The organism is Streptomyces sp. NPDC026394 (assembly GCF_055567735.1).
On sequence record NZ_JBVHPX010000002.1, the window covers coordinates 901,874 to 959,544 of the forward strand.

At 72.9% G+C, this 57,671-nt stretch carries 37 protein-coding genes and 1 pseudogene (2 of these 38 running past the window's edge); 19 read left to right on the forward strand and 19 right to left on the reverse strand.

The window, feature by feature from the left end:
• Positions 1-865, reverse strand: partial view of a serine/threonine-protein kinase gene (locus ACZ4QV_RS08185; RefSeq protein ID WP_361639650.1) — the beginning only. 935 nt of this gene lie to the left of the window's left edge; only the first 865 of its 1,800 coding nucleotides appear in the window; it begins with the start codon at positions 863-865; its stop codon lies off the left edge, out of view.
• Positions 866-1,342: 477 nt separating this feature from the next.
• Between ACZ4QV_RS08185 and ACZ4QV_RS08190 the strand changes: the two genes are divergently transcribed.
• The 5 genes from ACZ4QV_RS08190 to ACZ4QV_RS08210 all read left to right on the forward strand — a co-directional run bounded on the left by ACZ4QV_RS08190 (position 1,343) and on the right by ACZ4QV_RS08210 (position 10,025).
• A complete protein-coding gene (locus tag ACZ4QV_RS08190; RefSeq protein WP_361585627.1) occupies positions 1,343-4,783 on the forward strand; it encodes an FtsK/SpoIIIE domain-containing protein in 3,441 nt (1,146 codons plus the stop codon).
• A gap of 280 nt (positions 4,784-5,063) precedes the next feature.
• Positions 5,064-6,449 (forward strand): ABC transporter substrate-binding protein, encoded by a 1,386-nt coding sequence (locus tag ACZ4QV_RS08195; protein ID WP_361144993.1) that lies wholly within the window; start codon positions 5,064-5,066, stop codon positions 6,447-6,449.
• Positions 6,450-6,549: 100 nt separating this feature from the next.
• Positions 6,550-7,902 carry a carbohydrate ABC transporter permease gene (locus tag ACZ4QV_RS08200; RefSeq protein WP_467762689.1) on the forward strand — a complete coding sequence of 451 codons (1,353 nt, stop codon included), beginning with the start codon at positions 6,550-6,552 and terminating at the stop codon, positions 7,900-7,902.
• Positions 7,899-8,780, forward strand: a complete 882-nt coding sequence (locus ACZ4QV_RS08205) for a carbohydrate ABC transporter permease (protein ID WP_361144999.1) — start codon at positions 7,899-7,901, stop codon at positions 8,778-8,780. Before ACZ4QV_RS08200 ends, ACZ4QV_RS08205 begins: the two co-directional genes overlap by 4 nt.
• Positions 8,781-9,041: 261 nt before the next feature.
• Positions 9,042-10,025 (forward strand): class I SAM-dependent methyltransferase, encoded by a 984-nt coding sequence (locus ACZ4QV_RS08210; RefSeq protein ID WP_361585635.1) that lies wholly within the window; start codon positions 9,042-9,044, stop codon positions 10,023-10,025.
• Positions 10,026-10,043: 18 nt separating this feature from the next.
• On the opposite strand, the gene ACZ4QV_RS08215 is transcribed toward ACZ4QV_RS08210, so the two are convergent.
• Positions 10,044-12,410: a bifunctional glycosyltransferase/CDP-glycerol:glycerophosphate glycerophosphotransferase gene (locus ACZ4QV_RS08215; RefSeq protein WP_361639644.1), complete on the reverse strand. Its 2,367-nt coding sequence runs from the start codon at positions 12,408-12,410 to the stop codon at positions 10,044-10,046.
• A 344-nt stretch (positions 12,411-12,754) separates the two neighbouring features.
• Between ACZ4QV_RS08215 and ACZ4QV_RS08220 the strand changes: the two genes are divergently transcribed.
• Both ACZ4QV_RS08220 and galE read left to right on the forward strand, forming a co-directional pair.
• Positions 12,755-14,404 (forward strand): glycosyltransferase family 2 protein, encoded by a 1,650-nt coding sequence (locus tag ACZ4QV_RS08220; RefSeq protein WP_467762690.1) that lies wholly within the window; start codon positions 12,755-12,757, stop codon positions 14,402-14,404.
• Between the two features lie 165 nt (positions 14,405-14,569).
• Positions 14,570-15,547: a UDP-glucose 4-epimerase GalE gene (galE, locus tag ACZ4QV_RS08225; protein ID WP_361145007.1), complete on the forward strand. Its 978-nt coding sequence runs from the start codon at positions 14,570-14,572 to the stop codon at positions 15,545-15,547.
• 48 nt (positions 15,548-15,595) lie between these two features.
• Here the strand turns inward: galE and ACZ4QV_RS08230 are convergent, their stop codons facing one another.
• From ACZ4QV_RS08230 to ACZ4QV_RS08240, 3 genes are all read right to left on the reverse strand, one after another.
• Positions 15,596-16,741, reverse strand: a complete 1,146-nt coding sequence (locus ACZ4QV_RS08230) for a glycosyltransferase family 2 protein (RefSeq protein ID WP_361145010.1) — start codon at positions 16,739-16,741, stop codon at positions 15,596-15,598.
• A gap of 68 nt (positions 16,742-16,809) precedes the next feature.
• Positions 16,810-17,964 carry a glycosyltransferase gene (locus ACZ4QV_RS08235; RefSeq protein WP_361145012.1) on the reverse strand — a complete coding sequence of 385 codons (1,155 nt, stop codon included), beginning with the start codon at positions 17,962-17,964 and terminating at the stop codon, positions 16,810-16,812.
• On the reverse strand, positions 17,951-20,929 hold the full coding sequence (locus ACZ4QV_RS08240) for a bifunctional glycosyltransferase/CDP-glycerol:glycerophosphate glycerophosphotransferase (protein WP_361145015.1): 2,979 nt from the start codon (positions 20,927-20,929) through the stop codon (positions 17,951-17,953). Before ACZ4QV_RS08240 ends, ACZ4QV_RS08235 begins: the two co-directional genes overlap by 14 nt.
• Positions 20,930-21,297: 368 nt before the next feature.
• Here ACZ4QV_RS08240 and ACZ4QV_RS08245 point away from each other — a divergent pair, with 368 nt between their 5' ends.
• From ACZ4QV_RS08245 to ACZ4QV_RS08255, 3 genes are all read left to right on the forward strand, one after another.
• Positions 21,298-23,889 carry a YfhO family protein gene (locus ACZ4QV_RS08245; protein ID WP_467762691.1) on the forward strand — a complete coding sequence of 864 codons (2,592 nt, stop codon included), beginning with the start codon at positions 21,298-21,300 and terminating at the stop codon, positions 23,887-23,889.
• Positions 23,890-23,967: 78 nt separating this feature from the next.
• Positions 23,968-24,939 (forward strand): glycosyltransferase family 2 protein, encoded by a 972-nt coding sequence (locus ACZ4QV_RS08250; RefSeq protein WP_361145021.1) that lies wholly within the window; start codon positions 23,968-23,970, stop codon positions 24,937-24,939.
• The gene (locus tag ACZ4QV_RS08255) at positions 24,936-25,454 is read left to right on the forward strand and encodes a GtrA family protein (protein WP_361145024.1); all 519 of its coding nucleotides are present in this window, start codon (positions 24,936-24,938) and stop codon (positions 25,452-25,454) included. Before ACZ4QV_RS08250 ends, ACZ4QV_RS08255 begins: the two co-directional genes overlap by 4 nt.
• Here ACZ4QV_RS08255 and ACZ4QV_RS08260 read toward each other — a convergent pair.
• Together ACZ4QV_RS08260 and ACZ4QV_RS08265 are read right to left on the reverse strand one after the other, a co-directional pair.
• On the reverse strand, positions 25,424-27,658 hold the full coding sequence (locus ACZ4QV_RS08260) for a PIG-L family deacetylase (protein WP_361145027.1): 2,235 nt from the start codon (positions 27,656-27,658) through the stop codon (positions 25,424-25,426). The genes ACZ4QV_RS08255 and ACZ4QV_RS08260 overlap by 31 nt on opposite strands.
• Positions 27,659-27,987: 329 nt before the next feature.
• Entirely contained in the window at positions 27,988-28,620 is a 633-nt protein-coding gene (locus ACZ4QV_RS08265) for a TetR/AcrR family transcriptional regulator (RefSeq protein WP_361145030.1), read from the reverse strand.
• A gap of 164 nt (positions 28,621-28,784) precedes the next feature.
• On the opposite strand from ACZ4QV_RS08265, the gene ACZ4QV_RS08270 reads away from it, so the two are divergent.
• Together ACZ4QV_RS08270 and ACZ4QV_RS08275 are read left to right on the forward strand one after the other, a co-directional pair.
• Positions 28,785-29,720, forward strand: a complete 936-nt coding sequence (locus ACZ4QV_RS08270) for an ABC transporter permease (RefSeq protein WP_361585654.1) — start codon at positions 28,785-28,787, stop codon at positions 29,718-29,720.
• A complete protein-coding gene (locus ACZ4QV_RS08275; protein ID WP_361639637.1) occupies positions 29,713-30,531 on the forward strand; it encodes an ABC transporter ATP-binding protein in 819 nt (272 codons plus the stop codon). The genes ACZ4QV_RS08270 and ACZ4QV_RS08275 overlap by 8 nt, the downstream gene beginning before the upstream one ends.
• 92 nt (positions 30,532-30,623) lie before the next feature.
• Here ACZ4QV_RS08275 and ACZ4QV_RS08280 read toward each other — a convergent pair whose 3' ends face one another.
• Positions 30,624-35,600, reverse strand: a complete 4,977-nt coding sequence (locus tag ACZ4QV_RS08280) for an NAD-glutamate dehydrogenase (RefSeq protein ID WP_361145039.1) — start codon at positions 35,598-35,600, stop codon at positions 30,624-30,626.
• Positions 35,601-36,143: 543 nt separating this feature from the next.
• Between ACZ4QV_RS08280 and ACZ4QV_RS08285 the strand changes: the two genes are divergently transcribed.
• The gene (locus tag ACZ4QV_RS08285) at positions 36,144-36,710 is read left to right on the forward strand and encodes a DJ-1/PfpI family protein (protein ID WP_361145041.1); all 567 of its coding nucleotides are present in this window, start codon (positions 36,144-36,146) and stop codon (positions 36,708-36,710) included.
• Between the two features lie 67 nt (positions 36,711-36,777).
• On the opposite strand, the gene ACZ4QV_RS08290 is transcribed toward ACZ4QV_RS08285, so the two are convergent.
• Both ACZ4QV_RS08290 and ACZ4QV_RS08295 read right to left on the reverse strand, forming a co-directional pair.
• On the reverse strand, positions 36,778-37,488 hold the full coding sequence (locus ACZ4QV_RS08290; RefSeq protein WP_361145044.1) for an HAD family hydrolase: 711 nt from the start codon (positions 37,486-37,488) through the stop codon (positions 36,778-36,780).
• A 91-nt stretch (positions 37,489-37,579) separates the two neighbouring features.
• Positions 37,580-38,092 carry a DUF6912 family protein gene (locus ACZ4QV_RS08295; protein ID WP_361639907.1) on the reverse strand — a complete coding sequence of 171 codons (513 nt, stop codon included), beginning with the start codon at positions 38,090-38,092 and terminating at the stop codon, positions 37,580-37,582.
• Positions 38,093-38,401: 309 nt separating this feature from the next.
• Here ACZ4QV_RS08295 and ACZ4QV_RS08300 point away from each other — a divergent pair, with 309 nt between their 5' ends.
• A complete protein-coding gene (locus ACZ4QV_RS08300) occupies positions 38,402-38,923 on the forward strand; it encodes an Rv3235 family protein (RefSeq protein ID WP_361145050.1) in 522 nt (173 codons plus the stop codon).
• Positions 38,924-39,039: 116 nt separating this feature from the next.
• Here the strand turns inward: ACZ4QV_RS08300 and secA are convergent, their stop codons facing one another.
• Positions 39,040-41,874, reverse strand: coding sequence for a preprotein translocase subunit SecA (secA, locus tag ACZ4QV_RS08305; protein ID WP_361145053.1), 2,835 nt, complete (start codon positions 41,872-41,874; stop codon positions 39,040-39,042).
• A 347-nt stretch (positions 41,875-42,221) separates the two neighbouring features.
• On the opposite strand from secA, the gene ACZ4QV_RS08310 reads away from it, so the two are divergent.
• Both ACZ4QV_RS08310 and ACZ4QV_RS08315 read left to right on the forward strand, forming a co-directional pair.
• The gene (locus ACZ4QV_RS08310; RefSeq protein ID WP_361145056.1) at positions 42,222-42,803 is read left to right on the forward strand and encodes a GNAT family N-acetyltransferase; all 582 of its coding nucleotides are present in this window, start codon (positions 42,222-42,224) and stop codon (positions 42,801-42,803) included.
• A 71-nt stretch (positions 42,804-42,874) separates the two neighbouring features.
• The gene (locus ACZ4QV_RS08315; protein ID WP_361145059.1) at positions 42,875-44,071 is read left to right on the forward strand and encodes a winged helix-turn-helix domain-containing protein; all 1,197 of its coding nucleotides are present in this window, start codon (positions 42,875-42,877) and stop codon (positions 44,069-44,071) included.
• An 80-nt stretch (positions 44,072-44,151) separates the two neighbouring features.
• On the opposite strand, the gene ACZ4QV_RS08320 is transcribed toward ACZ4QV_RS08315, so the two are convergent.
• From ACZ4QV_RS08320 to mtnA, 8 genes and pseudogenes are all read right to left on the reverse strand, one after another.
• On the reverse strand, positions 44,152-44,907 hold the full coding sequence (locus ACZ4QV_RS08320; RefSeq protein ID WP_361145062.1) for a response regulator transcription factor: 756 nt from the start codon (positions 44,905-44,907) through the stop codon (positions 44,152-44,154).
• A 236-nt stretch (positions 44,908-45,143) separates the two neighbouring features.
• Entirely contained in the window at positions 45,144-45,836 is a 693-nt protein-coding gene (gene hpf / locus ACZ4QV_RS08325; RefSeq protein ID WP_361145065.1) for a ribosome hibernation-promoting factor, HPF/YfiA family, read from the reverse strand.
• A 320-nt stretch (positions 45,837-46,156) separates the two neighbouring features.
• A complete protein-coding gene (locus ACZ4QV_RS08330) occupies positions 46,157-46,441 on the reverse strand; it encodes a ComF family protein (RefSeq protein ID WP_467762711.1) in 285 nt (94 codons plus the stop codon).
• Positions 46,442-47,218: 777 nt separating this feature from the next.
• A pseudogene (locus ACZ4QV_RS08335) lies at positions 47,219-47,563 on the reverse strand (hypothetical protein); the annotation flags it as partial.
• 320 nt (positions 47,564-47,883) lie between these two features.
• Positions 47,884-49,728 carry an LpqB family beta-propeller domain-containing protein gene (locus tag ACZ4QV_RS08340; RefSeq protein ID WP_361145068.1) on the reverse strand — a complete coding sequence of 615 codons (1,845 nt, stop codon included), beginning with the start codon at positions 49,726-49,728 and terminating at the stop codon, positions 47,884-47,886.
• Between the two features lie 70 nt (positions 49,729-49,798).
• The gene (gene mtrB / locus ACZ4QV_RS08345; protein WP_361145071.1) at positions 49,799-52,039 is read right to left on the reverse strand and encodes an MtrAB system histidine kinase MtrB; all 2,241 of its coding nucleotides are present in this window, start codon (positions 52,037-52,039) and stop codon (positions 49,799-49,801) included.
• Positions 52,040-52,451: 412 nt separating this feature from the next.
• The gene (gene mtrA / locus ACZ4QV_RS08350) at positions 52,452-53,129 is read right to left on the reverse strand and encodes a two-component system response regulator MtrA (protein WP_030017937.1); all 678 of its coding nucleotides are present in this window, start codon (positions 53,127-53,129) and stop codon (positions 52,452-52,454) included.
• Positions 53,126-54,298 carry an S-methyl-5-thioribose-1-phosphate isomerase gene (gene mtnA, locus ACZ4QV_RS08355; protein ID WP_361145076.1) on the reverse strand — a complete coding sequence of 391 codons (1,173 nt, stop codon included), beginning with the start codon at positions 54,296-54,298 and terminating at the stop codon, positions 53,126-53,128. Before mtnA ends, mtrA begins: the two co-directional genes overlap by 4 nt.
• A gap of 170 nt (positions 54,299-54,468) precedes the next feature.
• Between mtnA and ACZ4QV_RS08360 the strand changes: the two genes are divergently transcribed.
• The 3 genes in view from ACZ4QV_RS08360 to ACZ4QV_RS08370 are tightly spaced (at most 43 nt apart) and all read left to right on the forward strand, a layout consistent with a single transcriptional unit that may run on beyond the window.
• A complete protein-coding gene (locus ACZ4QV_RS08360) occupies positions 54,469-55,914 on the forward strand; it encodes a DUF7847 domain-containing protein (protein ID WP_361639905.1) in 1,446 nt (481 codons plus the stop codon).
• A 43-nt stretch (positions 55,915-55,957) separates the two neighbouring features.
• Entirely contained in the window at positions 55,958-56,614 is a 657-nt protein-coding gene (locus ACZ4QV_RS08365) for a DUF4129 domain-containing protein (RefSeq protein WP_361145338.1), read from the forward strand.
• A protein-coding gene (locus ACZ4QV_RS08370; protein ID WP_361585675.1) for a DUF4350 domain-containing protein crosses the window boundary here: on the forward strand, positions 56,611-57,671 show its 5' portion. It continues 166 nt past the right edge of the window; the window shows 1,061 of its 1,227 coding nt (coding positions 1-1,061); its start codon is at positions 56,611-56,613; the stop codon falls past the right edge of the window. The genes ACZ4QV_RS08365 and ACZ4QV_RS08370 overlap by 4 nt, the downstream gene beginning before the upstream one ends.

Genomic DNA, 57,671 nt, shown 5'->3' on the forward strand with positions numbered 1-57,671 from the left:
TCGCGTGCACGCCGATGCCCGCGGCGACCGTGCGCAGCGCGCGGGCCAGGTTCTCGGCGCTGGGCCGCTCGCCCGGCTCCTTGCTCAGGCAGCGCTCGATGACCGTCCACAGCGGCTCGGGGACGGTGGACGGGCGGCGCGGCTCCTCGCTGAGGTGGCGGTGCAGCACTTCGAGGGCGCTGGCGCCGCCGAACGGCGGGCGGCCGGTGACGAGCTCGTACAGCAGGATGCCGGCGCCGTAGATGTCCACGGCGGAGGTCTGCGGGCGGCCCTCGGCGGACTCCGGCGCCACGTAGGCGGGGGTACCGACGAACTCGTGGGTGCGGGTCAGGCCGGGCGAGTCCGCGAGGCGCGCGATGCCGAAGTCGGTGAGCATCGGGTGCAGCTCGGCGGTGTCGCCCTCGCCGGTCCCCTTGAGCAGGACGTTGGCGGGCTTCAGGTCGCGGTGCACCACGCCGTCGGCGTGGCTGGCGGCCAGCGCGTCGGCGATCTGGGCGGTCAGCAGAGCGGCCGCGACGGGGCTGAAGGGGCCGTTGTCGCGGAGGTGGCGGTGCAGGTCGGGGCCGTCGACGAGGTCCATGACCAGGGCCAGCAGATCGCCCTCGACGACCAGGTCGCGGGTGCGGACGATGTTCGGGTGGGTGAGCCGCAGCAACACCGAGCGCTCGCGCAGGAAGCGCATGACGACGTCCGCGTCGTGCGCCAGCTCCTCCTTGAGGACCTTGATCGCGACCGTCTCGCCGGGCTCCCCGGCCACCGCGGCCTCGGCTCCGGCCGTCTCCCTCTGACGGGCACGCCAGACGGTGCCCGTGGCGCCGCGTCCCAGCGGCTCCTCAAGCAGGTACTTGCTGCCTACCGGCCGCACGTGCGCTCCCTGGTCGTGATCGATCCTTGCCGGGCCGGTGGGTCGCAGCGGCCCGTCGCCCCACTGTAGTGCCGCCGTACGGGCCGTACGGCGGGACGATAGGGCGGGGCTCGGGGGAAAGACGCGCATTCAGGACGGATGGTTGCGAGCGCGCCGTACTCGGTGTCCACGTCAGGCCGAACAGCGAACACCGATGATCGAAAACCGGCCGTTCGCGGTGCTCGATCAGGTGCTTTTCCGCCCGGGGACGACCGATCAAGATCACTGAGTGATGGTCGGCGGGCGTGTTGTCAGTGGCAGGTGCGAGGATGCACCCAGCATGGAAGCGGTGGGGGTGCGGGGCCTCCGTCGCGCGCGTGCGGCGCGGGAGCACGATCCCCGCGCCCAGGGACTTGTACGTGCCGAGTGTCCGGGCGCGGCGGGGGAGGTCACCGGGCCCCTGCCGAACGGTCCGGGCGGAAGGGACCGCTGACGGCGATGCAGATCCGGCTGACCGTCCTCGGGCCGCGCAGCGGCCACCCCACGCGGGCCTGCGACGTCCTCGTCACGGCCCCCGCCGGGACGGCGCTCGCCACGGTCGCGGGCGGCCTCGCGGCCGCCGTGGCCGGGTCCGGCGCGGACATCGGCAGCAGCACCAGCGCCGGCAGCGGCAGCGGCAAAGGTGGTGCCGCCGCCGGCGGCTCCGGCGGCCCCGTCGTGCTGTACGCGGGCAGCGAGCGGCTGGACCCGCAGCGCGCGGCCGTCGGCGAACCCCCGCTGATCGACGGCGCGGTGCTCTCCCTCGGCGCCCCCGGCCCGGCCCCGGCGCACGGCCTGCCGCACGGCGCGCCCCGGCTGCGGGTCGTCTCCGGGCCGGACGCCGGCGGCGTCCACCTCCTGCACGGCGGCCAGGGCGGCGCCATCCGCGTCGGCCGCTCCGCCGAGGCGGACGTGCCCCTCGACGACCCGGACGTCTCCCGGCTGCACTGCGCGGTGACGGTCGAACCGGACGGCGCGGTGCTGGTCGCCGACCTCCGCTCGACCAACGGGACGGCCGTCGACGGCGCCGAGGTCGGCGAGCGCCCGGTGCCGCTGCCGCCCGGTGCGCTGCTGCGCATCGGCGAGTCCGCGCTGCGCCTCCAGGCCGCGCCCGCCGAGCCCGACCCCGCCCTGGTGTGCGCGCCCGACGGCGAGGGCCGGCTGCGCGTCTCCCAGCAGGACGCCGCCGCCCCGGGAGGCCGGGGCGCCGGGCATTCCGGCGCGCCCGCCGTCCCCGGCGCGCGGTCCGCCGCGCACGACCAGGACGCCCGGCGGCCCGGAGTGCCGCAGCAGGACTCCCGGCGCCCCGGAGTGCCGCACCAGAGCGTCCCCGCCGCTCCTCTCGCGACGCAGAGCGTCACGGCCCCCGCCCCCGCTCCGCACACTTCCGCGCCGCGCACCCCCGCCGCGTACGGCGACCCGCGGCCGCCCGAGGAGCTGCCCGCCGCGTACGACAGCCCGGCGCGCCGCGGCACCCCGCTGCGCGGCACCCCGTACCCCGGCAGCCCCCAGGAGCACTACGCGCCGTACGGCCCGGACGGCGCCGGTTCGGAGCCGACCCACGGCGGCGGACAGGACGGGCAGGTTCTGGCCCCGGCCGAGGGGCACGATCCGCGCCAGGAGGAGCCGGCCCCCAAGGCCGCGCGCCGGGGCGGCCTGGGGGCCTGGGCCCGCCGGCTGACCGGCGCCCGGCCGGCCGACGGGCGCGCCGGAAGCGGCCCCGCCCCCGCGCCGACCGTGTGGCAGGAGCAGCAGCGGCAGTCGCAGGCAGCGGCGTCCGGCGCGGCGGACCGGGCGGACGGGCCGGCCGGCGGGTGGCTGAGCCCCGAGGCCGCGGACGAGCGGTGGCCGGACCCGGCCACGGTGCTGCTGACCGCGCTCGGCCCCGGGCCCCGGCTCTGGGAGCGCGGCCCCGACCACCCGGACGCGCTCACCGTCCGGCTCGGCACGGCCCCGCAGGACGGCGGCCGGACCGCCGCGCCGGTGACCGTCGAGCTGCGCAAGGCGGGCGCCCTGGGCCTCGCCGGGCCGCGCGCCCGGCTCGGCGGCCTCGCGCGCGCCGCCGTCGCGCAGCTCGCCGCCCTGCACTCCCCCGCCACCCTGGAGATCGTGCTGGTCAGCACGGACCGTGCGCGGTCCCTGGAGGACCGGCTGGCCGACTGGTCCTGGCTCGGCTGGCTCCCCCAGGTGCGCCCGGCCCACGCCCAGGACTGCCGGCTGCTGCTCGCGTACGAGAAGGAGCAGGCGACGGCTCGTACGGCCGAGCTGGCGCGCCGCCTCGACGACGGCCCGCTGGGCCCGCACTGGGCCGGTGCCGACCGCGCCGCCGTCGCCTCCGCCGCCGCGCGCTACAACGGCCCGTACACCCTCCTGATCGTGGACGGCGACCCCGGTTCGCCGGCGCTGCGCGAGACGACGGCCCGGCTCGCGGCGAACGGCCCGGCGGCCGGCATCCACGTGCTGTGCCTGGCCGAGACGCCCGCCGCCACCCCGGCCTTCCCGCTGGCCGCGACGTACGAGGCGGCCCGCGCGGCGTCGCCCGCGTTCGGCGAGTGCGGCGCGGTCGCGGTGCTGAGCGGCGACGTCGCCACCGCGCTGCGCGTCGTCCAGCCCGGCTCCGGCCCGAACGGCACGGTCGCCGCGGTCGACGCGGTCTCCGGCGCCTGGGCCGAGCGGTTCGCGCGCGCCCTCGCGCCGCTGCGCGAGGCGGACACGGGCGACGGCCTCGGCGGGCGCCCGGCGCGCAGCGCCGCCGTACCGCTGCCGGACACCTCCCGGCTGCTGGACGAGCTGGGCCTGGCGCGGGCCACCCCGGCCTCCCTGATGGCCCGTTGGGCCGCCGCCTCGGACCCCGGCCGGGCGGGCGCCGCCGCCGTGCTGGGCGCGGGCCCGCGCGGGCCGCTCTGCGCCGACCCGGCCACCGACGCCTGCCATCTGCTGGTGACCGGCGGCCCGGGCAGCGGCAAGACGGAACTGCTGCGCTCGCTGGCCGCCTCGCTCGCCGCCGCGGACCGCCCGGACCTGCTCTCCCTCGTCCTGGTGGACGGCGCGGGTCCGGAGCGGGGCGAGGGCCTGCTGCTGTGCACGGACCTGCCGCACGTGACCACCCATCTGACGGCCTCCGACCCGGTGCGGATGCGGCAGTTCGCGCAGGCGCTCAGCTCCGAGCTGAAGCGGCGCGCCGAGACCCTGGCCGGCACGGACTTCGCCGACTGGCGGGCCCGGCACCTCCCGGACCCGCGCACCCCGGCGCCCCGCCGCCCCGGCGAGGGCCCGTCCGGCGCCCCGGCCGCCGAGCGGGACACCACCTCGACGGGCACCCTGCGGCTGCGGGCGCGCAGCGCCTCCGGGGGCGGTGGCGAGTCGCCGGCGCCGCAGGCCGCGCCGCTGTCCCGGCTGTTCGTGCTGGTCGACGACTTCGACGCGCTGGTCGCCCCGGCGCTGGGCAGTACGGGCCGCCCGGCGGCCGGTTCGGTGGTGCGGGCGCTGGAGGCGGTGGCCCGGGACGGTGTGGCGCTCGGCGTGCACCTGATAGCGGCCACCGGCCACCCGGACCGTACGGCCGACACGGCCACGGACCGCGCGGCCGGACTGCGCGTGGAGCTGGGCCCGGCGGCGGACGCGGCCGAGCCGGTGCCGCCCGGGCGCGGGCGGCTGCACCGCGCGGCGGACTCCTCCGTCACCCCGTTCCAGGCCGGCCGGGTGACCGGACGGATACCCCGTACGTCCACGCTCCGCCCCACGGTCGTACCGCTGGAGTGGGAGCGGATGGGCGATCCGCCGGCCCGCCGCCCGCTGCGCGAGCTGGGCAACGGGCCGACCGACCTGGCGCTGCTGGCGAGCGCCCTCCAGCGGGCCGCCCAGTCCTCCGGCGCGCCCGCCGCCCCGCCGCTGCTCTGACCCCGTCGCCTGTCCCGCAGCCGGTGTCCCGGCCCGGCACGCCCGGCCCGGCACGCCCGGCCACCGGCGCCCAGGCGTCCGCGCGCGGCTCCGGCTGCCGTGCGCGGCACGATCGTGAGGTGTACGCGAGGGGTAACGGGCCGGTCACGAAAGGCCAGTTGGGGCGGGAGGCGGTATTGCGGGGCCGGTGCTCCGGGCGTAGGACTGTGCCCGGCGGACCGTCGCACGGCGCGGACCGCCACTCGGCGCTCGGTGCACCGCACGGGAGGGGCTTACGGGGATGGGCACTTCACGCACACGGCGCGCCGGCGCGCGCGTCACCGCAACCACTCGCGCCGCCCTGGCACTTGCCGCGGCGGGCGCGCTGACGCTGACCGCCTGTAGTGGCGACGGTGGCGACGGCGGCAAGGACAAGGGCAGCGGCAAGGGCGGCAGCGGCGGCGTCTCCGTCCAGCTCCCCAAGCTGACCGGCCAGAAGCTCCAGGTCGCGGCGGTGTGGACCGGCCCGGAGCGGGCGAGCTTCCTGAAGGTGCTGGAGGAGTTCGAGAAGCGCACCGGCGCGACCGTCGACTACATCCCCAGCGGCGACGACATGGCCGGCTTCATCGGCTCGAAGATCGCCGGCGGCGGGCAGCCGGACGTGGCGTTCCCGCCGCAGGTCGGCGTGTTGCGGGAGTTCGCCCGCAAGGGCTGGCTCAAGCCGCTCGGAGCCGCCGCCAAGGAGCAGCTCGCCAAGAACTTCTCCCCGGGCTGGCGGAAGCTGGGGGCGTACGAGGGCACCGAGTACGGCGTGTACTACAAGGCCAGCAACAAGTCGCTGATCTGGTACAACACCAAGGCGTTCGAGGACGCCGGGGTGAGCGAGCCGAAGGACTGGGCGCAGTTCCTCAAGACGGCGCAGACCATCGCCGACTCCGGGGTGGAGCCGGTCTCGGTGGGCGGCGCGGACGGCTGGACGCTGACCGACTGGTTCGAGAACGTCTACCTCTCCCAGGCCGGTCCGGAGAAGTACGACCAACTGGCCCAGCACAAGATCAAGTGGACCGACCCGTCCGTCACGAAGGCGCTGACCGCGCTGGGCCGCCTCTTCGGCACGCCGGGGCTGCTGGCCGGCGGCAACAGCGGCGCGCTGCAGACCCAGTTCCCCACCTCGGTCACCCAGACCTTCAGCGGCGACCAGCTCAAGGCCGCCATGGTCTCCTCCGCCGACTACGCCGCCACCAACATCGCGCAGACCAAGTCCGTGGTCGGCAAGGACGCCAAGGTCTTCCCGTTCCCCGCGGTGGGCTCCCGGTCGCCGGTGGTCACCGGCGGCGACGCGGCGGTGGCCCTGAAGGACACCAAGGGCGCGCAGGCCCTGCTCACCTTCCTCGCCTCCACGGACGCCGCGAAGATCTGGGCGCAGGCCGGCGGGTTCATCTCCCCCAACAAGGAGCTGGACCGGGCCGCGTACGCCAACGACACGATGCGGGAGATCGCCGCGGCGCTGATCAAGGCGGGCGACGACTTCCGCTTCGACATGTCCGACCAGGCGCCGGCCAGTTTCGGCGGCAAGCCGGGCCAGGGCGAGTGGAAGGACCTCCAGGACTTCCTGAAGAACCCCAAGGACGTCGCGGGCACCCAGAACAAGCTGGAGCGGGACGCCGCCAAGGCGTTCGGCACCTGACCCGGAGCGTCCGTACGGCGGCGGGCCGCGCCGGCCCGCCGCCGCGCAGCGCACCCACGGTGCGCACCGCCGCCGACCGCATCGACCGGGGGACACCACCATGAACGCTGCGACCGCGGGCGGGCCGGCCGGCCCGGTCCGTCCGCGTACCGGCACGCTGAGCCGGGTCAAGAGTGTGGCGGGCACCCGCCCCTGGGTCGCCGCCGTCTTCCTGCTGCCCGCCTTCGTCCTGCTCGGGGCGCTGGTCGTCTATCCCATCGGCTTCTCGGTCTACCGGAGCCTGTTCGACACGTCCGGCGACGGCTTCGTGGGCCTGGGCAACTACGTCGAGCTGTTCTCGGACGAGCGGATCCGTACCGCGCTGAAGAACAACGTCATCTGGGTCGTGGTGGCCCCCACCGTCGCCACCGCGCTCGGTCTGATCTTCGCGGTGCTCACCGAGCGGGTCCGCTGGGGCACCGCCTTCAAGCTGGTCGTCTTCATGCCGATGGCGATCTCGATGCTGGCCGCCGGCATCATCTTCCGGCTGGTGTACGACCAGGACCCGGAGCGCGGCGTCGCCAACGCCGTGTGGGTCGGCGTCCACGACACCTTCGCGGAGCCCGCGCCGTACCCGGGCGCCAAGCCGCGGCCCACCGCCGGGCTGACCGCGTCCGGCGGCACGTACACCACCAAGGAGCCGGTGCGCGCGGGCGACCCGGCGCACCTGCCGCTGGTGGCCGTCCAGCCCGCCGACCTGGGCGACGCCCGTCCGGCGACGGCCGCGCGCCCGGAGCCGGGCAAGGTCACCGGCACCGCCTGGCTGGACTTCACCCGCGGTGGCGGCGGCACCGCGAACATCATCGACCGCTCCGAGAAGGGGCTGCCCGGCCTGACCGTCGAGGCGGTCAAGGACGGCCGGACCGTCGCGAGCACGACCACCGGCCTGGACGGGCGGTTCACCCTGCCCGCCGCCGCGGACGGCGCCCTGCTGCGGCTGCCGGCGGCGAACTTCGCCGAGGCGTACAACGGCGTGAACTGGCTCGGCCCGGCCCTGGTCACCCCGGCCATCATCGGCGCGTACGTGTGGATGTGGGCCGGGTTCGCGATGGTGCTGATCGCGGCGGGCCTGGCCGGAATGCCGCGGGAGCTGCTGGAGGCGGCGCGGGTGGACGGCGCCAACGAGTGGCAGGTCTTCCGCCGGGTGACGGTGCCGCTGCTGGCGCCCGTCCTGATCGTCGTGCTGGTCACGCTCATGATCAACGTGCTGAAGATCTTCGACCTGGTCTACATCATCGCGCCGGGCTCCAGCCTCAAGGACGCCAACGTCCTCGCGCTCCAGCTCTTCCAGTCGTCGTTCGGCACGGATGTGGACCAGGGCATCGGCAGCGCCATCGCGGTGTTCCTGCTGCTGCTCGTCCTGCCGGTGATGTACGTCAATCTCCGGCGCCTACGGAAGGAGCGCGGGCGATGACGACCGCCGACGGTGTCGTACGGGCCAAGCAGTCGCTGCCCGCCCGGATCGCGGCCCGCACGGGCGGCGGCGTCCTGCGGGTCGTGCTGATCCTGACCGGGCTGTTCTGGCTGATGCCGACGGTCGGCCTGCTGGTGTCCTCGCTGCGCTCGCCGCAGGACATCGGCGAGACCGGCTGGTGGAAGGTGTTCGCCGAGCCCGCCCAGCTCACCTGGTCCAGCTACGGCCATCTCCTGGAGAACGCCAAGGTGATGGACTCGCTGCTGACCACCGCACTGATCACGGTCCCGGCGACGGTGCTGGTGGTCGTCATCGGGGCGCTGGCCGGATACGCGTTCGCCTGGATGGACTTCCCCGGCCGCGACGCGTGGTTCATGGTCGTGGTCGGCCTGCTGGTCGTGCCCGTGCAGGTCGCGCTCATCCCCGTCGCCGAGCTGTTCGGCGCGGTCGGGCTGTTCGAGACGACGCCCGGTGTGATCCTGTTCCACACCGCCTTCGGCCTGCCCTTCGCGGTGTTCCTGCTGCGCAACTTCTTCGCCGAGATCCCGCGCGAACTGCTGGAGGCGGCCCGGCTGGACGGCGCGAACGAACTGCGCCTGTTCACCCGGGTGGTGCTGCCGCTGGGCGGGCCCGCCATCGCCTCGCTGGGCATCTTCCAGTTCCTGTGGGTGTGGAACGACCTGCTGGTGGCGCTGATCTTCGCGGACAGCGGCAACCCGCCGATCACGGTCGCGCTCCAGCAGGAGGTACGGCAGTTCGGCAACAACATCGACGTGCTGGCGCCCGGGGCGTTCCTGTCGATGGTGGTCCCGCTGGTCGTCTTCTTCGCCTTCCAGCGGCAGTTCGTCTCCGGGGTGATGGCGGGCGCGGTGAAGTGAGCGCGCCCGGCGGGTGCCGGAGGGTACGGGAACAGGCGCGGGGCGGTACGGGAGAACAGGCGTGGGGCGGTACGGGAACGGGCGGGGCAGTACGGGAACGGGGCGCGGTGGCGTAAGGGAACGCTGTGCCGTGCGCCACTTTCCGTTCACGTTGCTGCCCCACGATGACGGGCACGCCGACGGCGGGTACGGCCGCCGCGGCGCGGGCCGCCGCGCGCCGCACGGGCCCGACCCCCTCGACCGTCTGGAGACGGACCGCACATGACTGCCCGCACCGCAGACCTCAGTGACGGACACCTCCCGCGCCCCGGGCGGCTGGCCGACGTCAAAGGCTGGTTCTTCACCGCCGACCAGTTGCTCTTCGACTGGTTCCTGGCCCGCCAGGAGGACCGGGCCGAGCCGGGCGACCTGCTCGAACTCGGCGTGTACCTGGGCAAGAGCGCCATCTTCCTCGGCGCCCGGCTGCGCCCCGGCGACCGCTTCACGGTCTGCGACCTGTTCGACTCACCCGCCGAGGACGCCTCCAACTCCAAGGAGATGGCGAAGTCCTACGCCACACTGACGCGCCGCGCCTTCGAGGCGAACTACCTGGCCTTCCACGACGAGCTGCCGGAGATCGTGCAGGGGCTCAGCTCCAGCGTGGCGCAGCATGTCGAGCCGGGGAGCTGCCGCTTCGCGCACATCGACGCCTCGCACCTGTACGAGCATGTGCACGGCGACATCGTCACGGTGCGCGACCTGCTCACGCCCCAGGGCGTCGTCGTCCTCGACGACTTCCGCGCCGAGCACTGCCCCGGGGTGGCCGCCGCCACCTGGCAGGCGGTCACCGGCCTGGCGCTGCGTCCGATCTGCATCACGCCGACCAAGTTCTACGGCACCTGGGGCGACCCCGCGCCCGTACAGGCGGCGCTGCTGGCGTGGCTGACCGGCCGCGAGGGGGTGTGGCACGAGGTGCAGGAGGTCAACGGGGCGCCGCTGATCCGGCTGAGCGCCAAGAGCGCCAAGGAGCCCGCGCACCCGGTCTCCCGCCACCGTACGGAAGCCTCGCGCGACGCCGCCCCGGCTGCCGCGGCCCCCTCCGCCTCTCCCGCCTCCGGCGCGCGGACGCCCGTCCGCGTCGCCGCGTCCCGTCCGGCCGCCGCCGGGGCCCGCCGGAGTCCGGCCCGCCGTCTCGCGGTGAACGTCCTGCCGCCGTTCATCACCAAGGCCGTCGTCGCCGCCCGCCGCCGCTCGGCGGCCCGCTGAGCGCACGCTGCCCCGCCGTCACCCGACGACCGCGCCGGGCCCCGTGAGGGTGCACCTGGCGCCGTCCTGCCGGGCCGCGGCCCGTTCGGCGGCCCGGGGCGACGGGGCGGTACGGCGTTCGCCGGGCGGCAGCAGGGGCAGCAGGTCGTCCTCGCCGAGGAGCACCCGGCGCACCACGCGCTCCGCGGCCAGCCCGTCGTCGTACTGGCAGAAGCGCTCGCGGAAGGCGGCCCGCAGCGACGCCGCCGCCGGGCCGTCCCAGCGCCCCGAGTGGAAGGCTCCGGCGATGTCCGCCTCGTCCGCCGCGAGGACGCCGGGGGTGTCGCCGGGCCGCCCGGACAGCAGGTCGACGTAGACGCCGCGGGTGAGCCGGAAGGCGTCCCAGTCGGCGGTGTGCACGACGATCGGCCGGTCGAGGTTGGCGTAGTCGAACAGGACCGAGGAGAAGTCGCACAGCAGCGCGTCGGCGGCCAGGCACAGGTCCTCGATGTGCGGGTGGCCGGAGACGTCCAGGACCGCGCCCGCCTCCTGGAGGGCGGCCGTGCCGGGGTCCGCGCCCTGGTGCGGGCCGCTGTACGGGTGCGCGCGGACCAGGAGCTGGAAGCGCGGGCCGAGCGCCGCGGCGAGACGGGCCACGTCCAGCGGCGGGACGGCGCCGTCCCGCCGGTCGCGGTGGGTGGGCGCGTACAGGACGGCGGTCGCGCCGGGCCGGACACCGAGCGCGGCGCGCACGGCGCGGACGTCGGCCGCGGTGGCGGTGGCGTACCGGTCGTTGCGGGGGAAGCCGGTGGCCAGCGTCTCGTACGAGCTGGGGTAGGCGCGTTCCCAGATCTCGCTGGAGTGCTGGTTGGCGGAGAGGCAGTAGTCCCACTGGTCGGCGTGTTCCAGGGCCCGGCCGGGGCCCGGCCCCGCCGTGGTGCCCAGGTAGCGGTGCGAGTCCAGGCCGGTGGCCTTCAGCGGGGTGCCCTGGTGGGTCTGGAGGCAGATCTGTCCCGGCCGCCCGGCCGCGCCGGGAAAGTCGCCGTCGGTGACCAGGTAGGCGGCGCGGGCCAGCAGTTCCCAGTAGCGGCGGGAGCCGACGGTGACGTGGTCCGTGCCCGCCGGGACGGCGTCCACCGCGTCCTGGTGGACGGCCCAGACGCCGTGCAACTGGGGCGCGATCTCGCGGGCCTTGCGGTCGACGGCGTACGGGTTGCCGGTCACCGCACGGTTGCCGCGGGCGCCGTAGAGCACCAGGTCGGCGTCGAGCGGGGTGTGCAGCCGCAGGCCGTAGTAGCGCCGGAAGGCCGAGCGGGCGGCGGCCTCGCCGCGGTCCCGCAGCTCCTTGGCCACCTCGCGCCGCAGCACCTGCGCGCCGTGCAGCGACCGGTAGGCGCGGTACGAGCGCAGCGCGGCCGGCAGCGGCGCGCCGTCCGGCCGGTGCGCGCGGATGCAGCGGCTCGCGGCGCGGAAGAAGGCGGCGCGGTCGGCGGGCACGACGCGGTCGGGGTCGTCGAGGATCGCCAGCAGCCGGTCGGTCATCCGGGCGTGCAGGACGCTCCGCGGCGGCAGCCGGCCGTCTCCCGCCGCGGCCTGCGCACCGGCCCCGCCCTCGGCACCGCCGCCGTCTCCGGCCCGATCTCCGTCTCCGGCCCGGCCCTCGTCCCGCTCCCCCGGCAGCAGGCCGTCGAGCCGGGCGAACAGTTCCTCGTAGCGTTCGACGGCGACGAAGTGGTGGCGCCCGGGTGTGGTGACGGCGCTGCCCCGCCGCCGCTCGCGCCAGGTGACGCACACCCGGTCCAGCGCCGCGACGCGCCCGGCGGTCAGCAGGCTCTCGTACGCGTACGGGACGTCCTCGTACGGGCCGTCGGCGAAGGCCAGGCCCCGGCCGGTCCAGTGCTCGCGGCGCACCGCCCGGTTCCACGCGGCGGGCTCCACGCCGAGCACGCCGGGGCACTGCACGGCGTCGAACACCGTGTCCCCCACCGCCTCCAGGAAGGCGCCGTCGCCGCTGGGCCGCCGCCGCTCCCAGACGTCCATCCGTTCGTGGTCCCACAGCAGGACGTCCGGCTCGCCGCACGCCCGCAGCCGTGCGTCGACGGCGGCCAGCGCGCCGGGGGCCAGCGTGTCGTCGCCGTCGAGGAAGAGCAGGTAGTCGCCGCGGGCGAGCGCGGCACCGGCGTTGCGGGACGGGCCCGCGCCGCTCGGTCGGCGCTGGTGCAGGGCGGTCAGGCGCGGGTCGCGGTGCGCGTACTCGTCGATGATCGCGCCGGTGGCGTCCGCCGAGCAGTCGTCGACGGCGATCACCTCCACGTCCCGGTGGGACTGCTCCAGTACGGAGTCCAGGCAGGCGCGCAGGAAGCCCTGGACGCCGCGGGCGGGGACGATGACGCTGAACCGGGGCATGGCCATCCCAAGGTCGGGGCTCGCGGGACCGAGAGCACGAAGGAACGGACACAGAGCGTAATCGCGGCGCTACGCAGTGTCGATCGCGCCTGTCACCCGTTCGGCCCAGGGCCGGTGACCCGCCGCCGCGGGGCGAGTTGAGCGGTAGCCACGGACCGCCGGCGGCGGGGTCGCGCACGGCGGACGGCGGGGGCCCGCGCCCGGCCGCGGGGCGCGGGACGGCAAGATGGCCCGGAGCAGGGGCGCGCACGCAACCGCGGGCCGGCTTGCGGCCTCGGTGCAGAGGAGCAGGCCACGGCCCTCCGGCGCCGACCACACCGACACGAAATGTAGATGTAGTGACTGTGAATGAAGCCCCAGAGCCGCGGCCGGGGCCTGCCCTCACGCCGTCCGCGCAGGTCAGCATCGTCGTCATCGCCTACAACGACGCCACGCTGGTCGGCGAGGCGGTGCGCTCCGCGCTGGCGCAGGGGGACGCGATCGCCGAGGTGATCGCGGTCGACGACGCCTCCACCGACCGCACCGGCCGGGTCCTGGACGACCTCGCGCGCGAGCACCCACGGCTGCGGGTGATCCACCGGGAGGACAACAGCGGCGGCTGCGGTACGCCCCGCAACGACGGGCTGCGGGCCGCCACCGGCCGCTTCGTGATGTTCCTGGACAGCGACGACGTGCTGCCCGCGGGCGCCGTCGACGCCCTCCTGGGGGCCGCGCTGCGCCACGACACCCCGGTGACGGCGGGCCTGTGCGTACGCCGCGAGCTGCCGGGGCCGCGCGAGGTGCCCTGGCAGCCGGACCTCTACCGCGCGCCCGCGCTGCTCGCTCCCGTCACCGCCCACCCCGAGCTGGTCGGCGACACCCTGTGCGTCAACAAGCTCTACGACCGGGCCTTCCTCCTCGACCACGGCATCCTCTTCCCCGACGGCCGCTTCACCTACGAGGACTTCGTCTTCACCTCCCGGGTGCTGACCGCCGCCCCGCGCCTCGCGGTGGTCCCCGACGAGGTGTACGTCTGGCACGTCCGGCGCAGCGCCAAGAAGCAGTCGATCTCGCTGGACCGCAAGGACGTCGCCAACTGGGAGTCCCGCATCGAGGCGCACCGCACCAGCGTGCGGATCTTCGCCGACGCCGGGCACAAGGGCCTCGCGCACGCGGCGCGCACCAAGTTCCTCGACCACGACCTGCGGATGTACGTACGGGAGCTGCACACCCGCGGCGCGGACTACCGGCAGGAGTGGTGGCGGCTGACCCGCGCGTACCTGGCCGGGTTCGAGGAGAGCGAACTGCTCGCCGCCACCGCCCCGGCCCGCTGGCTCGCCCGGGTCCTGCTCGCCTCCGAGGCGCCGGTGGACTCCGCCCGGCTCACCCAGCTCGCGGCCCGCCCCGGACGGCTGCTGCCGCCGTACGCGCGGGACGGCGGGCGTCCCGTGTGGTCGTCCGGCCTTCCCGGGGCCGAACTGGACGGCCTGGACGCGCTGCCCGCCGACCGGCTGCCGGTGACCGTCGACGCCGAGCCCGTCCTCGGCACCCGCTCCCTGCTGCGGCTGCGCGTGCACGAGCTGTACGGGCGGGTGGCCGCCGCCGGGCCGGTCGGCATCGACGTGGAGCTGCGCCGCCGGGCGGACGGCCGCCGCGGGCCCGTGCACACCGCCGCCCTCACCCCGGATCCGTCCGGACAGGCGTGGACGGCCGAGACGGCGCTCGACCTCGGCGCCCTGGTCGTCCGCGGCGACAGCGGCTCCGGCACCCCCGTGCCGTGGGACCTGACCGCCCGGGTGCGCTGCGCGGACGGCTCCGTCCTGCACGCCGCGCTGCGGGCCACCGGCCCCGGGCTGCGGCGGCACGCGCTGCCCAGCGCCCGGCACGGCCTGCTGCTGGCGCAGCCGTACGCGACCACCGGCGGCGCGCTGGCGCTGCGGATGGCGTCCGGTATGCGTACCGCGTGGCAGATCGCGGCCCGCAAGCTGCGTCGCGGCGGCGGGCGCGCTCGTTAGTCATGTCACAGCGGCCCGGCCGGCGACGGCCGGGCCCGGCTCGGCGGAGGCCGTGCGACGGCCCCGGTCAGCGCGCCGGATCCGGCCGGCGCGACCCCCGGGACGCCGCCCGCCGGCGTCCGCACCGCACCACCCGACGAGCAACGACCCCCTTAGGATGGCGAGATGTCTTACTTGATCACGGGCGGCGCCGGCTACATCGGCGCCCACGTCGTACGGGCCATGACGCAGGCGGGCGAGCGGGTCGTGGTGCTCGACGACCTCTCCACGGGCGTGGCCGCCCGGGTCCCCGAGGGCGTGCCGATGGTGGTGGGCTCCACCCTGGACCGCGAGCTGCTGGACCGGACCATCGCCGAGCACGGCATCACCGGTGTCGTGCACCTCGCCGCGAAGAAGCAGGTCGGCGAGTCCGTCGAGCTGCCGCTGCACTACTACCGCGAGAACGTGCACGGTCTGCAGACGCTGCTGGAGGCCATGGCGGCGGGCGGCGTCGGCCAGTTCGTCTTCTCGTCCTCCGCGGCCGTCTACGGCATGCCGGACGTGGACCTGGTCACCGAGGACACCCCCTGCGCGCCGATCAACCCGTACGGCGAGACCAAGCTCGTCGGCGAGTGGATGGCGCGCGCGGCGGGCAAGGCGCACGGCATCAACACCGCGTGCCTGCGCTACTTCAACGTGGCCGGTACCGCCACCCCCGAGCTGGCCGACATGGGCGTCTTCAACATCGTCCCGATGGTCTTCGAGAAGCTCACCGAGGGCGCGTCCCCGCGGATCTTCGGCGACGACTACCCGACGCCGGACGGCACCTGCATCCGCGACTACATCCATGTCGCGGACCTCGCCGACGCCCACCTGGCCGCCGCGCGCAAGCTCGCCGAGCCCGGCCCGGTGCGCGACCTGACCCTGAACATCGGCCGTGGCGAAGGCGTCTCCGTCAAGGAGATGGTCGACCTGATCACCGAGATCACCGGTCACACCGACGCCGTCGCCGAGGTCACCCCGCGCCGTCCCGGCGACCCGGCCCGGGTCGTCGCCGCCGCCGACCGGATCGCCGATGAGCTGGGCTGGAAGGCCCGCCACGACGTGCGCGACATGATCACCTCGGCCTGGCAGGGCTGGCAGCACCACCGCGCCGGCGCCTGACCCGGGCACCTTCGTACGCCCCCGGTGCCGCCGGGGGCGTACGCCTTTTCAGGCCGTTTCCGCGGGGCCCGCCGGCCGCAGTGCGTAGCAGTCGTCCGGAATGCCGCGCTCCGGGTCGCGGAAGTACGGGTACGCGGCGTACTCCCGGCCGTCCGCACCGGCCACCGGCGGCCCCGACTCCCGCCCGGTGTCCGCGTGGACGATCGCGGTCAGCTCGTCCACCAGCCCTTCGCGCAGACAGTGCGCGCGCAGCCGCAGCCGGGGCGGGAGGGCGGCCAGCACCCGGTCGGTGAGGTAGGACTCGACCAGCGGGCGGGCGGCCTTCGCCATGGCGCGGCGCCCCTCGTCGTCCCGGGCGAGGTACGGCGCGGCGAACTGGGCGAGGATCTCGCCGTGGAAGTGGCGGACCATGAGCGTGTCCCGCTCGGGGCCCGGCGGCACCAGCTCCGCGACCTGCGCGAGCACGGTGGCGATGTAGCCGAGATGCTCGGGCCAGTCGAGGTCCTGGCGGGTGGCGTTGGAGTCGTCGTCGCGGCCCTGGAGGTAGTAGCAGTCGTAGTCGCCGAGGACGGAGACGGTGTCGGCGCCGAGCAGGGCGCGGATGCCGAAGGGCAGGTCCTCGGCGAGCAGCCGGCCTTCGACGAAGCGCAGTCCGCGCTCCTGGACGTAGGAGCGGCGGAAGAGTTTGTAGGCGGCCAGCGTCCAGTAGACGGGCGAGTCCCAGGGCGTGACGCGGGGGCTGGTGGTGCGCAGGTCGACGGGGGCCGGGCGCCCGCCGGTGCCGACTATGCGCCCGTAGACGAGGTCCGAACCGTGGGTGTCGGCCAGGGCGGTGAGCCGTTCCAGGGCTTCGGTGCCGAGGTGGTCGTCGGAGTCGAGGAAGAAGAGGTACCGGCCGCGGGCGCGGTCCATGCCGACGTTGCGCGGCCGGCCGGCGCCGCCCGACGGCGGCTGGTGGATCACGGTCAGGTTCGGGTGCGTACGGGCCTGTTCGTCCAGCCAGGCGCCGCTGCCGTCGTCGGACCCGTCGTCCACGGCGATCACCTCGACGGCGTCCGGTCCGAGGCTCTGGGCGAAGACGGAGCCCAGGCACTGTGCGAGGTAGCGCCGGGTGTTGTGCACCGGTACGACGACGGAGACGGCCGGGTCGCGCGGGCCCCGGCCGTCGGGGGCGGGCGGACGGTCTGCTGCCACGGTGTGCCTCTTCCGTCATCCGGTACGGGCCGGCCCGCGGGGTGCGGGGCCGGCCCGTCCAGGGTGCCTCAGCGCTCCAGCAGGGCGAAGAGATCCTCCCAGCGCTTCAGGATGCGGTCGGTCGAGTAGCGCTGGACGTTCTCCCGCGCCGCCGTGCCGAGCCGGTCGCGCAGTTCCTTGTCGGAGATCAGCGCGTCGATGTGGCGGGCCAGTTCGGTGGTGTTGCCGACCACGGCCAGCAGGCCGTCCTCGCCGTCCCGCACGATCTCGTGGACGCCGGGCGCGCAGTCGAAGGCCGCGCACGGCACGCCGCTGGCCATCGCCTCCATGAGGGAGAGCGGGAAGCCCTCCGCCCGGGAGGACTGGGCGAAGACGGACGCGCCGCGCAGCGCACCGGCCACGTCGTCGGTACGGCCCATGAACGCGACCGAGCCGTTCAGCCCGAGCGTGGCGGCCTGCTTCTTGAGGATGTCCTCGTCGTCGCCGGAACCGTAGATGCGCAGGGTCCAGTCCGGGTGATCGGGCGCGACCAGGGCCCAGGTGTCCAGGAGCAGGTCGACGCCCTTCTCGTCGGAGAGCCGGCCGATGCTGGCGACGACCTTCGCGGTGCGGTCGGAGGGCACCTCGGGCGTCACCGGCAGCGGGTTGGGCAGGAAGTCCGCGTTGTCCATGCCCTGGCGGATCCACCGGTCGGCGTCCTCGCGGGTGAGCGCGAGCAGCCGGTCCACGTCCTTGTAGTACTTCTTGACCCGCCCGAAGCGTGAGGAGTTGCGGCAGGCGTCGTAGGACTCGTGGGTCATGCCGACGACCGGCAGGCCCGCGGTGTCGGCGAGCGCCACCCACTCCATGGCCCACACCTGCGTCACGATGACCACGCCGCCCGGCCGGGCGCCGCGGAACAGCGCGCTGAGCTTGTCCGCCTGCTCCCGCATACCGGCCTGGCGGGCGGCGCGGCGCCGCTGCTCGGCGATGTTCAGGCGCCCCTTGATGCCGCGGGCGGCCGGCACGGCTTTGGGCGGGTGCGCGTCGTACAGGGTCGTGGTGGCGTACGGCAGGTCGTCGCCGAGGTCGGCGCGCAGCTCCTCGGGGGCCGGTACGACGCCGATGACGTGCACCCGGTGGCCGCTCCCGGTGAAGAGCCGGGCCATCTGGTGGGACCAGGTGGTCACACCGCCCATCTCGTCGACGTTGTTGTTGACGATGAAGATGTCACGCCCGGTCATGGGCTTCCCCCTTCACGGAAGAACCGCTGTGCGCGGAGCCGGTGATGACGGTGGGGCCGGGCAGCGCGTCGCCGAGCGCCGGGCCGCTGTCCGCGGCGCGTCCCGTGTCGCCGCCGAAGAACCGGCCGACGATCTGGCGGGCCGCGTCGCCCTGGTCGTACTCGCCGAACTCGGCGGTGAAGCGGCGCCGCGCCTCCCGGTGCCCGTCGTCCGCCGCCTTGAGGCCCTCGATCGCCGCGAACAGCTCCTCGGCCGTGCCCAGCACCGGGCCCGGTGCCTTCTCCTTGAGGTCGAAGTAGGTGCCGCGCGCCTCGTTGGCGTACTCCTCGTAGTCGTACGCGAAGAACAGCATCGGCCGGTCGAGCAGGGCGTAGTCGAACATCACGGAGGAGTAGTCCGTGATCATGCCGTCGGCCAGCTGGAGCAGCGGGGTGATGTCGTGGTGCCCGGTGACGTCGATGACCTTGCCGCGTACGGAGGGCGGCAGCACCACGTTGTTCAGGTAGTGCGAACGCATCAGCAGCACGAAGCGGTCACCGAAGCGCTCGGCGAACTCGTCCACGTCAAAGGGGAGTTCGAAGCCGCGGACCGAGCCGTTGGGGTTGGCGCGGAAGGTCGGCGCGTACAGCAGCACCGTCTTGTCCGCGCCGATGCCCAGCTCCTCGGCGAGCGGGCCGCGTTCGCGCACGCCGCCCGCCTCCTCGGCGCGGCGCGTCGCGACCAGCGCGTCGTTGCGCGGGTAGCCGCTGCGCAGCAGCACCTCGTCGCGCAGCCGGAAGGCGCCGGCCAGGGTCCGTACGTCGTGCTCGGAACGGACCAGGAAGTGGTCGAAGCGGTCCAGGACCTTCTGGAAGTCCGCCTTGGCGGCCCGCGTCTTGAGCTTCATGCGCGGCTCGTCGAAGCCCATGCGCTTGAGGGCGGAGCCGTGCCAGGTCTGGATGTAGGTGGTCTCCGGGCGCTTGACCAGGCGCAGCGGGAAGCCCTGGTTGTCGATCCAGAACTCGGCCTGGGCGAGGGCGCGCAGGTACTGCCAGCTCCAGCGCTTGACGAGGGTGGCGTCCTGGGGGAAGCCCTCCGGTTTCCTGCCGTCGTAGGACCACACGGCCTCGAAGTCGACGCCCTGGCGGCGCATCTCCTCGTAGATGGCGCGGGGGCTGTCGCTGTACTGCTTGCCGAGGTGGCTCTCGAAGACGACCAGGCCCTTGCGGACGGGCAGCTTGCTGAACACCTCGTGGTAGACGCGCAGCTTGGTCTCGCCGGAGTTCAGGTCGCGCTGGGCCTTGCGGGCCTTGCGCACCCCGCTCTTGGCGAGGTCGGCCGCGGGGCTGCGCAGCGCCTGCCGCAGCACCTCGTTGGCGCGGCGGGCCGCCTTGCCCCGGGCGTCCAGGACGAAGGTGAGGTGGCCGCGCTTGGAGGTGGCGGGCTCGACGCGGTCGGAGACCAGCCGGGTGAGGCGGGGGCGGACCCGCAGCGCGTGGGCGCTGTCGAGGTCGACACCGCCGACGGTCAGGCGGGTGCGGGTGGTGACGCCGTCCGCCTCCAGGATCAGCCGGACGTCCCAGACGGCGTCGATCATGCCGAGCGGGCGCAGCCGGCGGGCGAGGTCCAGTTCGGCGTCCCAGTGCAGGCCGTCCGCCGCGATGCGCAGGGAGGTCAGCGGGAAGGAGAACGCCTGGAGGCTCTTGCGGCGGGCCTTGAGTTCGAGCCGGCCGCGCAGCGGGGTGCCGGGGGCGACCTTGCCGAGCGGGTTGACGACGGTGCCGGCCAGCCGGACGGTGCCCTGCCCGTCGTCCTCGTAGGCGGTGAGCTGGTTGCGCAGGAACAGCTTGCCGACCGAGCGGGTGTGGTAGCCGGCGTCGGTGACGTCCAGGACCCGGCGGCCCTCGGGGTCGTCGAGGTGTTCGGCGCACCAGTAGATCCGGCCGTCGCGTTCGGCGAGCGGTGCGGAGAGTTTGTCGCGGTTGATCAGTGTGTCCACCGCGGGCATCAAATTCGCCCAGTCCTCCCGGGCCAGGAGGTAGGCGCAGATCGCCTGAATGCGCTGGACGCGTTCGTACGCCTCGGGGGCGATACCGGCGAGATAGCCGTTGGCCATCCGGGCGAACTCGCGGCGGTAGTCCTCGTCCAGCAGCGGAAGATCACGCAGATGCAGCACGAGGTCGTGCTTGAGGAACTTGACGTCCTTGTGGAATTTGAGGTCGTCCAGCCCCTCGCGCTCCAGCAGTTCGTCCACCCGGCGGTGGATCTCCATGCGGTGCGCGAAGTTGGCGATCTCGTGGCGCCGGTTGCTGATCGATTTGGTGGCGGCCTTCTCGAACACGTTCCAGAAGTAGACGTGGTTGGGGATCAGCGTGATCCGCCGGGCCGCCACGTACGCCTGGGCCGAGAAGAGCAGGTCCTCGTAGTGGATGCCGACGGGAAAGACGAGCCCGGCCTCCAGGAGGAATTCACGCCGGTAACACTTGTTGGTCGACAGCGTGTCGAAGACCAGCAGGTCGGGCAATTCGGAAATGGATTCGATCGTCCGGGTCCGGGAGTACAGCCAGGGATACCACTCGGTCCGCTTCTTGTTGCGGGAATCGACCTCGACCCGTACACACATGCCGGAGACCAGGTCGGCGCCGGTGCGCTCGGCCGCCTCCAGCATGTTGCGGCAGGCGTTCGGCTCCAGGACGTCGTCGCTGTCCAGGAACATCACGTACGCGCCGGTGGCGTGCTGGACGCCGTGGTTGCGGGGCGCTCCGCAGCCGCCGCTGTTCTCCGGCAGTTGCAGCGCCCGCACCCGGTCGGGGTGGGCGGCGGCGAGCTGCCGGGCCACGTCGAAGGATCTGTCCGTGCTGCAGTCGTCGACGATCAGAACTTCGACTCCGTGGAGCGTCTGGTCCAGTACGGACCGGACGGCCGTCGATAGCCGGTCGGCGTCGTTATAGACGATCACGACTACGGAGACGTCAGGCACGGGCACCCCAATCCTCTTTTCATAGCGCTGCGGGATCCCAAAGCTACCTTGGCCAGCGACCGGCCCGGCACGCCGTCGACCGGCGTACGAGCGCACGTTCGCCGCCGCACCTCACTCTTGTCAAACCGCATTATTGCGGACATTTGGCTTACCGTAGGACTCTCGACCCGGGGACGATCACCCGCATCGAGATCCGGGTCCCGACATGCCGTACATGAAAAACGCATCACCCAAAAGCGGCATCTACTCGCTCAATACGCAGGTGACCAGGGAAGCGCGGCCGCCCCGTGAATGTGACGATCAAAATGCCGACCGCACCGGCCCGGCGCCTGGCGACGCCGCGCTGCGCGCCGTCTTTCGCAGCATTGCTGGCCATGGGTGCCTATTGCCTCGGTATGACGATGCTCGGCAGCTATCCGTTCGGTACCCGCTCCCGCGCCGTCAACGACCTCGGAAATCAGTTCGTACCGTTCCACGCCCATCTGTGGGACTTGCTGCACGGCAACACCACCGGTGACCTGCTCCTCAACTGGAACAGCGGTTACGGCGTGCCCTTTCTCGCCGACTTCCTCACCTATCTGATGAATCCGTTCTCCTGGCTTGTCGGCCTCTTCCCCCGCGACCTGGCCGAGCTGCCGGTGTTCCTCGTCACGCTGGGCTGCATCGGCCTGGGCACCGCCCTGATGACCGTCTTCCTCGGGCGGCTGCACCCCGGCGCGCCCTGGCCGCGCGCGCTGCTCGCGGTGGGCTACGGCACCTGCGCCTGGGTCGTGAGCGACGGCACCGCCGACCCCATGTGGATGTGGGGCCTGGTCTCGCTGCCGCTGACCGGCATCGCCGCCGACTGGTGCCTGCACCGGCGCCGCTGGGTGGCCGGCACCCTGCTCGTCGGCGTGTCCTGGGCGGGGAACTTCTACACGGCGGCGATGGCCACCCTCGCCATGGCCCTGGTCTTCGCCCTGCGCCTGCTGCTCGCCACGGACCTCTCCGGACGGCACCGGCTCCGCGCGTCGGTCCGCGCCGCCGCCATGGCGCTGACCGGCATCCTGCTGGCGGCCCCCGCGATCACCGTCACCCTCAAGGCCAGCAAGGCGTCCCGGCCCGCGCCGGAGGCGGTCTACCGGGGACGGCCGCCGACGCTGGACTTCGTCGCGGAGCTGCTGCCCGGCGGGCGCGGCTCGGTGCCCGCGCCGCACCTGTTCATCGGGATGCTGGGGCTGCTGCTGGTGGCCGCCTTCCCGTTCGTCCGCGCCGTTCCGGTCCGTACGCGCGTCGCCTGGTACGTCCTGGCCGCCTGCGTCGCGGTCTCCTTCGTGTGGAAGCCGACGCTGCTGGTGTGGCACGGCCTGGCGGTCCCCAACGGCAGCCCGTACCGCGCCTCCTTCGTGCTCAGCGCGCTCCTGGTGATCATCGCGTGGCTGGCGCTGGCGCACCGGCCGCGCCCGCGCGAGCTGGCGGCCGGTGCCGTCCTGGTCGCCCTGATCGCCGCGCTGTGCCACGACCGCAGCGTGGTCGGCCCGGCCACCTGGATCCTGGTGCTGGGCTGCGGCGCGGTGGTGCTCGCGGCGCTGGTGGCACTGGCCCGGCACCGCGCGCGCAGCACCGTACGCACCCTCGCCGCAGCCGCCCTGACCTGCGCGGTCTTCTTCGGGTCGGCCTATGCGGCGTTCTCCGTGACGGCCGTCAGGGACCAGCTCGCCTGGTGGGAGCCGAAGATCACGCTCGACGACCGTTCGATCGCGGTCCACCGGGGGATCGAGCAGCACGAGGACTGGCCGCGCTCCCGCACCGACCCCGGACCGCACGAGTTCGCCAACAACGACCCCCTGCTGCTGGGCGGCGAAGGCGGCTCGTACTACAGCAGCTATGTGCCGGAACGGACCGCACGCACCCTGCGCGAGCTGGGCGGCGGCTGGTACATCCACGGCCGTCACCTCCGCAGCGTCGAGGACCCCGTGAGCCGCGCGGTCCTGGCGGTGAGCAGCTTCCGCACCGGCCCGCAGGCCGGTCCGGTCGACGTGGGGCGGGCCGCCGCCGCACCCCTGCTGACCGTACGGCCCGGCCTGTCGGCGGACGGCCTCGACCAGCGGCGGCGCGGGGCCGCCGGGCGGGGCATCGACGTACGCGCCGATCCGCGCGTCGGCGGCGGCTCGGTCTTCGCCCGTCAGGAGCGGCTGCTGGGCGCGCGGGTGTACGAGGTGCCCACGCTGCGCCCGGTGGGCGGGGGCGGCGGCACCGGGGGCCCGGCAGCGGGGGGCCACGCGGTGGCCGTTCCCGGGAGCGGGGCCGTGCGTCCGGTGCCGCGCGTGGTCGACGGCGAGTGGCGGCTGCCCGCGACCCGCCGGGGCGGCGCGGCCCTCTTCACGGTCCGTTGCACGCCGGGCTCCGACGTCTTCTGGTACGCGCCCTGGTACCACGGCAAGGTACGGGCCGCCGGCCATACCTCCCCCGGGTTCGGCATCCGGGAGACGACCGCGAACCCGGTCAAGGGCCTGGGCCTCACCCCGCCCGACGGGCGGCTGACCGTCTCCTTCAGCAACCCGAAGGCCCAGCGCGTCCCCGAGCACCCGCTCGGCTGCCTGAGCCGCGGAAAACTCGCCGCCGCCGTCGCGGACCTGCAAAGACAGGGCCCGGTGCGGCTCTCGTCGAGCGGTCACGGGCTGTCCGCCGAGCTGCCCGCGCACAGCACCGGCACGGCCGTCCTCGCCGTCCCGGCCGTCACCGGCTGGGGCTGCCGGGTGGACGGCGGCGCCTCCCGCGCCCCGCACTCGTTCGGCGGTCTGATCGCCGTACCGCTCGGAGCGGGTGCGTCGCGCCTGGACTGCGCGTACCGCCCGCCCGGACTGCTGCCGGGGCTGGCGGCGAGCGGCGCCGCGCTGGGGGTGCTGGCGGCCGTGGCCGTCACCCGCGGTGTGCGGCGGCGCCGGGGCGGAGCACACCGCCCACCCTCTCCGCTCGAATCGTGACATTTCATCTGATTAGTAGAATTGCTGCCTGGGACGTGGTGGCTCCCGCCGCGCTCCGCCCCGGCGAAAGGGCTCCCCATGAAGCTCTCGGTCGTTGTCCCCTGTTACGACGAAGAGGAAGTCATCGGGCACTTCGACGAGGAGATCCGCGTGGTGCTCGGCCGGCTCGCCGTCGAGTACGAGCTGTGCTACGTCGACGACGGCAGCACCGACGGCACCCTGCACCGGATACGCACCCTCGCCCACCAGCACCGCCCCACCACCCGCTACCTCTCCTTCAGCCGGAACTTCGGCAAGGAGGCGGCGATGCTCGCGGGCCTGAAGGAGGCCAGCGGCGACGCCGTCATCCTGATGGACGCCGACCTCCAGCACCCGCCCCAGCTCATCGAGAAGATGCTCGACCTCTACCAGCTCGGCCACGACCAGGTCATCGCCAAGCGCAGCCGGGACGGCGACAAACCGCTGCGCAGCGCGTGCAGCCGGCTGTACTACCGCGCCGTCAACAAGTGGGTGGACGTGGAACTGGCCGACGGGGTCGGCGACTTCCGGCTGCTGTCCCGCACCGCCGTCGACGCGCTGGTCTCGCTGCCCGAGTACAACCGCTTCTCCAAGGGCCTGTTCTCCTGGATAGGCTTCGACACCGTCACCTTCGACTACCGCAACGCCCGGCGCGAGGGCGGCCGCACCAAGTGGTGCTTCGGCGCCCTGGTCAACTACGGCATCGACGGCATGATCTCCTTCAACAGCCGCCCGCTGCGGGTGGCGATCTACACGGGCCTGAGCCTGGCCGCGCTGGCCGCCGCGTACGCCCTGTGGATCGTCGGCGCCGCCGTCGTCGGCGGCATCACCGCGCCCGGTTATGTGACGCTGGTGGCGATCATCGTGGGCCTGGGCGGCCTCCAGATGGTGATGCTCGGCCTGATCGGCGAGTACATCGGCCGCATCTACTACGAGACCAAGCGGCGCCCGCACTTCCTGGTCAAGGAGACCAACGGGACGGCGCCCACCCACACCCCCACGGCCCGGGTCGCCGGGCGGACCCGCCGATGAGGCGTCGGCCGTACCGCCACCGTCCGCCCCGGGGCCGGTTCCCGCTCGGGCGGCTCCCGATCGGGCGGCTGCTGCGCTTCGCCGTCGTCGGCGGCGTCAACACCCTCACCTTCTACGGCTGCTACCTGGCGCTGCACCCCTGGATGCCGTACTTCGCCGCCTACACGATCGCCTTCCTGCTCAGCATGGTGGGCTCGTTCTTCCTGAACACCTATTTCACCTACCGCACCCGGCCCAGCCGCAAGAAGTTCCTGCTCTTCCCGCTCACCCAGGTCACCAACTACCTGGTGCAGAGCGCGGGCCTGGTGGTGCTGGTGAACTGGTGCGGGCTCGGCACCCGCGTCGCGCCGCTGCTCGCGGCGGTACTGGCGATCCCGTTCACCTATCTGGTGTCCACCCGCATCCTGGTGCCGGGGCGGGCTGCCGGAACGGCCGGGGAGGCCGTCCCGGCCGGCGAGGGGGACGGCCGTACGGGTGACGAGGCTCAGCCGGCGCGTCTCACCGGGCCGCTCTGACCCCGCCGGGCCGGCTGGGCCCGCCACTCCTGGAACGCACCGTCCGCCCCCACGTCCCGCTGCCGCACCACGTGCAGCCGCCCGTCGTTGCCGAGGACGGCCAGCACCGCGCGCCCGTCGGTGTCCTGGCCGACGGCCGCCGCGCCCGAGTGCGGCACCTTCCCCGTCAGCCAGCGGCCGGGCGTGTCCTGCCCCGCGTCGCTCAGCGCGTACCGCAGCAGGCCCGCGTTGTCCCGTCCCGCGAGCACGACGGTCCGCGCGGGCTTGCCGACGGCCGCCAGGGCCACCCGCCCGTACCCGCCGACCGGCTCGTACCGCGCCGACAGCCGCCAGGAGCCGGGCCGCGGCCGCCGCTCGGCCAGCAGCACCTGGGCCGTGCCGCTCTGCCGGTACGCGAGGCGCACCTCCCCGCCACCCAGCGGCACCAGGCTCAGCGGGCCCCCGGGCTCGGGCAGCCCGGTGTCCCCGGAGGGCTCCGGAATCTGCCCCGCCTCCCTCGACACCCAGTGGTGCACGGCCCGGTCACTGGGCGCCACGACGTGCACCAGCCCTTCGGAGTCCACGCACGCGTCCAGGCCGTCGACGACGGCCGGCACCCGGCCCGCCGCCCCCGGGGAGGCCGTCGGTGCCTCCAGGTGCCGCCACAGCGACCAGTCCCCGCCCTGGGCGCCGCTGCGGTACGCGATGCCGCCGCGCCAGTCGCGGGCGAAGACGTGCACCGTGCCGTCCTGGCCGACGGCCGCCGCCGGGAAGCCCGTCTCCAGGGACTTCACCGGCGCGGCGTCCGGAGTTCCCAGCGACTCCCACGGGCCGAACGTCGGTACGCCGTCCCGCGCGGTGCCGTTCTGCAGGGCGGTCAGCAGCTCGCGGCGGTGCGCGTGGTTGCGGGCGGGCAGGACCGTACGGGAGACGAAGAGCTGGAGCGCCCCGCCGGGATGGCTCACGGCATGGACCTGGCCCTGGAGGAAGCCGCCGCCGAGCCGGTGCGGGCCGCTGAAGGTGCCGTTGCCGGGCGCGGTCTCGGCCCAGCACACGGCGGTGCCGTCCAGGACGGCGAAGGCGGCGAGCCGGCCGTCTTTCAGGGGCCGCAGCCAACTGTTCGAGCCGGGGGCGCGCAGCCGGGTGCTGCGTGTCCAGTCGCGTGACCAGCCGTCGAACGCCGAGCCGCCGACCTTGCGGTCGCCGCAGCCCGCCCGGTCGCCGCAGTCGCGACCGTCCGCCCAGCCGTACACGGACAGCAGCTCGCCCTTGCGCCGGGCGGTCGCCAGGTCGACGTTGTTGGGCAGCACGCCCGCCTCGTACCCGATGTAGTTCTCCACGACGGTGGGGCGGCTGTGCGCACGGCCCCAGTAGGCCGCCAGCGCCGCCTGCGTGAAGCAGGCCGAGCTGATGTGGTCCTGGTGGTCGTAGTACAGGAAGCCGCGCAGCTTGCGGTCGTCGGTGGGCGGGGGCCGGTGCGGGGCGTGCACCGCGTTCGGGTCGAGGGTGCGCACCACGGTGGGCCGCACCCGTTCCAGCAGAGCCGTCAGCGACGCGACGACCTGCTCACGGGTGTACTGGAACACGCGCTGCACGGGAGTGCCCTCCGGCCGCAGCGTGGGCAGCACGTCGACAGCGCCGAGCCACAGCCCGCGCAGGCTCCGCGCGCGCGGCTCGGAGACGGTCCGCGCCTCCACCAGCTCCATGAAGACGAGCTGGTTCCGCGGCGCGGCGCGCAGCGTCTGGATCTCGACCTGGAAGCCGGGCAGCAGGGAGATGGCCTCGACGTCCCAGGGGCTGAGCGGGTCGCCGGTGGCCATCACCGCGTGCGCCGCCCGCAGCCCGTTGGTACGGGCGCGCGCGAACGCCGGGCGGTCGCGCGGCGACAGCCGGTCCCCGCGCCCGTGCTCGGCGGTGTTGCGGCCGTCCGACTCGCCGCCGGTCAGACACACCGTCACCGACCGGGCGCCGCTGCGCACCGACTGCTCCAGCGCCGGGTTCATGAAGTACAGCGAGTCGTCGGCGTGCGCGATGACGTGCAGGAACGCCTGCTCCGCGCCGGACGCGGCGGCCTTCCGCTCCAGCGCCGGATCGGCCACCTGCGACAGCGGCATGCCCGGCCCGAACCAGGCCCATCCCCCGGCCCCGGCCGTCACCGCGGCCGCGCCGCCCCCGGCAACCTGGAGCAGCCGCCGTCGGGACCACCGGGACGGATGCGTCGGCACAGGTCACGTCCTCCACGGCGCCCGGCAACGCCCCACTCGTAACCGTCCGACTCACACCGGAATGAGCCACCTCGCGCACTGCACCTCCCCAGTATTCGGCCGAGCGGCGCGTGCCGCTCGCCTGATTGGTCCGGGGTTGTGGGGTGGGCGTGGGGGAGCCGGGGGCGGAGGCCCGGCCGGGGGCGGGATCGGGCCGGGGGGGGAGGACCCGGCCGGAGGCGGGATCGGGCCGGGGTGGGACCGGGCCGGGGGCAGTCCGCGGTCGGGGCCGGGGACGGGGACGGGCCGGAGGTAGTCCCCGGTCAGGGCCGGGGCCAGGGGATGCGGTGCTACGCCTCCAGGGCCGACGCCACCGCGAGGGCCAGTTCGTCCAGGTAGGTCTTCGGGAGTTCGTCGCGCACGACCATCAGGCGCCAGTAGAGCGGGCCGGTCATCAGGTCGAGTGCCAGGCGCGCGTCGGCTTCCGGGCGCAGCTCGCCGCGTTCGACCGCGCGGGCCACCATCGCCGCCGCGACGCCCTGCTGGCTGTCGAGCAGGGCGGTGCGCAGCGCTTCGGCGATCTCGGGGCTGCGTGCGGCCTCGGCGAGGAGGTCCGGAATGATCTGCGAGGCGACCGGGTGCCGCAGCGCGCGGGCCGCGACCTCCAGCAGCATCCGTACGTCGCCGCGCAGCGACCCGGTGTCCGGCGTCGGCAGGCCCTCGGCGGCCACCGCGGAGACCACGTCCAGCACGAGGTGCAGCTTGGAGCGCCACCGCCGGTAGACGGCGGTCTTGCCGACGCCCGCCCGCCGGGCGATGCCCTCGATGGACATCCGCGCGAACCCCACCGCCGCCAGCTCCTCGAAGACCGCGGCGCGGATCGCCTCGGTCTTCTCCTCGCGCAGTACGGCGGCTCCGGCCGGCGCCCGCCGCCCGCCCGGTACGCCCGGTGTCCTGGTCATTTCCGTGCCGTCCTTTGCCATGCCTTGATCGTAGCGCCACGACGGAACGGGCACGTCGCGACGGAACGGTTGCGTTTCGACGTAACGCGGTCGTACGCTCGGCACCGTTACGACGATACGGGAGCGTTCTGACGTAGTCCGTGCTCCTCCGTCCCTCCCCCACCCACCCGGAGGCGACCGCCCGCATGTCCCAGACCCTCACCCCGCCGGCCCGCTCCGCCGAGGCGTCGCCCGTGGCCCCGGCCGCCGCCCCGCCCGACCCCGGCCTGCAAGCGCTCGCGGAGCAGTACGGCCTGACCGTCAGCGGCGCCCGCCCGCCGCTGCGGGAGTACACCCGCCGCCTGTGGGCACGCCGCCACTTCATCGCGTCCTTCGCCACCGCCCGGCTGACCGCCACGTACACCACGGCCCGGCTGGGCCAGCTCTGGCAGGTGATGACTCCGCTGCTCAACGCGGGCGTCTACTACTTGATCTTCGGCATGCTGCTGCACACCGACCGCGGCATCCCGAACTTCATCCCGTTCCTGTGCACGGGGATCTTCGTCTTCACCTTCACCCAGTCGACGGTCCTGGCCGGCACCCGCGCCGTCTCCGGCAGCATCGGCCTGGTCCGCGCCCTGCACTTCCCGCGCGCCGCGCTGCCCGTCGCGCACACCCTCATCCAGCTCCAGCAGCTCATCTGCTCCATGGGTGTACTGGCGGCCATCGTGCTGATCTGCGGCGTACCGGTGACGTGGCACTGGCTGCTGATGGTCCCCGCCCTGCTGCTCCAGTCGGTCTTCAACACCGGCCTCGCCCTGGCCATGGCCCGTATCGGCGCGAAGACCACGGACACCGCGCAGTTGATGCCGTTCGTGCTGCGTACCTGGATGTACGTGTCCGGCGTCTTCTACAACCTCTCCACGTTCACGAGCAGCGCGCCCCACCTCGTCTCGGTGGTCCTGAACTGCAATCCCGCCCTGATCTACATCGACCTGATGCGGTACGCCCTGATCGACACGGTGCGCGCCCAGGACCTGCCGCCGCACGTGTGGCCGCTGGCCCTCGGCTGGGCCCTGCTGGCCGGCGCCGCCGGCTACGTCTTCTTCTGGAAGGCCGAGGAGGAGTACGGCCGTGGCTGACACCACCATCGAACACACCCCCGCACCCATCGAACGCACCCCCGCGCCCGCCGACGACCGCGCCCCCACCGTCATCTGCGACAACGTCCACATCGTCTACACGGTGCACGGCGGCAGTACGGGCAAGGGCGGCGCGACGGCCGCCCTGAACCGGATCGTCCGCCGCCGGCCGGGCACCGCCGTCCGTGCGGTGCACGCCGTCAAGGGCGTCACCTTCGTCGCCCACAAGGGTGAGGCGATCGGTCTGATCGGCTCCAACGGCTCCGGGAAGTCCACGCTGCTGCGGGCCGTAGCCGGGCTCCTGCCGCCCGCGGCCGGCCGCGTCCACACCCACGGCCAGCCGTCACTCCTGGGCGTGAACGCGGCCCTGATGAACGACCTGACCGGCGAGCGCAACATCGTCCTCGGCGGGCTCGCCATGGGCATGTCCCGCGCGGAGATCCGCGACCGCTACCCGGACATCGTCGACTTCTCCGGCATCAACGAGAAGGGCGACTTCGTCTCGCTGCCGATGCGTACGTACTCCTCGGGCATGGCGGCCCGGCTGCGCTTCTCCATCGCCGCCGCCAAGAGCCACGACGTCCTGCTGATCGACGAAGCGCTGGCCACCGGCGACCGCGCCTTCCAGAAGCGCTCCGAGGCCCGCATCCGCGAACTCCGCGCAGAAGCCGGCACCGTTTTCCTGGTCAGCCACAACAACAAGGCCATCCGCGACACCTGCGACCGGGTGCTGTGGCTGGAGAAGGGCGAACTGGTGATGGACGGGCCGACGGAGGAGGTCGTGACGGCGTACGAGCGGGGCGCGAGGTAGCGCGCCGGGGAGCGCGAGAGGCAAGGCGCCCGCGACGACGGCGGCGCGGCCCGGCAGTGCCGGACCGCGCCGCCGTCCCGACGTGGTGCGCGTCAGCTGTGCGTACGCAGCAGCGTCCGCATCGTCCGCATCGCGACCGAGAGGTTCGCCAGGTCGAAGCCCTCCGACCCGTGGATCTCCTCCAGCGTGGTCCGCGCGCGTCCGAGGATCGCGGCGTTCTTCTCCTCCCACGCCTTGAACCGCTCCTCCGGCGTCGCGGAGTCGCTGCCCACCGACAGCACGTCGCCGGTCAGCGCCGCGTGCGCGGCGAACAGGTCCTCGCGGATGGAGGCGCGGGCCATCGACTGCCACCGGTCGTTGCGCGGCAGTTCCAGGATGCGGTCCAGAAGCTGGTTGATCCGCAGCCGGTCGCCCAGGTCGTAGTAGACCTCGGCGACGTCCAGCGGCTCCTTGCCGGTCCGGTCCGCGATGGCCACGATGTCCAGCGCCGGGAAGACGGAGGAGAACCCGGCCACCCGGGTGGCCAGCTCCGCCGGGACTCCGGCCTCGGTCAGCTCGTCCAGGATGCGCTGGTGCCATTCCAGGTCGCTGCCGCACAGCAGCTTGGGCAGTTCGGCCCAGACCCCGGCGACCCGGTCCGCGAAGAAGCCGATGGTCTCGGAGAGTTCCAGCGGCTGCGGGCGGTTGTTGAGGAGCCAGCGGGTGCCGCGCTCCACCAGACGCCGCGAGTGCAGACGGATACGGGTCTGCACGTCGGCGGTGACGGCGTTGTCGAGGGCCTCGACGGCGTCCCAGACCGTGCCGAGCCCGAAGATCGCGCGGGCCGCGGTGTGCGCCCGTACGACCTCTTCGAGGGCCGCGCCGGTCTCCTCCCGCATCCGGTGCAGGAAGCTCGTACCGCCGGAGTTGACGGTGTCGTTGACCATCACGGTCGTGACGATCTCGCGGCGCAGCGCGTGTGCGTCGATCTGCTCGGCGAACCGCTCCCGCAGCGCGCTGGGGAAGTACGCGTGCAGCAGGTGCTGGAGGTACGGGTCGTCCGGCAGCCCGGTCTGGATCAGCGCGTCGGCGACCGTGATCTTCGTGTAGGCGAGGAGCACGGCGGTCTCGGGCTGGGTCAGACCGCGGCCGGCGTTCAGCCGTTCCTTGATCTGCCGGTCGACGGGCATGAACTCCAGCGACCGGTCCAGGTCCCCGTCGCGCTCCAGGCGGCGGATGAAGCGCTGCTGGGCGGAGAGCATGCTCGCGGACTGCGCCTGGGCCAGCGCGAGGGCGGTGTTCTGCGCGTAGTTGTTGCGCAGCACCAGCGCGCCGACCTCGTCGGTCATCTCGGCCAGCAGCTTGTTGCGCTGCTTGACCGTCATGTCGCCGTCGGCGACGACCGAGTTCAGCAGAATCTTGATGTTCACCTCGTGGTCGGAGGTGTCCACACCGGCGCTGTTGTCGATCGCATCGGTATTGATCTTGCCGCCGTTCTGGGCGAACTCGATCCGGCCGAGCTGGGTCAGTCCCAGGTTGCCGCCCTCGCCGACGACCTTGACCCGCAGGTCCTCGCCGTTGACGCGGATCGCGTCGTTGGACTTGTCGCCCACGTCCGCGTTCGACTCGGCCGCCGCCTTCACGTACGTGCCGATGCCGCCGTTCCACAGCAGGTCCACCGGCGCGCCGAGGATCGCCCGCATCAGGTCGGCGGGGGTCATCTTCTTGACGCCCGCCTCGATGCCGAGGGCGGCCCGCACCTGTGCGTTGATCGGGATGGACTTGGCGGTACGGGGGTGGATGCCGCCGCCCTGGGACAGCAGCTTGGTGTCATAGTCCGCCCACGAGGAGCGCGGCAGCTCGAACAGGCGGCGGCGCTCGGCGTACGAGGTGGCCGCGTCCGGCGTCGGGTCGAGGAAGATGTGCCGGTGGTCGAAGGCGGCGACCAGCCGGATGTGCTCGCTGAGCAGCATGCCGTTGCCGAACACGTCACCGGACATGTCACCGACGCCGACGACGGTGAAGTCCTCGCTCTGGGTGTCGACGCCCAGCTCGCGGAAGTGCCGCTTGACCGACTCCCAGGCGCCGCGGGCGGTGATGCCCATGCCCTTGTGGTCGTACCCGGCGCTGCCGCCGGACGCGAACGCGTCACCGAGCCAGAAGCCGTACGACTCGGCGACCTCGTTGGCGATGTCGGAGAACGTCGCGGTGCCCTTGTCGGCCGCGACGACGAGGTACGTGTCGTCCTCGTCGTGCCGTACGACGTCCGCGGGGTGCACGACCTCACCGCCGACCAGGTTGTCGGTGATGTCCAGCAGACCCGAGATGAACGTCTTGTAGCAGGCGATGCCCTCCGCCAGCCACGCGTCGCGGTCCACCGACGGGTCCGGCAGCCGCTTGCCGACGAATCCGCCCTTGGCGCCGACCGGCACGATGACGGTGTTCTTCACCATCTGCGCCTTGACCAGGCCGAGCACCTCCGTACGGAAGTCCTCGCGCCGGTCCGACCAGCGCAGACCACCGCGCGCCACCTTGCCGAAGCGCAGGTGCACGCCCTCGACGCGCGGCGAGTACACCCAGATCTCGTACGCCGGGCGCGGCGCCGGCAGGTCCGGGATGGCCTGCGGGTCGAGCTTCATCGACAGGTAGGAGTGCGGCTGTCCGCCGTCGTCCTTCTGGTAGTGGTTCGTGCGCAGCGTCGCCTTGATGACGGTGAGGAAGGCCCGCAGGATGCGGTCCTCGTCCAGGCTCGCGACCTGGTCCAGCGCGCCGTCCAGCTCCTCCAGCAGCCCGTCGGTCAGCTCGGTGCCGGCCCGCTGCCGCTCCGGGGACATCCGCGCCTCGAAGAGGCTGACCAGCAGCCGGGTGGTGTGGACGTTGTTGGAGAGGGTGTCCTCCATGTACGTCTGGCTGAACGTCGAACCGGCCTGCCGCAGGTACTTGGCGTACGCCCGCAGCACCATCGCCTGGCGCCAGTTCAGACCGGCCCGCAGCACCAGCTTGTTGAAGTTGTCGCTCTCCGCGCGGCCGGTCCACACCGCCGTGAAGGCGTCCTGGAACCGCTCGCGCGCGTCGTCGCCGTTCATCCGCTCGGGGATGCGCAGCCCGAAGTCGTAGATCCAGGCGGTGGTGCCGTCGGTGCAGCGCAGCTCGTGCGGCCGCTCGTCGACGACCTCGACGCCGAGGCGGTTCAGCACCGGCAGGACCTTGGACAGGGAGACCGGCTCACCCGTGCGGTAGATCTTGAAGCGGCGCTCGTCGGGGCCCGCGCCGACCGGCTCGTACAGGCTGACCTCGAAGTCGTTGCCGCCCTTCGCCGTCAGCTTCTCCAGGTGCTGGAGGTCGGCGACCGCGCTGCGCGGCGGGTTGTCGGCCTTGTAGCCCTCGGGGAAGGCGTGGTTGTAGCGGCGCAGCAGTTCCGCGGCGCGCTCCTCGCCGACCTCGGCGGTCAGCGCCTCGGCGAAGCCGTCGGCCCAGGAACGGGCGGCCTCGACCAGCCGCGCCTCGATGCGCTCGGCGTCGGCGTCGGTCAGGTCCGGCAGGGCCGCACCGGGCTCGACCCGGACGACGAAGTGCAGCCGGGACAGGATCGACTCGGTGTTCCAGGCGGTGAAGTCGACGCTGGTGCCGCCCAGTTCCTCCTTGAGGATGTCGATCAGGCGCAGCCGTACGCCGGTGGTGTAGCGGTCGCGGGGCAGGTAGACCAGCGCCGAGAAGTAGCGCCCGTACTCGTCCTGGCGCAGGTACAGCCGCAGCCTGCGGCGCTCCTGGAGGTACAGCACGCTGGTGACGATGGACTGGAGCTGGTCCACGCGCGTCTGGAACAGCTCGTCGCGCGGGTAGGTCTCCAGGATCTGGAGCAGGTCGCGGCCGTCGTGGCTGTTGGCGGTGAAGCCCGCGGCGTCCAGCACCTCGGCGACCTTGCGGCGGATGACCGGCACGCGGCGTACGGACTCGGTGTACGCGGCCGAGGAGAACAGGCCGAGGAACCGGCGCTCGCCGACGACGTTTCCCTGGGCGTCGAACTTCTTGACGCCCACGTAGTCGAGGTACGAGGGGCGGTGCACGGTGGAGCGGCTGTTGGCCTTGGTCAGGATCAGCAGCCGGTGCTCGCGGGCCTTGGCGCGGGCGTCCTTGGGGAGCCGGTTGAACGACGGGGAGACGGGGTGGCCGTCGTCGCCCTCGCTGTGCGCCGGGTCGGAGCGCAGGATGCCGAGGCCGGTGCCGGCCACGGCGGTCAGCACGTCCTCCTCGGCGCCGGACTCGCCGGGCACCGAGGTCAGCTCGTACTCGCGGAAGCCGAGGAAGGTGAAGTGGTCGGCGGCCAGCCAGCGCAGCAGCTCGCGGGCCTCGTCGACCTCCTGGTCACGCAGGTCGTCGGCGGTCGGCTCGGTGGGCAGCTCGTCGGCGATGCGCAGCGCGGCGTCGCGCATCTTCTCCCAGTCCTCGACGGCCTCCCGCACGTCGGACAGCACCCGCAGCAGGTCGGCGGTGATCTGCTTGAGGTCGGCGCGGTCGGTCTCCCGGTCGATCTCGACGTGGATCCACGACTCGATCAACGCGTCGTGCGGCAGGTCCCGGCCCTTGCCGTGGCCCGCCTTGTCCTTGCCGGTCCGGCCGTGCGCGTCGCACGTGTTGTCGAGGACCTCGATCAGCTTGCCGGTCACGTCACGGCGGACGATCACCTGCGGGTGGATCACCACATGGATGCCGCGGCCCTGACGCGACAGCTCGTTGGTGACCGAGTCGACCAGGAAGGGCATGTCGTCGGTGACGACCTCGACGACGGAGTGGCTGCAGGTCCAGCCGTTCTCCTCGACCGTCGGGGTGTGCACCCGGACGTTCGCGGTGCCCTGCGGCCGGGTCTCGGCCAGCCGGTAGTGGGAGAGCGCGGCGCCGAAGACGTCGACCGGGTCGCGGCCGGTCAGGTCCTCCGGCGCGGTGTGCAGGTAGTAGCGCTGGAGGTATCCCAGGAGGGTGTCCGGGTCGAGACCCTGCACCGGTGCCTGTCCCCCGGCCGGGCTGCTTTCAGCGACCCGGGCAGCCCGCGCGAGCAGCTCGGTCTTGGCTTCGTCCAGCTTGGTCTGCATGTCCTCTGGCTCCTGTCGCGCGCCGTTGCGTGACGTTGTGGATGAACTCCGTGGAAGCTGCACGACGCCGGAACGACCGGTGAGGGTTCCCCCGCCGCAACGCGGGGAAGTGTCCGGTCGGGGACGACGCTGTGCCGCGATGCGCGATGGCCGGACCGCTCGGCACCGACCCGGTCGGGGTCGGTTTCCGGTCCTGATCGCAACGATCAGCGGCCGCCCGGTCACTGTGCTGTCCCGGGCGCACGACGAGGGCCTCGATGCCCCCGCGGGTTATCGCGCTGATCACGAGGCAAGGCTATCGCTCCCGGCCGGGGTGCCGTCATGGTCCAGCTGTGTACAAAACCACTAGCCGAAATTTGACGATCCGGACAGCGACGGGTCCGTGCGCCGCATCCCTGGAATCCCACGGTATCCCGCGGGGGCTTGGCAAGGACGGCGATCCGGAGGACGTTGAGCGGGACACCGAGGAACGCCTTACGGGCGCACGGATGTGACCAACGGCACGTCCGCGCGCGGTGCGCGACCCGAGCGGAGGTGGACGGCATGGCCGCCAAGATCCTGATCGTGACCGGCGACGCTGCGGAGTCCCTGGAGGTCCTCTACCCCTACCAGCGGCTGCGCGAGGAGGGCTACGACGTGCATGTCGCCGCCCCCGCCCGCAAGACACTGCGGCTGGTCGTGCACGACTTCGAACCGGGATTCGACACCTACACCGAGAAACCCGGCTACACCTGGCCCGCCGACCTGGCCTTCTCCGAGGTCGACCCGGGGCAGTACGTCGCGCTCGTGGTGCCCGGCGGACGGGCGCCCGAATATCTGCGCAACGACCCCGAGCTGCGCAAACTCGTGAAGTCCTTCTTCGACGCGGACAAGCCCGTCGCCCAGATCTGTCACGGCCCGCTGCTGACCGCCGCGATCGGCGGCCTCAACGGGCGCCGGGTCACCGCCTACCCCGCCCTCGAAATGGACATGCAGGCCGCCGGCGCCGCCTTCCGGGACGCCGAGGTCGTCGTCGACGGCACCCTGGTCTCCTCCCGCGCCTGGCCGGACCACTCCGGGTGGATGCGCGAGTTCATCGCGGTGCTGCGGGCCAAGGCGCCGGTGACCTGACCCACCCCCGGGCGGGCCGGTCCGGACAGGGACCAGGGTGGCGTAGGGCGGGCGCGCGGCACCCGCCCTACGCGGCTATCTCCTCCGCCAGCCGCACGGCCTCCGCCAGGGTGTCCACCACCGGCACCCCCGCGGCCGCCAGGCTGGCCCGGCTGTGCGACCCGCCCGTGTAGAGCACCGCGTGGGCGCCCACGCGCCGGGCGGCCACCGCGTCGTCCACCGCGTCACCGATCACGACCGTACGGTCCGGGGCCGTCCGTCCGGCGCCGCCGTTCCCGGACGCGTGGCCGTTCCCGGACGCGCCGGTGGCCAGGGCCGCCAGGTGGCGCACCATGTGCTCGCTCTTGCTGCCGCCCGACGGCCCCGTACGGCCGTCCACGCGCACGAAACGCTCCTCGATGCCGAAGCCCCGCACCAGCGGCATCAGCTCGTCGTGCCCGTACATGCTCAGGATCGACTGACTGCGGCCCGCCAGCTGCCAGCTCTCCAGCACCTGCTCGGCGCCCTCCGCGAGGCCGCACGCGGGCCGGTGGACGGCGTAGTGCCGGTGGAACGCCTCGTCCATGACCAGCCACTCCGCGTCCGTCGGCAGCCGCCCCAGCAGCCGCTCGTAGAACCGCGGGATCGGGACGCAGTACAGCTCGCGGTAGCGCGCCAGGGTGATCGGGGGCAGGCCGAGCTCGGCGAAGGCGGCGTTGGTCGCGCCGATCACCGCTTCGGTGTCGTGAAAGAGCGTCCCGTTCCAGTCCCAGACGATGTGCGTCGCGTGCGTCCCCATGTCCAAGACCGTACCCATGACCACTGACAGCCCAGTCACGGACGGCTCCGGCGCGGGCCGGCGGGCCGTCAGGCTCTCAGCCGCCCCGCGCTCAGCGCCCGGCGATCAGATTCGGGATCTCCTGCACGCCGAACCACATCAGCTCGTGGTCCTCCGCGCCGTCCACCGTGAACCGCGCGTCCTCGTCGCCGAGGTCCGCGGCACCCAGCGCGCCGGCGGCCGCCGTGACGTCCTGGACCGCGTCGTCGGAGTCCACGTGCACCGCCGCGGCCTTCGCCATCGGCACCGGACCGGCGATCCGCACCTCGCCCAGCGCCGTCTGGTCCAGGCCCCGGTCGGGGTCGGCGACGGCCGCGCCTTCCGGTACGTCCACGGCCACCACGACCCGGCGCCGCGGGGCGTCGGGGTCGGCCGCGAGCCGGCGCAGCGAGCCCTGCGCGGCCCGGTTGAGCGCCGCGTACTCCAGTTCCTCGATGTCGTCGGAGACGTACCACTCGCGCAGCGCGGGCGTGACGGCGTAGGCGTCCAGCGGGCCGGGGCCCAACTCCCCGGCCTCGTGCGCCGCCGCGAGTCCGGGCAGGGTCAGGGGGACATACACGCGCATGGCTGCCGCTTCCGCTCACATCGCTGGGTCTGGAAAATCTGTCCGGCCAGCATACGGGCGCGGGGTACGGCGTGAGATACGGGCCGGAGTCCCCCTTCGTGCTCCCGCTCCGCCCCTCCGGCGCCGCCCCCGACGGGCCGCGCGCCGTTCCGCGCCCGCACATCCGCCCGCTCTCCCCCTGATGGGTGAATTCCCGGCCGTCCGCCCGGCCCGGCCGGAGGCCCTTGCCGCCGCCGATTCCCCGCCGGTAGAAGAACCCCACCGAAGCTACTGCCCGGTATCCACCGGGCCGGCCGAACGGGGGCCCGCATGCTCACCACGCACACCGACACCCTCCCCTCCACCCGCACCCGCTCCCCCGGGATTCCGCCCGCCGCGGGACCGGGCCGCCCCCGTACCGGCCCGCCCGGCCGCCGTGACACCCGGCGCCCGGCCGGCCCGCGTACGGCCCCCGCCCGGTCCCTCCGGCGCCGCCCTTCCCGCCCCGATCCGCACGACTGGTTCGCCGAGCAGCTTCTCCTGACCCTGAGTGGCCGGCGCCCCGTGCACGCCCTCCTGGGGCACGCGCTGCCCGCCGCGTACGACCGCCTCGTCGAACTGGCCCCGCAAGCACCCCTGCGGCCCACGGGCACCACAGCGGGCCGCTACGCTCCGGCCCCGTCGGTGGCCCACTGCGGCCTGTGCCTGCCGCGCCCGGACGTCATCGAGGCGTTCGCCCGCATCGTCTCCGGCGAGCGGCTGCGCGCCCTCGCCTTCCGCCTGGAGCTGGGCGGCGACGCCCGGTGGCGCTGCGCCGCCGTCGACATCGGCCCGACCACCCGGGTGTGGTGACCCGGGCGGCGCGCGGTCCCACGCGTACGAAAAGAGCCGGGGCACCGCAGCTGCGCGCTGCGGTACCCCGGCCTCGCACCCACCGCCGGGCGGCGGGCGTCACGTCTCGCCGTACGTCACTTCTTGCGGCGGCGCCCGCCGCTCTTCTGGGCCTTGCGGCGCTCCGCGCGCGTCAGGCCGTCCGACTCCGAGCGGGCCGGGGCCGCGTCCTCGCTGGTGAAGTCACCCTCGACGACACCGCCCTCGCCGTCCACGGTCGGCGCGGAGAAGTGCAGGCGGTCCGGACGCTGCGGCGCCTCCAGGCCCTTCGCATGGATCTCCGGCCGTCCGGCGCCGGCCCCGGCGGGCACGGCGTCCTGGACGTCCTTGTCCAGCGAGGTCTTCTCCTCGGTGTCGGCCACCGGGACCTCCTCGACCTGCTGCTCGACCTGGACCTCCAGGTTGAACAGGTAGCCGACGGACTCCTCCTTGATGCCCTCCATCATGGCGGTGAACATGTCGAAGCCCTCGCGCTGGTACTCGACCAGCGGGTCCTTCTGGGCCATCGCGCGCAGGCCGATGCCCTCCTGGAGGTAGTCCATCTCGTAGAGGTGCTCGCGCCACTTGCGGTCCAGGACGGACAGCACCACGCGGCGCTCCAGCTCGCGCATGATGTCGGAGCCGAGCTGCTCCTCACGGGCCGCGTACTGCTGGTGGATGTCCTCCTTGACGGCCTCCGCGATGAAGTCGGAGGTGATGCCGGCGCGGTCACCGGCCTCGTCCTCCAGCTCCGCTACCGTCACCTTGACCGGGTAGAGCTGCTTGAACGCGCCCCACAGGCGGTCCAGGTCCCACTCCTCGGCGAAGCCCTCGACCGTCTCCGCCTGGATGTAGGCGTCGATGGTGTCGTCCATGAAGTGCTTGATCTGCTCCTGGAGGTCCTCGCCCTCCAGGACACGGCGGCGCTCGCCGTAGATGACCTCGCGCTGGCGGTTGAGGACCTCGTCGTACTTCAGGACGTTCTTACGGGTCTCGAAGTTCTGCTGCTCGACCTGCGACTGCGCGGACGCGATGGCGCGCGTCACCATCTTGTTCTCGATCGGGACGTCGTCGGGGACGTTGGCCATCGCCATGACCCGCTCGACCATCTGGGCCTTGAACAGGCGCATCAGGTCGTCGCCGAGGGAGAGGTAGAAGCGGGACTCGCCCGGGTCGCCCTGCCGGCCGGAGCGGCCGCGCAGCTGGTTGTCGATCCGGCGCGACTCGTGCCGCTCGGTGCCCAGGACGTACAGCCCGCCGAGGCTCTTGACCTCTTCGAACTCCGCCTCGACCGCGGCCTCGGCCTTCTCCAGGGCGGCGGGCAGCGCGGCCGCCCACTCCTCGACGTGCTCGACCGGGTCGAGGCCCTGGCTGCGCAGCTCGGCCTCGGCGAGGTCGTCCGGGTTGCCGCCCAGCTTGATGTCCGTACCGCGGCCGGCCATGTTCGTGGCGACCGTGACGGAGCCCTTGCGGCCGGCCTGGGCGACGATCGACGCCTCCCGGTCGTGCTGCTTGGCGTTGAGGACCTCGTGGCGCACGCCGCGCTTGTTCAGCTGCTGGGAGAGGTACTCGGACTTCTCCACGGAGGTCGTGCCGACCAGGATCGGCTGGCCCTTCTCGTGCTTCTCGACGATGTCCTCGACGACCGCCGCGAACTTGGCGACCTCGGTGCGGTAGATCAGGTCGGCCTGGTCCTTGCGGACCATCGGGCGGTTGGTCGGGATCGGGACGACGCCCAGCTTGTAGATCTGGTGGAACTCGGCGGCCTCGGTCATGGCCGTACCGGTCATGCCGGAGAGCTTGCTGTAGAGGCGGAAGAAGTTCTGCAGGGTGATGGTGGCGAGCGTCTGGTTCTCGTCCTTGATCTCCACCCCCTCCTTCGCCTCGATGGCCTGGTGCATGCCCTCGTTGTAGCGGCGGCCGGCGAGGATACGGCCGGTGTGCTCGTCGACGATCATGACCTCGCCGTCGATGACGACGTAGTCCTTGTCGAGCTTGAACAGCTCCTTGGCCTTGATCGCGTTGTTCAGGTACCCGACCAGCGGCGTATTGACCGACTCGTACAGGTTGTCGATGCCGAGCCAGTCCTCGACCTTGCTGACGCCCGACTCGTGGATGCCGACCGTGCGCTTCTTCTCGTCGATGTCGTAGTCGCCGGTCTCCTCGATGCCGCGCTGCGGGTTGGCGGGCTCGCCCTTCTTCAGGCGCTTGACCAACTTCGCGAAGTCGCCGTACCACTTGGTGGCCGAGTCCGCCGGACCCGAAATGATCAGCGGCGTACGGGCCTCGTCGACCAGGATCGAGTCGACCTCGTCGACGATGGCGAAGTTGTGACCGCGCTGGACCAGCTCGTCCTTCGACCAGGCCATGTTGTCACGCAGGTAGTCGAAACCGAACTCATTGTTCGTTCCGTACGTGATGTCCCGGTTGTACTGTTCGCGCCGTTCGGCAGGCGTCATATTGGCCAGAATGCAACCGACCGTGAGCCCGAGGAACTTGTGGACCCGGCCCATCATCTCGGAGTCGCGCTCTGCCAGGTAGTCGTTGACCGTGATCAGGTGGACGCCCTCGCCGGACAGCGCGTTCAGATACGCGGGGAGGGTACCGACCAGGGTCTTGCCCTCACCGGTCTTCATCTCGGCGACGTACCCCATGTGGAGGGCCGCGCCACCCATCAGCTGGACGTCGTAGGGGCGCTGACCGAGCACCCGCTTGGCGGCCTCACGGACCGTCGCGAACGCCTCGGGCAGCAGGTCGTCCAGGGTTTCGCCGTCCGCGAACCGCTGCTTGTACTCGTCGGTGAGCGCCCGCAGCTCGGCGTCGGAGAGGGCCGCGAAGTCCTCCTCGATGGAGTTGACCTGGCCCGCGATGCGGTGCAGTTTGCGCAGGATCTTTCCTTCGCCTGCACGCATGAGCTTGTTGAAGACGGACACTTGGGCTGGTCTCCTTGCCGGTCGGGCCTGGCGCTGGGGGTACCCCCCGCCGCAGGCAGGGGGAGGGTGCGCGGGCGCGGCATTTTTCCAAGGGGCAGGCCCCGCCGCAACGGCCATCGTAAAGGAGGACCCCATCCGGCCGGGAGGTCCACCGCCGCGAAGCACACCGCTCCCCGGTGCACACCCTTCCCCATGAGAACGCGCGAGGCCCCGGGAAAGTGCCGGGAGGGACCCGAGCAGCGGGCGTGGGGCCCGGGACGGGCGGGGCCCGGCGGCCCGAAGGACGGACCGGGAGCATCCCGGGAAAACCGCTCGCCCCGCCCGCCCCGTCTCCGCACACTCCCTCCATGGAACCCGTCACGCTGACCACCGAGCGTCTCCTCCTGCGCCCCTTCGCCCCCGCCGACGCCCAGGCGGTGCACACCGCCTGTCAGGATCCGGCCATACCGCGCTGGACATCCGTACCGGCCCCGTTCGGCATGGCACAGGCCCACGACTACATAGCCCGCAGCCAGGAGGAGTGGCACACGGACACGCAGTACCGCTTCGCCGTGACCACCAAGGCGGACGGCACGCTGACCGGGGCCGTGAGCCTGTTCGGCATGACGCTGCGGTCCGCCGAGCGGCAGGCCGAGATCGGCTACTGGACGACGAAGGATCAGCGCGGCAGAGGCTGGACCGCCGAAGCCGTGCGCGAGGTCGCGCGCTGGGCCCTGACGGAACTCGGCGTCGAGCGCCTGGAGTGGCTCGCGGAAGTCGGCAACAGCGCGTCACGCGGCGTGGCGCTGAAGGCCGGTTTCCGGATGGAGGGCACCCTGCGCGCCAAGGTCTCGCTCCGCGGCGTCCGGCGGGACGCCTGGATCGGCTCGCTGCTCCCCGGCGACCTGGGGCTGCCCTCCGAGACGCCCCATCTCCCGTTCCCGGGCTGACGAGTTCGGGCGGTACGGCCCGCCGGACACGGTCACCGGCATTGTCAGTGGTCACTCCTACGCTGTGCCTCATGACAGCTGCGAAGCCCGCGAAGCCGAAGCCCGTGACCACCCTGTCCGCCGACGACGCCCGGCGCATGGCCCTGCGGGCCCAGGGATTCCTCGGCGCGCCGGACCGCCGTGCGGGCGTGCGGGGCGTCCTGCGGCGCCTGGGCGCGGTGCAGCTCGACACCATCTCGGTGCTGGCCCGCTCCCACGAGCTGATCCCGTACGCCCGGCTCGGCGCCGTCGGCCGCCCCGCCGTCGAGTCCGCCTACTGGTCGGGCGGGCACAGCTTCGAGTACTGGTCCCACGCCGCCTGCATCCTGCCCGTCGAGGAGTGGCCCCACTTCGCCTTCCGGCGCCGCGCGATGCGCGCGAGGGGACACCGCTGGCACCGGATGGAGGACCGCGAGGGCTCCTGCGCGGCCGTACTGGACCGGCTGAAGGCCGACGGCCCGCTGACCACCTCCGACCTGGGCGGCGGCCGCAAGGGCGGCGAGTGGTGGGACTGGTCCGAGACGAAGATCGCGGTGGAGTGGCTGCTGGACACCGGCGAGGTGGTGTGCACGGAGCGCCGCGCCTGGAAGCGGGTGTACGACCTCGCCGAGCGCGCCGTCCCCGACCACCTGCTGCACGACGACCTGTCCGACGCGGAGTGCACGCGGCGCCTGGTCGCCCAGGCCGGCGCCGCGATGGGCGTGGCCACCCGCGCGGACCTCGCCGACTACCACCGCCTCAAGGCCGAGCAGGTGGATGCCGTCATCGAGGCGTCGGGGCTGGTCCCGGTCGAGGTGGCGGGCTGGGGCAAACCCGCCTGGGCGGACCCCGCCGCCCTGGCCGAAGCACCGCGCGGCCGGCACCGTACGACCCTGCTCTCGCCCTTCGACTCCCTCGTCTGGGACCGCCCGCGCACGGCCCGCATCTTCGACTTCACCCACCGCCTGGAGGCCTACGTCCCGCGCCCCAAGCGGATACACGGCTATTTTGCGATGCCGCTGCTGGCCGGCGGCCGGCTCGCCGGGCGGGTGGATCCGGCCCGCGAGGGCAGCACGCTCGTCGCCCGCCAGGTGTCGATGCGCGACGCCAAGGCCGTGCGGCCGATGGCCCAGGCGCTGACCGAGGCCGCGCGGTGGGTCGGCTGCGATTCCGTACGTGTCGAACGCTGCGACGACGCCGCACTGCGGGCGGCGCTGGTCGCGGAGGTGGGGGCGGAAGCGGGGGCATAGGGGGAAGGAACGGGTCCTGGCCGGGGTGGGGCAGGCAGCGGGCCCGCCCCAGGGCCGTTCACCGACCCGCTACGGGCCCGTCAACGGATCTCCAGGATCTTCTCCCGCATCGCGTACACGACCGCCTCCATCCGGGAGTGCAGCTGCAGCTTCTCCAAGATGTTCCGGACGTGGTTCTTGACGGTGTTCTCGGAGATGAACAGTTCCTTGGCGATGTCGCGGTTGTTCATACCGGTCGCGACCAGCTTGAGGACCTCCAGCTCACGGTCGGTGAGCCGGGGCGCCGGCACCAGGCGGCGCTCGTCGGTGCGCTGGATCATCGACTTGAACTCGGTCAGCAGCTTGGCCGCCATGGACGGGCTGATCTGGGACTGGCCGTCCGCCACCGCGCGGATCGCCGTCGCCACCTCGTCCGTGGAGATCTCCTTGAGGAGGTAACCGGTGGCCCCGGCCTTGATCGCGTCGTAGAGGTCGGCCTCCTCGTCGCTGATCGTCAGCATGATGATCTTCGCGCTGGGGGCCACCTCCTTGATGGAGGTGCACGCCTCGATGCCGCCGCGCCGGGGCATCCGTACGTCCATCAGCACGATGTCGGGCAGCAGGTCAGCGGCCTTGTCCACCGCCTCGGCGCCGTCCCCGGCCTCACCGACGACCTCGATGTCCTCCTCGTGGGCGAGCACGATCTCCAGGCCCCGGCGGAAGAGCGCGTGGTCGTCGACGACCAGGACCCTGATCGGCTCCTTGCCCGACACGCCCGCGTCCGTACCGCAACCGTCACCGGCGCCGCCCCCGTCGCCGTCCGCTCCGCCGTGCACGGGCCCGAAGCTGTCCCCCATCGTTCCTCCCCGTCAACTACTCGGCCGGTGAAGGCCAGAGCTTGGACATAAGGCTGGTTGACTACAGCCCGTTGCGGCCAGCCCGAACAACGCCATACAACCGTCTCCCCCGCATGTCGCCATGTCGCGCGCACAGGCTCCCTGGCCGGCACAGACACTATACGGCCTCAACTCCTGCCCTCCGCAGGCGCAATGGTGCCCCCGAGCGTACGCCGGGGGCACCACTTCAGCGGCCGTCAGCCGCCGAGCGCCCCACCGGCGCCACCGGGCTCCTCTCCCCCGAACGAGTCAGGGTTCAGATGGATGACGCCGTAGTCGTAGGCGTGCCGCCGGTAGACGACACTCGGCTGCTTGGTCTCGGCGTCGACGAAGAGGTAGAAGTCGTGTCCGACCAACTCCATCTCGTAGAGCGCCTGGTTGAGCGTCATCGGCGCCGCGGAGTGGGTCTTCTCGCGGACGACCAGCGGGCCTTCGCCCTGGACCTCCAGCGAACCCATCTTCGTCGTCGGCACCTGCTCCTGCGGCGCGCCGTCCACGGCCAGGTGGCCGGTCTCGTCGAGCTTGGCCGCGTCCGGGACGCTGACCGCGACGTCGCTCGCCGGGATGCGCCCGTTGCCGCGCCGCGAGTGGCGCTTGTCGTGCTGCTTGCGCAGCCGCGCTTCCAGCTTGGCCGTGGCCAGGTCGAGCGCGGCGTAGGGGTCGGCGGCGGCCGCCTCGGCCCGTACCACCGGGCCTCGGGAGCGGAGGGTGATCTCCACTCGGTCGGAACGGTCGGCCTGCCGGGGGTTGGGCTCCTTGGACACCTCGACGTCCAGGCTGATCACCTTGCCGTCGAGCTTCTGGACCTTGTCCAGCTTCAGCTTCTCGGCCACGTGCTTGCGGAACCGCTCGGGCACCTCGGTCTTGCGGCCCTTGACGACGATGTCCACGCAGAACTCCGTTCCCGGATCACCCCGCTGCTACGCGCGGAGCGATTCCTTCTTGCACCAGGCTCCGGTGAGTGCCGAAGCCTCGGACTTGGCGACTTTCACCTCCTCCTCCCCCGTCGGCAGGGTCCCCACTCCCGTTCATTTCAGGGTCCCTGCAAAAACCCATAAACGCACCTATCCCGGCATCCGAGGCAAAGCGTCAGCCAAGTCCTCACAACCGAACATAGCTCTCCCGGACGGGTGACGGCACCCCCTGGCTGGCACTAGCTCCGTTTGGGTGCTTTTTCGCCCTCGTTACCTGCAACGATGAATTTTCGCGGTCAGTTCCAGTTGATTTCGAAAGCACTCCGCGGCGCCGCCACCACACCTGCCCCCACCACCCTTCCCCCGGCCGCCCGCACGGCCCTCGCCGCCTCCGCCAGCGAAGCCCCGGTGGTCATCAGATCGTCCACCAGTACCACCGGGGCCTCCGCCAGCAGCCGCACGGCTCCGGGGACGACTGTCAGGGCTCCGGAGACGTTGGCCAGGCGTTGGCGGGCACTGAGGCCCGCCTGATCAGCAACCGTACGCCGCTGCCGGAGCGCGGAGAGGACCCGAACGGGCACCCCCTCCCGCCGAAGGTCCCGAGCCGCCGCAAGCGCGATCCGCCGCACCGGATCATGCCCCCGGCCCGCCACCGCCCGCCGGGCCGAGGGGACGGGGATGAGGAGGAGGGGGGTGGTGGGGTGGGTGGGGTGGGTGCGGTGGGCGGGGTGAGCAGGGAGGGTGCTGGCGGTGGATGCGGCGGGAGGGGTGGGGTCGGTGGCAGTCGTGGGCCCAAGGGCAACCGCCGCGGGAGTGGCAGGCCGGGGCCGGCCTGACGGGCCGGAGGCCGGCCGGGCCGGCCCGGGGCCGGCATCGCCCTCCAGCGGCTGGAGACAGCGACACGGCCCTTCAGCCCCTGGAGTCCCGAACCCCACGGAACCGGCAAGATCAAACGCACCGCAGCCGGCACGCGGGCACTCCTCACCGGGCCGTACGGCCCCAGAGCCGCCGGCCCCGCCACCACAGCTCGCCCTGGCACGGCACAGGTCACCAGCAGCCGGACGCTGAGGATCCCCTCCGTTGCCCCGCCCCGCCGGGCGGCCCGGCCGGCCCAGCCGCCCACAGGCCTGACGCGGACAGCTCAACGCAGGCTCCGACCCAGCAGCGCCCACTACGCCACCACCAGACGCGGGTCGGAACCTCACCTGCACCCCTACCCGGCCAAACCGCGACTCACCACTGTCCCCCTGCGCACCTGCGGCCCCCGGACCCGAAATCTCAGCAGGGCGAAGCACCCCACCGGCCCAACGCACACACCCAGCCCCAGCCCCAGCCCCAGACACACCACCGTAAGAACTCAACGGACCACCCCGCCCCCACAGCCCGCGCACAGCCCCCGCAAGCGCCTGCCCCAACGGGTCTGCCAACCGCAACGCACCCCGCTCCTTGTGCGCGAGCAGCACCGCCCGCACCTCATCGGCGTACGGCGCAGCGGCGCAGGTCGGCGGAAGTCCGCGCGGGACAGGGCGCGGCCGCACCCTCCGGGGGCCCCGGGGGCCTCCCCCGCCCCCACCCCCACTCCCCCTCGCCCCCCGGATCAACGCCTTGTGGCACTCCTCGCACAGTTCCGTACGAGGAAGGCCGCATCCGGCGCAGTCCACCGGTAGTACCAGACCGGTGATTTCCCGCCATACGCCCCGCATGGATCTACTGTCCCGCGGGACGGGGAGGGGCACCACCCCCTGTGGATAAGCCGGGTGACGGGTTGAATCCACAGAGGTGCGCCGATCCCCCCTCCCCCAGTCAGGCCCTGCCGACGACAGCACGGTCACGCAGACAGCACCTACGGCTCCGCCTCGCACCCTCATCCACGACCACAGCCACAGCCACAGCCACAGCCACAGCTGGACCTACGCCTACCCCACCCTCCCCCGCCCCCCCACCACCCAAGACACCAACAGCGACCCCAACACCACCGGCAACACAAGCGCCCCCGCCCCAGCCGCCACTCCCGCACCCCGCTCTACCCCGGATAAACCGGCGCCTTCCCCTCCTTCGCCACGGTCTTCCAGTTCGCGTCCTGCGGCAGCCGCACGATCCCCTCGGCCCCGTCCGCGACCAGCGGCCTCGTCTCGTCCTCCGAGGCCGTCACCGCCTTGACCCCGTTGACGCCGGGCAACGTCTGCGCGCTCGACGCCGAGCCGTCCGTCTCCATGTACTGCATCTGCTGCACCCCGCCGGACTGCCTGCCGACCACCACGAGCCGGCTGCCGCCCGCCCACGACGCCGCCACCACGTCCTCCAACTGGGGCGCGATCGGACGCAGTTCCTCCACCGACAGCACCGGACGCTGTGCCGTTCCACCGCGTTCGACCCGGCCGAGCTGCAGCGTCGTACGCCCCTTGTCCTCGACCAGCACCGCGATCCGGATGCCGTCGGACGCCACCTTGATCGACTTGATCCGCCGGTCGCCGAGCCCGGGCACCGTCACCACGTCGGGCGTGCCCTTGCCCTCACGCAGGCGCAGCAGCCGCGACCCCTTGTCGCTACGGTCCGCTATCCACAGGTCCCCCAGCCCGTCCCAACTGGGTGCCGAGAAACCGTTCTTGGCCGTGCTGTGCAGCAGCTCCGGGCCACGTTCGGTGCCGTACTCCAGCGGAGCCACGTACAGCGACCGGCCGTCGGCCGAGACACCCGCCGCCGTGTCCTCCCCGCGCGAGATCGCGATCGAGCTCAGCGGGGTCTTGCCGGACCCGAACGGTCCCGGCACCGGCCGCGGCTCCGTGGTCGTGTCCGGCATGCTGACGACCTTCTGGTCAGCGTCGATGAAGTACTCCTGGGCGGGCCGCCCGACGTGCTTGCGTGGCGCGAACTCGCTGTTGGCCCGGTCCTGCGACAGGACACACAGCCGGTTGCCGCCCTCGTCCTGCAGCTCCACCTCGCTGATCTTCGACGCCCTGGTGATGTCCTGGACGGTGAAGAACAGCTGGGCCGCCATCCGCCGGCACTGCCCCGGCCCGGCGGCGGCCGCCCGCTTGCTCAGCTTCACCCGCAGCGCGTTGGAGTCGTCGAGGGACAGGCCGCTGCTCCTGAGCGCGGTGCCCGTCGGGAACGCGGAGGCCGTGACCTGGTTCAGCCAGTTCGTGGGCCCCTCCAGCAGCGCGGTCACGCTCGCGGTGACCGGATCTATTCGCTGCCGCAGGTAAACGGGGTCGGCGACCAGCACGTTGTGCCCCGCCTTGGCCGACTGCGCCTCCGACTTGTAGTCGGCGAAGTAGTACTTGTTGACGGAACGGTAGATCCGCTGGAAGTCGGACTGCCCGAGCACCAGCCCGTTGGGCAGCCGGTCGATGCGCCACTGCCCGTCCTCCTTGGTCAGGTGGATGGTCTGCCGGTACGCCTGCTCCTCCGGCGTGTAGGCGTGGTTACGGTCGACGGTGGCCACCTGGCTGCCGGACAACGTGATCGTGTAGCCGTTCGGGTCCTCACGGTTGGCCTGCCCCACAGGTTCGGCCTTCGGCCGCTGCTGGAGCACCTTCGTCGCGGAGAACGGCTGCCACGTCTTCTTCGTCGAACTGGCGAGATACTGCACGGCCGTACTGAAGTCCACCTCGTCGCTCGTCGTGGCGTCCAGAAAACCACTGACGATCTCCGTGGGCTGCGCACCGTCCTGCGGCGGCACACCGTAGACCCGCACCTGCGCGTCGGCCTCCGCCCGCGGCGACTGGTCGACCGACTGCATGTCCCCGCTGTCCGGCATCGTCGCGCACCCGGCCAGCAGCAACGCGCCGCATCCGAGCACAGCGCCCGTACGGACAACCCTGCCGGACGCCTTGGGACGCACCCGCTCACCACCGCCGGCGCGCACCTGGGCACCCCCGGCACCACTCCGAGCACCAGCACCAGCACCCGCCTCGGCTCGCGTCCTCGCGCCCGGTTCAGTGCCCACGGATCTCGTCCTCCCGCTCGGCGCCCTCGCTGCTCCCACCCTTCCGTTCCGGGCCACCCCCGTACCCCTTGCCGGTCGAACCCGGCGCGCCCGATGAACCCGACGCGCCGGCCCCACCGTCATGTCCACGCTCCGCCCCACCGCGTACGCCGTTTCCGTGCGCGCCCCCGCCGGCCTCACCGTTGCGGTGCGCACCGTCCGCCGCCGCCCCGACGCCGTCCCCACGAGTGCCCGTATGGACATCCGTACCGACACCGGTACCGGCGTCCGTCCGGTTGTCCGTCCGTGCCTCCGCGGCCTCCCCCGGCTCCGGCGACCGCTGCGCAGACGTACGAGCCGAGGTACGAGCCGAAGTGGGGGCCGAAGTGTGGACCGAAGTGGGCGCCGCGTCCCGGGCCGAAGTACGCGCCGCGCTGTACGGCTCAAGAGGCCACGGTTCCGCCAGCCGCTGCTGCGCCGGAATGGCGGCCGTCTTCCGCACCGCTGCCGCACCGCGCGGCAGCCCCGCACCGGCCGCCTCCCGGTTGCGCCGGGAGTCCTCGGGTTCGAGCGGTATCGGCGAACCGCGCAGCGCCTCCCCCGCCGTACGCGGCAGCGTCAGCCGGAACTGCGATCCGCCACCCGGCTCGCCCCAGGCCTGCAGCCAGCCGCCGTGCAGCCGCGCGTCCTCGACGGCGATCGACAGGCCCAGGCCCGTACCGCCGGTCGTACGGGCCCGTGCCGGGTCCGCGCGCCAGAAACGGTTGAACACCCGGGCCGCCTCGCCCGGCTTCAGGCCCACGCCGTAGTCGCGCACCGCGACGGCTACCGCGCCGCCGTTCCTGCCGCCGGCCGCGGCCAGCCGCACCACGACGTCCCGGCCCTCGCCGTGCTCCACCGCGTTGACCACGAGATTGCGCAGCACCCGTTCCACCCGGCGGGCGTCCGCCTCCGCGATCACCGGCTGCTCGGCGCCGCGCACCAGGATCCGGCTGCCCTTGCGCTCCGCCAGCGGCTCGGCGCCCTCGATGACCCGGTGCACCACGTCCCGCAGGTCGATCGGCTCGGCCTCCAGGGCGGCCGCGCCCGCGTCGAAGCGGCTGATCTCCAGCAGCTCGGCGAGCAGCGACTCGAAGCGGTCGAGCTGTCCGCGCAGCAGTTCTGCGGAGCGCGCCGTCACCGGATCGAAGTCCTCGCGCGCGTCGTGGATGACGTCGGCGGCCATCCGTACGGTGGTCAACGGTGTGCGCAGCTCGTGCGACACGTCGGAGACGAACCGCCGCTGCATCCGGGACAGCTCCTCCAACTGCTGGATCTTCACCTGGAGGTTCTGCGCCATCTTGTTGAAGGACTCGCCGAGGCGGGCGATGTCGTCCTCACCGGTGACCTTCATCCGTTCCTGGAGGAGGCCGGCGGCCAGCCGTTCGGAGATGCCCGCCGCCATCCGGACGGGCGTGACGACCTGCCGCACCACGAGCCAGGCGATCGCGCCCAGCAGGACGACCACGAACACCCCGGCCGTGGCCAGGGTCCCCTTCACCAGGCTGAGCGACTTCTCCTCCTGACTGAACGGGAAGAGGTAGTAGAGCTGGTACGGGTTGCTGTTGACGTCGTTGAGCCGCTTGCCGATGATGATCGCCGGCTCGCCCTCCTCCGACCCGACGCGCTTGATCTGCGTGGACTGGCGGAAGGTGCCGGTCTTGGTGTCCAGCATCTGGCGCATCTCGGCGGGCACGCTGCGCTCGGGGTCGACGTCCCCGGAGGCGCGCGGGCCACGGGTGTCCGGGCTGCTGTCCCCGAACGGCTCCTCGACGGCCGAGCCGGAGCTGAGCGCCACCACGGAGAAGACGCCCTGCCCGCCGCTGGCGAGCTGTTCGACCAGGCTGGTCAGCCAGGTCGCGGAGTCCTGCACGCCACGGCTGCCGGAGCGTACGGAGTCGTCGCCGCGGCTGTCGGTGGTGCCGTCGGCCAGCTTCTGCGCCACGGCGAACCCGCCGGCCGCCTGGCTCTGGGCCGCCTGCCGCTTGGCCTCCAGCAACCCGTTGCGAACCTGCCCGATGACCACGACACCGAGCAGCAGCACCACGCCCAGCGACATCAGCAGGGTCGTGGCGACCACGCGGAGCTGGATGTTCCGGCGCCACAGGCGCAGCGCGGGCAGCAGCGGGCGACGTATCCAGCGGCCGAAGAGCCGCAGCATCGGGTGGACCGGACCGGCCGTGGCCCCGTCGGGCAGCAGGCGCGCGGGCATGCCCCGGAGCCGCTCTCCCGGCCGCTCGGCCCGCCCAGGACGGGCAGCGGACCGCGCCGCCTCGTCACCGGGCCGCCCGCCGACCCTCGCACCGTGACCAGGGCTGCGATCGCCACGACCGCCAGCGTCACGGCCGTCAACGTCGCGGCTTTCAACGTCACGACTGGTGGCGGCAGGACTGGCACCGGCGTGTTCGTTACCGGCACGGCTGTCGCTGGTACGGCCATCACTGGCACGGCTGGTGACGTCACGGCCGTCGGCGCGTACGACGGCTCCTCCCGACCGCCGGGTCAGACGGTCGGACAACCGGTCGGGCAGCCACCTCAGCAAACGCCCCGAAAGGGGCATATCACCCACCGGGCGGACGGTCCGCCCCCGCTCGTCCCCCGGGGCCGAACCGTCCCGCGGCATGTCAGCTGGGCCCGGCCTTATAGCCGACACCACGCACGGTCACCACGATCTCCGGGCGCTCCGGGTCCTTCTCGACCTTGGAGCGCAGCCGCTGCACGTGCACGTTGACCAGCCGGGTGTCGGCGGCGTGCCGGTAGCCCCAGACCTGCTCCAGCAGCACCTCTCGCGTGAACACCTGCCACGGCTTGCGGGCCAGTGCCACCAGCAGGTCGAACTCCAGCGGCGTCAGCGCTATCGACTGGCCGCTGCGCTTGACCGAGTGCCCGGCCACGTCGATGACCAGGTCACCGATGGCCAGCTGCTCGGGCGCCGGCTCCTCCGAGCGGCGCAGCCGTGCCCGGATGCGGGCCACCAGCTCCTTGGGCTTGAACGGCTTGACGATGTAGTCGTCCGCCCCCGACTCCAGGCCGACCACCACGTCGACCGTGTCACTCTTCGCGGTCAGCATGACGATCGGCACACCGGACTCGGCACGGATGAGCCGGCACACCTCTATGCCGTCCCTCCCGGGCAGCATGAGGTCGAGCAGCACGAGGTCCGGCTTGGTCTCCCGGAAGGCGGCGAGCGCCTTGTCCCCGTCCGAGACGAACGACGGTTCAAAGCCTTCGCCGCGCAGCACGATGCCGAGCATCTCTGCCAGTGCGGTGTCGTCGTCGACGACCAGGACGCGTCCCTTCATTCGGCCATCATCCCATTACCTGATCGTGACTTACCCCATCGTGATGTGGAACACAGCTCCGCGAGACCGCCCGGAGTGACGGGTGAGACCACTCCGTTCTCGGTGACGATCGCCGTCACCAGCTCGGCCGGCGTCACGTCGAAGGCGGGGTTGTAGGCCAGCGCGCCCAGCGGAGCCACCGGCACCCCGGTGCCGGCCTCCGTCCCGGCACCGGGCACGAACGGCAACGCGATCTCCGTCACCTCGTGCCCGGGCCGTTGCTCCACCTCGATGAGCGCACCCTCCGCCGTGTCCAGGTCCACCGTGCTGGTCGGCGCCACCACCACGAACGGCACGTGGTGGTACCGGGCCAGTACGGCCAGCGGATAGCTGCCCACCTTGTTGGCGACCGAGCCGTCCGCCGTGATCCGGTCGGCACCGATCAGTACGGCGTCCACCTCGCCCGCCGCGAAGAGCGACCCGGCCGCCCCGTCCGCGAGCACCGTGTACGGCATGCCCGTACGCGCCGCCTCGTACGCGGTCAGCCGCGCGCCCTGCAGCAGCGGCCGCGTCTCGTCGACCCACAACCGCCGCAGCTCACCGGCCCGGTGGGCTGCCAGCGCCACCGCCAGGGCGGTGCCCTCGCCTCCGGAGACCAGCGCTCCGGTGTTGCAGTGGGTGAGTATGCGGTGCCCGCCGCCGGGCACCAGTTCGCCCAGCAGCGCCAGTCCGTGCGCCGCCATCCGGGAGCTGGCTTCGGCATCCTCCGCGTGGACGGCCCGGGCTTCGGCCAATGCCGCGGCGGCGGCCCGCTCACGGTCCGCCCCGCTCTCGACCGCGTCGCGGTAGGCGCCGGCCGCTCTTCTGACGCCGTATTCGAGGTTGACCGCCGTCGGGCGCGCGTGCGCCAGGGTGCCGGCGGCATCAGCCACGTCGAATCCCCGTGCGGCGGCCAGGGCGACTCCGTACGCCCCTGCGATGCCCAGCAGCGGAGCGCCCCGCACAGCCAGCGTTCGAATCGCCTGCACCAGAGCCGGTACGTCCGTACACACCAGCTCGACTTCTTCGGCCGGCAGCCGTGTCTGATCGAGGAGAACCAGTACGGGCCCCTCGGGAAGCTCCTCCCAACGCAGTGACGGAACCACGGGAGCGTCGGCGCCCGCCTCGGACTTCTCGTAGCGATCGGCCATCCGCCCAGTCTGCCGCCGACACCGGCCGGAGCAGAAGGGCTCCCCCGTGCAAGGGCGCTCCCCCGGACAAGGGCCCGGGGACGCGGGGCCCGTTGCCATGACACGATGACAGGCACTGCGGACGCCGCACACCGGCCGTTCGAACGGGCGGGAAGCATGAAGGAGCGACGATGAACAACTCTCCGGGCTGGGCCTCGCCCGGATCCTCCCCTTCCGACGAGCCGGACCGCGCCGCGCAGGACCAGCCTGGCGCCGCGGGACCCACCGGCTCGAACGCTCCTGCCGGTGCGCCGGGCCCCACCGAACGTTCGGGCCCGTCCGACACCACACCGGCCGGCGGTTCCTCGGTCCCTCCGCAGTGGTCCAAGGAGCAGCCTCCCGCCGGGCAGTGGTCCGCGCCCACCGGCGGCTCCGGCCGCGGCGGCCAGAGCGGGCCCTCCGGCCCGCAGGGCGGCCACGGTGGCTGGGGCGGGCAGCAGCCCGGCCGGGGCGGTCAGCCCGGGTGGGGAGGACAGCCGGGCTGGAACGCCCCCTGGGCTCCGCCCCCCGCGGCCAAGCCGGGTGTGATCCCGCTCCGCCCGCTCGGGGTCGGCGAGATCCTCGACGGCGCGGTGTCCACCATGCGCGCCCACTGGCGCACCGTCCTCGGGATCTCGCTGGTCGTGGCGGTCGTCACGCAGACCGTGAACACGCTCGTCACCGGGTTCTTGTTCCGCAGCGCCGGAGACCTGTCCGCGCTGGAGAACAATCCCGACGCCACTCTCGGCGAAGCGCTGGACGCCGTCGGCTCCACCCTCGCGGGCAGTGCCGTCACCTCGGTGGTCGGGCTGCTGAGCACGATCGTCGTCACCGCGATGCTCACCATCGTCGTCAGCCGGGCCGTGCTGGGACGCTCGGTGACGGCCGGTGAGGCGTGGCGGGACTCCCGGGGCCGGCTGCCGCGGCTGCTCGGGCTGCTGCTCCTGCTGCCCCTCATCGTCTCGGCCGTCATCTTCGTGGGCATGCTGCCCGGCATCGTCGTCGCGGCCGTGGGCTCGTCCACGGCCGGTCTGATGCTCGTCGTGCTCGGCGCTGTGGGCGCCATCGTCGTGAGCATCTGGCTGTGGGTCCGCTTCAGCCTCGCCGCCCCGGCGCTGATGCTGGAGAAGCAGGGCGTCATCGCCTCCATGCGGCGCTCCGCCAAGCTGGTGCGCGGCGCGTGGTGGCGGATCCTGGGCATCCAGTTCCTCACGCACCTGCTGATCGCCGTCGTGCAGATGATCGTCCAGGTGCCGGCCACCGTCGTCGCCGTCCTCCTCGGCGGTGAGAGCTTCACGGCCTGGACCGAGGGCAACGGCGACACCGGCTGGACATTCCTGATCGTGCTGGCCGTCGGGACCGTGATCACTTCCGCGGTCACGTACCCCATCAGCGCGGGCGTCACCTCGCTCCTCTACATGGACCAGCGGATCCGCCGCGAGGCCCTCGACCTCGAACTCGCCCGCGCCGCCGGCCTGCCCGGTTACGGCGCGGACGCACCCGGCCCGCAGGCGCCCGGGACGCAGGCACCCGGCCGGCACGGCCCCGGTCCGGACAGCACCGGCCAGGGCACGGCCGGCAGCACTCCGGGAAGCTGATGCGGTGACGGGGGCGGGGAGAACTGCCGTGCTCGCGCAGCTGATGCCGGGCTCCGGAGACGACGGACCGGTGCGCGTTCCGCGGGTGCCCGCCCGTGAGGCGGCCGAACGCGAACTCGCCGATCCGCGGTACCACCAGAACGACCCGAACCTGCTCCAGCGCGCCCTGGACTGGTTCTGGGACCGCATCGGTGACCTCTTCGAAGCCGCCGCCGGGGCCACACCGGGCGGCTGGACCGGCCTCCTCGCCATCGTCCTCGTGGTCCTGCTGCTCGCCGTCGCCCTCCGGCTCCGTCTGGGCGCCCTGCGCCGCACCCCCACCTCCGGGGGCGGCGCGCTCTTCGGGGACCGCCCCCGTACGGCCGCTGAACACCGTGCCGCCGCAGAACAGCACGCGGCAGACAACCGCTGGACCGAAGCCGTCCAGGAACGGATGCGGGCCATCGTCCTCGCCCTGGAGGAACGCACCCTGCTCACCCCGGGCCCCGGCCGTACCGCTGACGAGGCCGCGTCGGAGGCGGGCCGGGTCCTGCCCGCCCACTCCGAGCGCCTGCGCGCCGCCGCCCGTACCTTCGACGACGTCACGTACGGCGGCCGCCCGGGCACCGCACAGGAGTACGCCGCCCTGCGCACCCTGGACACGGACCTGCGGCACAGCAAACCCCGACTGGCCACCGCTCCCCAGGGGGGCGCCGTATGAGCGCCACCTCGGCCGGAACCACTTCGCTCGCACCGACCACGCGCCGTCTGTGGACCCGCTCGCGCGGACTGCTCGCCGGTCTCCTCGTCCTCCTCCTGGGCGGCGTCGGCCTGGCGCTGCTGCGGTCCGGGGACCAGCACGGACGCCTCGACCCCCGGTCGGTGGACCGCTACGGCAGCGGCGCTGTCGCCGCGCTCCTCGCCGACCACGGCGTCGACACCCGTGTCGTGACCACCACGGAAGAGGCAGCCGCCGCGGCCGGTCCGGACACCACGGTCCTGGTCACCGACCCGAACCTGCTGACCAGCCGCCAGCTCGGCACCCTCCACCAGGCCGCCGGTCGCACGGCAGGACGCACCGTCCTGCTGACGCCGGGCCCGGCCGCCCTGGACGTCTTCGCGCCGGGGACCGAGGCCAAGACGCCCACCGACGTGAAGCCGCTGCCCCCGGACTGCGCCCTGCCCGCCGCCCGGGCCGCGGGAGACGCCGAACTCGGCGGTCTGCGCTACTCGACATCCGCCCGCACCGCCGACCGCTGCTACCCCAGCGACGGTGCCGCCACCCTGCTGCGCCTGCCCTCCACGGCCGGCGGTGACACCGTCCTCCTCGGCACCCCGCACCTCTTCTACAACCGCCACCTCGCCGAACGCGGCAACGCCTCGCTCGCCCTGCAACTGCTCGGTTCGCACAAGCATCTGGTCTGGTACCTCCCCTCCGTCAGCGACCCTTCGTCCACACAGGACGGCCGGCGCGGCTTCTTCGACCTCATCCCCTCCGGCTGGAGCTGGGCACTGCTCCAGCTCCTCTTCGCCGCCGCCCTCGCGGGCTTCTGGCGGGCCCGCCGGCTCGGCCCCCTCGTCCCCGAGCGGCTGCCGGTCACCGTCCCCGCCGCCGAGACGACCGAGGGCCACGCCCGCCTCTACCAGCGGGCAGGCGCCCGCGACCGTGCCGCCGACGTCCTACGGGCCGCCACCCGCACCCGGCTCGCACCACTCACCGGCGTGTCTCCCACACACGCCCACACCCCCGACATCCTTCTCCCGGCGGTCTCCGCGCG

What these genes read in the sequence shown, in the direction of transcription:
- ACZ4QV_RS08215 (WP_361639644.1), bottom strand. Translation starts at nt 12,410, where the DNA reads ATGCCCCGGTTCAGCGTCATCGTCCCCGCCCGCGGCGTCCAGGGCTTC.
- ACZ4QV_RS08200 (WP_467762689.1), top strand. Translation starts at nt 6,550, where the DNA reads ATGAACGCTGCGACCGCGGGCGGGCCGGCCGGCCCGGTCCGTCCGCGT.
- ACZ4QV_RS08315 (WP_361145059.1), top strand. Translation starts at nt 42,875, where the DNA reads ATGACAGCTGCGAAGCCCGCGAAGCCGAAGCCCGTGACCACCCTGTCC.
- ACZ4QV_RS08270 (WP_361585654.1), top strand. Translation starts at nt 28,785, where the DNA reads ATGTCCCAGACCCTCACCCCGCCGGCCCGCTCCGCCGAGGCGTCGCCC.
- ACZ4QV_RS08295 (WP_361639907.1), bottom strand. Translation starts at nt 38,092, where the DNA reads ATGCGCGTGTATGTCCCCCTGACCCTGCCCGGACTCGCGGCGGCGCAC.
- ACZ4QV_RS08310 (WP_361145056.1), top strand. Translation starts at nt 42,222, where the DNA reads ATGGAACCCGTCACGCTGACCACCGAGCGTCTCCTCCTGCGCCCCTTC.
- ACZ4QV_RS08255 (WP_361145024.1), top strand. Translation starts at nt 24,936, where the DNA reads ATGAGGCGTCGGCCGTACCGCCACCGTCCGCCCCGGGGCCGGTTCCCG.
- ACZ4QV_RS08300 (WP_361145050.1), top strand. Translation starts at nt 38,402, where the DNA reads ATGCTCACCACGCACACCGACACCCTCCCCTCCACCCGCACCCGCTCC.
- ACZ4QV_RS08245 (WP_467762691.1), top strand. Translation starts at nt 21,298, where the DNA reads ATGGGTGCCTATTGCCTCGGTATGACGATGCTCGGCAGCTATCCGTTC.
- ACZ4QV_RS08190 (WP_361585627.1), top strand. Translation starts at nt 1,343, where the DNA reads ATGCAGATCCGGCTGACCGTCCTCGGGCCGCGCAGCGGCCACCCCACG.
- ACZ4QV_RS08280 (WP_361145039.1), bottom strand. Translation starts at nt 35,600, where the DNA reads ATGCAGACCAAGCTGGACGAAGCCAAGACCGAGCTGCTCGCGCGGGCT.
- mtnA (WP_361145076.1), bottom strand. Translation starts at nt 54,298, where the DNA reads ATGGCCGATCGCTACGAGAAGTCCGAGGCGGGCGCCGACGCTCCCGTG.
- ACZ4QV_RS08210 (WP_361585635.1), top strand. Translation starts at nt 9,042, where the DNA reads ATGACTGCCCGCACCGCAGACCTCAGTGACGGACACCTCCCGCGCCCC.
- galE (WP_361145007.1), top strand. Translation starts at nt 14,570, where the DNA reads ATGTCTTACTTGATCACGGGCGGCGCCGGCTACATCGGCGCCCACGTC.
- ACZ4QV_RS08235 (WP_361145012.1), bottom strand. Translation starts at nt 17,964, where the DNA reads ATGACCGGGCGTGACATCTTCATCGTCAACAACAACGTCGACGAGATG.
- ACZ4QV_RS08285 (WP_361145041.1), top strand. Translation starts at nt 36,144, where the DNA reads ATGGCCGCCAAGATCCTGATCGTGACCGGCGACGCTGCGGAGTCCCTG.
- ACZ4QV_RS08320 (WP_361145062.1), bottom strand. Translation starts at nt 44,907, where the DNA reads ATGGGGGACAGCTTCGGGCCCGTGCACGGCGGAGCGGACGGCGACGGG.
- ACZ4QV_RS08360 (WP_361639905.1), top strand. Translation starts at nt 54,469, where the DNA reads ATGAACAACTCTCCGGGCTGGGCCTCGCCCGGATCCTCCCCTTCCGAC.
- ACZ4QV_RS08205 (WP_361144999.1), top strand. Translation starts at nt 7,899, where the DNA reads ATGACGACCGCCGACGGTGTCGTACGGGCCAAGCAGTCGCTGCCCGCC.
- ACZ4QV_RS08195 (WP_361144993.1), top strand. Translation starts at nt 5,064, where the DNA reads ATGGGCACTTCACGCACACGGCGCGCCGGCGCGCGCGTCACCGCAACC.
- ACZ4QV_RS08365 (WP_361145338.1), top strand. Translation starts at nt 55,958, where the DNA reads ATGCCGGGCTCCGGAGACGACGGACCGGTGCGCGTTCCGCGGGTGCCC.
- mtrA (WP_030017937.1), bottom strand. Translation starts at nt 53,129, where the DNA reads ATGAAGGGACGCGTCCTGGTCGTCGACGACGACACCGCACTGGCAGAG.
- ACZ4QV_RS08265 (WP_361145030.1), bottom strand. Translation starts at nt 28,620, where the DNA reads ATGGCAAAGGACGGCACGGAAATGACCAGGACACCGGGCGTACCGGGC.
- ACZ4QV_RS08250 (WP_361145021.1), top strand. Translation starts at nt 23,968, where the DNA reads ATGAAGCTCTCGGTCGTTGTCCCCTGTTACGACGAAGAGGAAGTCATC.
- mtrB (WP_361145071.1), bottom strand. Translation starts at nt 52,039, where the DNA reads ATGCCCGCGCGCCTGCTGCCCGACGGGGCCACGGCCGGTCCGGTCCAC.
- ACZ4QV_RS08290 (WP_361145044.1), bottom strand. Translation starts at nt 37,488, where the DNA reads ATGGGGACGCACGCGACGCACATCGTCTGGGACTGGAACGGGACGCTC.